The sequence below is a fragment of the Flavobacterium sp. LAR06 genome (assembly GCF_041946075.1).
In the GTDB taxonomy this organism is placed as follows: domain Bacteria; phylum Bacteroidota; class Bacteroidia; order Flavobacteriales; family Flavobacteriaceae; genus Flavobacterium.
On record NZ_JAUTYT010000018.1, the window covers coordinates 1 to 57,671 of the forward strand.

56 protein-coding genes and 2 tRNA genes (1 of these 58 running past the window's edge) are annotated in these 57,671 nt (G+C 33.0%); 29 read left to right on the forward strand and 29 right to left on the reverse strand.

Going from position 1 to position 57,671, the window contains the following annotated elements:
- Window positions 1–102: 102 nt before the first annotated feature.
- The 4 genes from Q7C23_RS20685 to mutS form a co-directional block, all read right to left on the reverse strand.
- Window positions 103–477 (reverse strand): DUF1508 domain-containing protein, encoded by a 375-nt coding sequence (locus Q7C23_RS20685; RefSeq protein WP_375034286.1) that lies wholly within the window; start codon window positions 475–477, stop codon window positions 103–105.
- Window positions 478–630: 153 nt separating this feature from the next.
- Window positions 631–716: transfer RNA gene (locus Q7C23_RS20690), tRNA-Leu, on the reverse strand.
- A gap of 14 nt (window positions 717–730) precedes the next feature.
- Window positions 731–803 (reverse strand) — tRNA-Gly (locus Q7C23_RS20695).
- Between the two features lie 150 nt (window positions 804–953).
- Window positions 954–3,560 carry a DNA mismatch repair protein MutS gene (gene mutS, locus Q7C23_RS20700; RefSeq protein ID WP_375034287.1) on the reverse strand — a complete coding sequence of 869 codons (2,607 nt, stop codon included), beginning with the start codon at window positions 3,558–3,560 and terminating at the stop codon, window positions 954–956.
- 160 nt (window positions 3,561–3,720) lie between these two features.
- Between mutS and Q7C23_RS20705 the strand changes: the two genes are divergently transcribed.
- From Q7C23_RS20705 to Q7C23_RS20715, 3 genes are all read left to right on the forward strand, one after another.
- Window positions 3,721–4,143: a DUF1573 domain-containing protein gene (locus Q7C23_RS20705; protein WP_375034288.1), complete on the forward strand. Its 423-nt coding sequence runs from the start codon at window positions 3,721–3,723 to the stop codon at window positions 4,141–4,143.
- A 76-nt stretch (window positions 4,144–4,219) separates the two neighbouring features.
- Window positions 4,220–4,762 (forward strand): RNA methyltransferase, encoded by a 543-nt coding sequence (locus tag Q7C23_RS20710; RefSeq protein WP_375034289.1) that lies wholly within the window; start codon window positions 4,220–4,222, stop codon window positions 4,760–4,762.
- Between the two features lie 86 nt (window positions 4,763–4,848).
- Complete coding sequence (locus tag Q7C23_RS20715; RefSeq protein ID WP_375034290.1) at window positions 4,849–7,725, forward strand: T9SS type B sorting domain-containing protein; 2,877 nt, start codon at window positions 4,849–4,851, stop codon at window positions 7,723–7,725.
- A 95-nt stretch (window positions 7,726–7,820) separates the two neighbouring features.
- Here the strand turns inward: Q7C23_RS20715 and folK are convergent, their stop codons facing one another.
- Window positions 7,821–8,954, reverse strand: coding sequence for a 2-amino-4-hydroxy-6-hydroxymethyldihydropteridine diphosphokinase (folK, locus tag Q7C23_RS20720; protein ID WP_375034291.1), 1,134 nt, complete (start codon window positions 8,952–8,954; stop codon window positions 7,821–7,823).
- Window positions 8,955–9,231: 277 nt separating this feature from the next.
- On the opposite strand from folK, the gene sppA reads away from it, so the two are divergent.
- From sppA to Q7C23_RS20735, 3 genes are all read left to right on the forward strand, one after another.
- Window positions 9,232–10,989, forward strand: coding sequence for a signal peptide peptidase SppA (gene sppA / locus Q7C23_RS20725; protein WP_375034292.1), 1,758 nt, complete (start codon window positions 9,232–9,234; stop codon window positions 10,987–10,989).
- A gap of 15 nt (window positions 10,990–11,004) precedes the next feature.
- Complete coding sequence (locus tag Q7C23_RS20730) at window positions 11,005–11,952, forward strand: alpha/beta hydrolase family protein (RefSeq protein ID WP_375034293.1); 948 nt, start codon at window positions 11,005–11,007, stop codon at window positions 11,950–11,952.
- A gap of 182 nt (window positions 11,953–12,134) precedes the next feature.
- Window positions 12,135–14,729 carry an AsmA-like C-terminal region-containing protein gene (locus Q7C23_RS20735; RefSeq protein WP_375034294.1) on the forward strand — a complete coding sequence of 865 codons (2,595 nt, stop codon included), beginning with the start codon at window positions 12,135–12,137 and terminating at the stop codon, window positions 14,727–14,729.
- Between the two features lie 83 nt (window positions 14,730–14,812).
- Here Q7C23_RS20735 and Q7C23_RS20740 read toward each other — a convergent pair whose 3' ends face one another.
- Together Q7C23_RS20740 and Q7C23_RS20745 are read right to left on the reverse strand one after the other, a co-directional pair.
- On the reverse strand, window positions 14,813–15,865 hold the full coding sequence (locus tag Q7C23_RS20740; protein WP_375034295.1) for a glycosyltransferase family 9 protein: 1,053 nt from the start codon (window positions 15,863–15,865) through the stop codon (window positions 14,813–14,815).
- Between the two features lie 246 nt (window positions 15,866–16,111).
- Window positions 16,112–16,906: a DUF2797 domain-containing protein gene (locus Q7C23_RS20745; RefSeq protein WP_375034296.1), complete on the reverse strand. Its 795-nt coding sequence runs from the start codon at window positions 16,904–16,906 to the stop codon at window positions 16,112–16,114.
- Window positions 16,907–17,172: 266 nt separating this feature from the next.
- Between Q7C23_RS20745 and Q7C23_RS20750 the strand changes: the two genes are divergently transcribed.
- From Q7C23_RS20750 to Q7C23_RS20760, 3 genes are read left to right on the forward strand one after another with little or no spacing between them, the layout of a single operon-like run.
- Entirely contained in the window at window positions 17,173–18,681 is a 1,509-nt protein-coding gene (locus Q7C23_RS20750) for a GH3 auxin-responsive promoter family protein (protein WP_375034297.1), read from the forward strand.
- A gap of 18 nt (window positions 18,682–18,699) precedes the next feature.
- Window positions 18,700–19,143 carry a hypothetical protein gene (locus Q7C23_RS20755; RefSeq protein WP_375034298.1) on the forward strand — a complete coding sequence of 148 codons (444 nt, stop codon included), beginning with the start codon at window positions 18,700–18,702 and terminating at the stop codon, window positions 19,141–19,143.
- A gap of 26 nt (window positions 19,144–19,169) precedes the next feature.
- A complete protein-coding gene (locus tag Q7C23_RS20760; RefSeq protein ID WP_375034299.1) occupies window positions 19,170–19,415 on the forward strand; it encodes a redox-active disulfide protein 2 in 246 nt (81 codons plus the stop codon).
- 223 nt (window positions 19,416–19,638) lie between these two features.
- Here the strand turns inward: Q7C23_RS20760 and serB are convergent, their stop codons facing one another.
- The 7 genes from serB to Q7C23_RS20795 all read right to left on the reverse strand — a co-directional run bounded on the left by serB (window position 19,639) and on the right by Q7C23_RS20795 (window position 24,410).
- The gene (gene serB / locus Q7C23_RS20765; RefSeq protein WP_375034300.1) at window positions 19,639–20,868 is read right to left on the reverse strand and encodes a phosphoserine phosphatase SerB; all 1,230 of its coding nucleotides are present in this window, start codon (window positions 20,866–20,868) and stop codon (window positions 19,639–19,641) included.
- A 156-nt stretch (window positions 20,869–21,024) separates the two neighbouring features.
- On the reverse strand, window positions 21,025–21,471 hold the full coding sequence (locus Q7C23_RS20770; protein ID WP_375034301.1) for a VOC family protein: 447 nt from the start codon (window positions 21,469–21,471) through the stop codon (window positions 21,025–21,027).
- Between the two features lie 61 nt (window positions 21,472–21,532).
- A complete protein-coding gene (locus Q7C23_RS20775; RefSeq protein WP_375034302.1) occupies window positions 21,533–21,979 on the reverse strand; it encodes an SRPBCC domain-containing protein in 447 nt (148 codons plus the stop codon).
- Window positions 21,980–21,981: 2 nt separating this feature from the next.
- Window positions 21,982–22,389 (reverse strand): VOC family protein, encoded by a 408-nt coding sequence (locus Q7C23_RS20780; RefSeq protein ID WP_375034303.1) that lies wholly within the window; start codon window positions 22,387–22,389, stop codon window positions 21,982–21,984.
- Between the two features lie 172 nt (window positions 22,390–22,561).
- Window positions 22,562–23,449 (reverse strand): alpha/beta fold hydrolase, encoded by an 888-nt coding sequence (locus Q7C23_RS20785; protein WP_375034304.1) that lies wholly within the window; start codon window positions 23,447–23,449, stop codon window positions 22,562–22,564.
- A 60-nt stretch (window positions 23,450–23,509) separates the two neighbouring features.
- Window positions 23,510–23,914: an SRPBCC family protein gene (locus Q7C23_RS20790; RefSeq protein WP_375034305.1), complete on the reverse strand. Its 405-nt coding sequence runs from the start codon at window positions 23,912–23,914 to the stop codon at window positions 23,510–23,512.
- Between the two features lie 85 nt (window positions 23,915–23,999).
- Window positions 24,000–24,410 (reverse strand): VOC family protein, encoded by a 411-nt coding sequence (locus tag Q7C23_RS20795; RefSeq protein ID WP_375034306.1) that lies wholly within the window; start codon window positions 24,408–24,410, stop codon window positions 24,000–24,002.
- A 141-nt stretch (window positions 24,411–24,551) separates the two neighbouring features.
- Here Q7C23_RS20795 and Q7C23_RS20800 point away from each other — a divergent pair, with 141 nt between their 5' ends.
- Together Q7C23_RS20800 and Q7C23_RS20805 are read left to right on the forward strand one after the other, a co-directional pair.
- Window positions 24,552–25,517, forward strand: coding sequence for a GlxA family transcriptional regulator (locus Q7C23_RS20800; protein WP_375034307.1), 966 nt, complete (start codon window positions 24,552–24,554; stop codon window positions 25,515–25,517).
- A 58-nt stretch (window positions 25,518–25,575) separates the two neighbouring features.
- Window positions 25,576–26,040, forward strand: a complete 465-nt coding sequence (locus Q7C23_RS20805) for a hypothetical protein (protein WP_375034308.1) — start codon at window positions 25,576–25,578, stop codon at window positions 26,038–26,040.
- A 243-nt stretch (window positions 26,041–26,283) separates the two neighbouring features.
- Here Q7C23_RS20805 and Q7C23_RS20810 read toward each other — a convergent pair whose 3' ends face one another.
- Entirely contained in the window at window positions 26,284–26,724 is a 441-nt protein-coding gene (locus Q7C23_RS20810) for a murein L,D-transpeptidase catalytic domain-containing protein (protein ID WP_375034309.1), read from the reverse strand.
- 200 nt (window positions 26,725–26,924) lie between these two features.
- Here Q7C23_RS20810 and Q7C23_RS20815 point away from each other — a divergent pair, with 200 nt between their 5' ends.
- Window positions 26,925–27,836 carry a hypothetical protein gene (locus tag Q7C23_RS20815; protein ID WP_375034310.1) on the forward strand — a complete coding sequence of 304 codons (912 nt, stop codon included), beginning with the start codon at window positions 26,925–26,927 and terminating at the stop codon, window positions 27,834–27,836.
- A gap of 176 nt (window positions 27,837–28,012) precedes the next feature.
- Here Q7C23_RS20815 and Q7C23_RS20820 read toward each other — a convergent pair whose 3' ends face one another.
- The 7 genes from Q7C23_RS20820 to Q7C23_RS20850 form a co-directional block, all read right to left on the reverse strand.
- Window positions 28,013–28,678 carry a murein L,D-transpeptidase catalytic domain-containing protein gene (locus Q7C23_RS20820; RefSeq protein WP_375034311.1) on the reverse strand — a complete coding sequence of 222 codons (666 nt, stop codon included), beginning with the start codon at window positions 28,676–28,678 and terminating at the stop codon, window positions 28,013–28,015.
- A gap of 107 nt (window positions 28,679–28,785) precedes the next feature.
- Window positions 28,786–30,018, reverse strand: coding sequence for an ATP-dependent Clp protease ATP-binding subunit ClpX (gene clpX / locus Q7C23_RS20825; protein WP_194657998.1), 1,233 nt, complete (start codon window positions 30,016–30,018; stop codon window positions 28,786–28,788).
- Window positions 30,019–30,178: 160 nt separating this feature from the next.
- The gene (gene clpP / locus Q7C23_RS20830) at window positions 30,179–30,853 is read right to left on the reverse strand and encodes an ATP-dependent Clp endopeptidase proteolytic subunit ClpP (RefSeq protein WP_072975431.1); all 675 of its coding nucleotides are present in this window, start codon (window positions 30,851–30,853) and stop codon (window positions 30,179–30,181) included.
- 298 nt (window positions 30,854–31,151) lie between these two features.
- Window positions 31,152–32,474 carry a trigger factor gene (locus Q7C23_RS20835; RefSeq protein ID WP_375034312.1) on the reverse strand — a complete coding sequence of 441 codons (1,323 nt, stop codon included), beginning with the start codon at window positions 32,472–32,474 and terminating at the stop codon, window positions 31,152–31,154.
- 116 nt (window positions 32,475–32,590) lie between these two features.
- Entirely contained in the window at window positions 32,591–32,935 is a 345-nt protein-coding gene (locus tag Q7C23_RS20840) for a phage holin family protein (protein ID WP_375034313.1), read from the reverse strand.
- Between the two features lie 52 nt (window positions 32,936–32,987).
- Window positions 32,988–33,752, reverse strand: a complete 765-nt coding sequence (locus Q7C23_RS20845) for an alpha/beta fold hydrolase (protein WP_375034314.1) — start codon at window positions 33,750–33,752, stop codon at window positions 32,988–32,990.
- Between the two features lies 1 nt (window position 33,753).
- Window positions 33,754–34,467, reverse strand: coding sequence for a pyridoxine 5'-phosphate synthase (locus Q7C23_RS20850; protein WP_375034315.1), 714 nt, complete (start codon window positions 34,465–34,467; stop codon window positions 33,754–33,756).
- Window positions 34,468–34,583: 116 nt separating this feature from the next.
- On the opposite strand from Q7C23_RS20850, the gene Q7C23_RS20855 reads away from it, so the two are divergent.
- The 8 genes from Q7C23_RS20855 (at window position 34,584) to murI (ending at window position 43,069) form a co-directional block, all read left to right on the forward strand.
- The gene (locus Q7C23_RS20855) at window positions 34,584–35,243 is read left to right on the forward strand and encodes a CBS domain-containing protein (RefSeq protein ID WP_375034316.1); all 660 of its coding nucleotides are present in this window, start codon (window positions 34,584–34,586) and stop codon (window positions 35,241–35,243) included.
- A 131-nt stretch (window positions 35,244–35,374) separates the two neighbouring features.
- Window positions 35,375–36,259 (forward strand): NAD kinase, encoded by an 885-nt coding sequence (locus Q7C23_RS20860; protein ID WP_375034317.1) that lies wholly within the window; start codon window positions 35,375–35,377, stop codon window positions 36,257–36,259.
- A gap of 173 nt (window positions 36,260–36,432) precedes the next feature.
- Window positions 36,433–37,116 (forward strand): DUF6089 family protein, encoded by a 684-nt coding sequence (locus tag Q7C23_RS20865; RefSeq protein ID WP_375034318.1) that lies wholly within the window; start codon window positions 36,433–36,435, stop codon window positions 37,114–37,116.
- A 4-nt stretch (window positions 37,117–37,120) separates the two neighbouring features.
- The gene (locus Q7C23_RS20870; protein WP_194657986.1) at window positions 37,121–37,861 is read left to right on the forward strand and encodes an isoprenyl transferase; all 741 of its coding nucleotides are present in this window, start codon (window positions 37,121–37,123) and stop codon (window positions 37,859–37,861) included.
- A complete protein-coding gene (locus Q7C23_RS20875; protein ID WP_375034319.1) occupies window positions 37,794–40,553 on the forward strand; it encodes an outer membrane protein assembly factor in 2,760 nt (919 codons plus the stop codon). Before Q7C23_RS20870 ends, Q7C23_RS20875 begins: the two co-directional genes overlap by 68 nt.
- A gap of 48 nt (window positions 40,554–40,601) precedes the next feature.
- On the forward strand, window positions 40,602–41,618 hold the full coding sequence (locus Q7C23_RS20880; RefSeq protein WP_375034320.1) for an OmpH family outer membrane protein: 1,017 nt from the start codon (window positions 40,602–40,604) through the stop codon (window positions 41,616–41,618).
- A 15-nt stretch (window positions 41,619–41,633) separates the two neighbouring features.
- Window positions 41,634–42,137, forward strand: coding sequence for an OmpH family outer membrane protein (locus Q7C23_RS20885; protein ID WP_375034321.1), 504 nt, complete (start codon window positions 41,634–41,636; stop codon window positions 42,135–42,137).
- 155 nt (window positions 42,138–42,292) lie between these two features.
- A complete protein-coding gene (murI, locus tag Q7C23_RS20890) occupies window positions 42,293–43,069 on the forward strand; it encodes a glutamate racemase (RefSeq protein WP_375034322.1) in 777 nt (258 codons plus the stop codon).
- Window positions 43,070–43,074: 5 nt separating this feature from the next.
- On the opposite strand, the gene Q7C23_RS20895 is transcribed toward murI, so the two are convergent.
- Together Q7C23_RS20895 and Q7C23_RS20900 are read right to left on the reverse strand one after the other, a co-directional pair.
- Window positions 43,075–44,310, reverse strand: a complete 1,236-nt coding sequence (locus Q7C23_RS20895; RefSeq protein WP_375034323.1) for an aromatic hydrocarbon degradation protein — start codon at window positions 44,308–44,310, stop codon at window positions 43,075–43,077.
- Window positions 44,311–45,639 (reverse strand): DUF4270 family protein, encoded by a 1,329-nt coding sequence (locus Q7C23_RS20900; protein WP_375034324.1) that lies wholly within the window; start codon window positions 45,637–45,639, stop codon window positions 44,311–44,313.
- A gap of 281 nt (window positions 45,640–45,920) precedes the next feature.
- On the opposite strand from Q7C23_RS20900, the gene Q7C23_RS20905 reads away from it, so the two are divergent.
- The 6 genes from Q7C23_RS20905 to Q7C23_RS20930 all read left to right on the forward strand — a co-directional run bounded on the left by Q7C23_RS20905 (window position 45,921) and on the right by Q7C23_RS20930 (window position 50,707).
- Window positions 45,921–46,712 carry a DUF6268 family outer membrane beta-barrel protein gene (locus Q7C23_RS20905; protein ID WP_375034325.1) on the forward strand — a complete coding sequence of 264 codons (792 nt, stop codon included), beginning with the start codon at window positions 45,921–45,923 and terminating at the stop codon, window positions 46,710–46,712.
- Window positions 46,713–46,728: 16 nt separating this feature from the next.
- On the forward strand, window positions 46,729–47,739 hold the full coding sequence (locus tag Q7C23_RS20910; protein WP_375034326.1) for a Kelch repeat-containing protein: 1,011 nt from the start codon (window positions 46,729–46,731) through the stop codon (window positions 47,737–47,739).
- The gene (locus tag Q7C23_RS20915) at window positions 47,723–48,061 is read left to right on the forward strand and encodes a DUF4907 domain-containing protein (RefSeq protein ID WP_375034327.1); all 339 of its coding nucleotides are present in this window, start codon (window positions 47,723–47,725) and stop codon (window positions 48,059–48,061) included. Before Q7C23_RS20910 ends, Q7C23_RS20915 begins: the two co-directional genes overlap by 17 nt.
- A complete protein-coding gene (locus Q7C23_RS20920) occupies window positions 48,062–49,168 on the forward strand; it encodes a sensor histidine kinase (protein ID WP_375034328.1) in 1,107 nt (368 codons plus the stop codon).
- Between the two features lie 12 nt (window positions 49,169–49,180).
- The gene (locus Q7C23_RS20925) at window positions 49,181–49,891 is read left to right on the forward strand and encodes an intradiol ring-cleavage dioxygenase (RefSeq protein ID WP_375034329.1); all 711 of its coding nucleotides are present in this window, start codon (window positions 49,181–49,183) and stop codon (window positions 49,889–49,891) included.
- Window positions 49,892–49,990: 99 nt separating this feature from the next.
- Window positions 49,991–50,707: a LytR/AlgR family response regulator transcription factor gene (locus Q7C23_RS20930; protein WP_375034330.1), complete on the forward strand. Its 717-nt coding sequence runs from the start codon at window positions 49,991–49,993 to the stop codon at window positions 50,705–50,707.
- A gap of 95 nt (window positions 50,708–50,802) precedes the next feature.
- Here Q7C23_RS20930 and Q7C23_RS20935 read toward each other — a convergent pair whose 3' ends face one another.
- Window positions 50,803–51,321 carry a gamma carbonic anhydrase family protein gene (locus Q7C23_RS20935; protein ID WP_375034331.1) on the reverse strand — a complete coding sequence of 173 codons (519 nt, stop codon included), beginning with the start codon at window positions 51,319–51,321 and terminating at the stop codon, window positions 50,803–50,805.
- A 7-nt stretch (window positions 51,322–51,328) separates the two neighbouring features.
- A complete protein-coding gene (locus Q7C23_RS20940; RefSeq protein WP_375034332.1) occupies window positions 51,329–52,318 on the reverse strand; it encodes a type IX secretion system membrane protein PorP/SprF in 990 nt (329 codons plus the stop codon).
- Window positions 52,319–52,460: 142 nt separating this feature from the next.
- On the opposite strand from Q7C23_RS20940, the gene Q7C23_RS20945 reads away from it, so the two are divergent.
- The 3 genes from Q7C23_RS20945 (at window position 52,461) to Q7C23_RS20955 (ending at window position 54,824) form a co-directional block, all read left to right on the forward strand.
- Window positions 52,461–53,360, forward strand: coding sequence for a NifU family protein (locus tag Q7C23_RS20945; protein ID WP_375034333.1), 900 nt, complete (start codon window positions 52,461–52,463; stop codon window positions 53,358–53,360).
- 158 nt (window positions 53,361–53,518) lie between these two features.
- Complete coding sequence (locus Q7C23_RS20950; protein WP_375034334.1) at window positions 53,519–53,926, forward strand: YtxH domain-containing protein; 408 nt, start codon at window positions 53,519–53,521, stop codon at window positions 53,924–53,926.
- Between the two features lie 88 nt (window positions 53,927–54,014).
- Entirely contained in the window at window positions 54,015–54,824 is an 810-nt protein-coding gene (locus Q7C23_RS20955) for a mechanosensitive ion channel family protein (RefSeq protein WP_375034335.1), read from the forward strand.
- Between the two features lie 7 nt (window positions 54,825–54,831).
- Here the strand turns inward: Q7C23_RS20955 and tsaB are convergent, their stop codons facing one another.
- The 3 genes from tsaB to Q7C23_RS20970 form a co-directional block, all read right to left on the reverse strand.
- On the reverse strand, window positions 54,832–55,506 hold the full coding sequence (tsaB, locus tag Q7C23_RS20960) for a tRNA (adenosine(37)-N6)-threonylcarbamoyltransferase complex dimerization subunit type 1 TsaB (protein WP_375034336.1): 675 nt from the start codon (window positions 55,504–55,506) through the stop codon (window positions 54,832–54,834).
- A 282-nt stretch (window positions 55,507–55,788) separates the two neighbouring features.
- Complete coding sequence (locus Q7C23_RS20965; RefSeq protein ID WP_375034337.1) at window positions 55,789–57,078, reverse strand: efflux RND transporter periplasmic adaptor subunit; 1,290 nt, start codon at window positions 57,076–57,078, stop codon at window positions 55,789–55,791.
- A 6-nt stretch (window positions 57,079–57,084) separates the two neighbouring features.
- Window positions 57,085–57,671: the 3' end of a TolC family protein gene (locus Q7C23_RS20970; RefSeq protein WP_375034338.1), read on the reverse strand. 865 nt of this gene lie beyond the right edge of the window; only the last 587 of its 1,452 coding nucleotides appear in the window; its start codon lies beyond the right edge, outside the window; it ends in the stop codon at window positions 57,085–57,087.

Here is a 57,671-nt window from a genome sequence, read left to right on the forward strand (position 1 = left end):
AAAGGAGCAGAAAACTTTTAGCTTCTGCTCCTTTTAATTAACAATTTATTCGCGAAAAGACTTTTTCAGTGTCCTCACTTTTGTGAACGCTTTTTTTTTGAATTACTCCATTTCATCCTCAACCACTTCCTCATCTTCAAAAATCAAATCATTTGACGAGAAATCTAATATTTCTGATTTCGAAGCATAGTTCACAATTTCTTTTATCCCTTTCTGCAGAAGCAGTTCTGTCGTGTATTTTCGACTTGTAGCAAAATGCAACTCACCCAACATCAATTTAAAAAAATACTTTCCCCCAGAGCCTTTAAACTTTAAAAACTTAGCCTGTTCAATATTCACTTTAAATTTCTCAATATCCTCCTCACACTCAAATTTCAATTCATAACTCAAACTAGTAAAAATCACTTTCCCTTTCCTGGAAGTAAACACAAATTTATACTCATCATTAAATCGCCTGCTAATTACGAAAGCACCCATTTATTAATTTTAGATTTTAGATTGTTGATTTCAGCCCCGATAGCTGCCGGAATAGATTCTTAGATTCTTGTCAAATAAATTCTCTTCGCAAATTTATTTTCAGCGCGTGAATTTACACAATAAAAAAAGCCTCTTCAAAAGAAGAGGCTTTAGTACTCAGAGCGGGACTTGAACCCGCACGAACATTGCTGTTCACTGGATTTTAAGTCCAGCGTGTCTACCAATTTCACCATCCGAGCATTATATGATTTTGAGCGAAAAACGGGGCTCGAACCCGCGACCTCGACCTTGGCAAGGTCGCGCTCTACCAACTGAGCTATTTTCGCGTTTCAAATTCTTGTAAGAACTACAATACTTGACTTGTTCTGTATTGCGAGTGCAAATTTAGGACATTTATTCAATTATACAAGCCTTTTTTGAAAAAAAATAATACTTATTTTATAACCTTCTGATAACCTAAACTTTAAATCTGAAATTTATTTCTTAACGATCATCCTTTTAATCTCATTGAGTTTCATCAGGGCTTCAACCGGTGTGATCGAGTTTATATCAAGACTTAAGATCTCTTCTTTAATCTCTTCCAACAAAGGATCGTCCAAATTAAAGAAGCTCATCTGCATTTCATCATTAGCCGATTTGATTCCGTTTAAGGCATCGCTTGAATGATTTTTCTCTAACTTCTTTAAAAGTTTTTGCGCTTTCAAAATTACAGTCTGTGGCATTCCAGCCATTTTAGCGACGTGAATTCCAAAACTATGTGCACTTCCTCCTTTTACCAGCTTACGAACAAAAAGAACAGTATCTTTTAATTCTTTAACTGCAACGTTATAATTCTGAATTCTCGGAAGTGATTCTGTCATTTCATTCAATTCATGATAATGCGTTGCAAACAATGTTTTTGCTCTTCCCGGATGTTCGTGTAAAAATTCGGCAATAGCCCAGGCAATCGAGATTCCGTCATAGGTACTCGTTCCTCTTCCAATTTCATCCAATAAAACTAAACTTCTGTCTGAAATATTATTCAAAATAGAAGCGGTTTCATTCATCTCCACCATGAAAGTAGATTCTCCCATCGAAATATTATCAGAAGCTCCTACCCTTGTAAAAATTTTATCTACAATTCCCATTCTAACACTATCCGCCGGGACAAAACTCCCCATTTGAGCCAACAATACAATTAAGGCCGTTTGTCTCAAAATAGCAGATTTACCAGACATATTCGGACCCGTAATCATAATAAGCTGTTGCGTTTCTCTATCTAAATAAACATCATTGGCGATGTATGGCGTTCCCACCGGCAATTGTTTTTCAATAACAGGATGCCTTCCGTTTTTAATATCCAATTCGAAAGTTTCATCAATTTCCGGACATACATATTTATTCTCAACCGCTAATTGTGTGAATGAACATAAACAATCTAATTGCGCCACTAAGTTAGCATTCATTTGAACCGGCTTAATATAAGTCGCAATCCAGGCTACCAATTGCTCAAAAAGATCGGTTTCAATTTTATGGATTCTTTCTTCGGCTCCTAAAATCTTGGTTTCGTATTCTTTTAATTCTTCTGTAATGTAACGTTCCGCATTCACTAAAGTTTGCTTACGAATCCATTCTGAAGGCACTTTATCTTTATGTGTATTTCGAACTTCGATATAATACCCAAAAACGTTGTTGAAAGATATTTTTAAAGAAGAAATCCCAGTTCGTTCTGATTCTCTTTTTTCAATCCCATCTAAATATTCTTTGCCGGAAGTTGAAATCGCACGCAATTCGTCAAGTTCTTCACTAATTCCTTTTGCAATAGCATTTCCTTTTGCAATAGCAACCGGCGCATCCTGATTTAAAGTTACTTTGATTTTTTCTCTTAATAAATCGCAGGCATGCAGACTGTCTCCAATAACCTTTACAGCTTCTTGCGGACTTTGCAATGCTAAAGTTTTAATTGGAATAATCGCATCCAGAGATTCTTTCAAATAAACAATTTCACGTGGTGAAACTTTCCCTGCCGCGATTTTAGAAATCAAACGTTCTAAATCTGAAATTTGTTTGATTTGATATTGAATATTATGTAAAACCTCAGGATTTGATTTCAAATACGAAACCACATCATGACGGCCTTTTATTTTATTACTGTCTTTTAACGGTAAAGCCAGCCAACGTTTCAACAAACGTCCACCCATTGGCGAAAGCGTTCTGTCAATTACATCTAAAAGCGTTACAGCATTCGGATTATAACTATGGTATAATTCTAAGTTTCGAATTGTGAATCGATCCATCCAAACATACGCATCTTCAGCAATACGCTGGATTGCCGTAATATGTTGTACACGATTATGCTGAGTTTCGGATAAATAATACAAAATCGCTCCGGAAGCTATTATTCCTTCTTTTAATTCTTCGACTCCAAAACCTTTTAAAGAAACGGTTTGAAAGTGTTTCGTTAAAGTTTCTAAAGCATAATCTTCTTTATAAATCCAGTCTTCTAGATAAAAACTATGAAAATCGTCTCCAAAAGCAGCTTTAAAATCGCCTTTGTTATTCTTCGGAACTAAAACTTCGCTCGGATTAAAATTCTGCAAAAGTTTATCAATATATTCTGCATTTCCCTGAGCCGTTAAAAATTCTCCTGTTGAAACATCCAAAAAGGAAATCCCGATATTTTTATTAGCAAAATAAACTGATGCTAAAAAGTTATTTGATTTAGATTGTAAAACCTCATCATTTAAAGAAACTCCCGGAGTTACCAATTCAGTAACACCACGTTTTACAATAGTTTTAGTCATTTTTGGATCTTCAAGCTGATCGCAAATGGCAACACGAAGTCCGGCTTTGACTAATTTTGGCAAATACGTATTAATAGAATGATGCGGAAAACCAGCCAAGGCTGTCTCCGTTTCAGAACCCGCCCCTCTTTTGGTTAATGTTATTCCAAGAATTTTAGAAGCTCTAATGGCGTCTTCTCCAAAGGTTTCATAAAAATCACCTACTCTGAAAAGCAGACATGCATCAGGATATTTTCTCTTGATTTCGTTATACTGTTTCATTAAGGGTGTTTCTTTCACCACTTTCTCTTTCGCTGCCAAATTGTAATGTTTTTAAATGAAAATTTATGACAGCGAATTTATAATATTTTGGCGGCATATAGAAGAGCTTCAAAAATTAAAATATTTTTAAGATTTTTTTGATTAGAGATATTAGAATTTTCTATAGATTTGTTCATAATTAAAACAAAGACTCTTAAAGATGAAAAAAATAATTTTATTTGTTATGATAGCTGTAGTTGGAATTACAGCTTCAAACGCTCAAACTGCTAAAAAAGCCAAAGTTGCTAAAGTTCAAGGAGCAGGAATGGTTTTTGAAAACGAAACAATCGATTACGGAACTATCGCTCACAATGCTGATGGTAACCGTCAGTTTGTTTTTGTAAACAACGGAACAAAACCATTAATCATTACAAATACACAAGGATCTTGTGGTTGTACTGTACCTACAACACCAAAAGAGCCAATCGCTCCAGGTGCTAAAGGAATTATTGGAGTAAAATATGCTACTGACAGAGTTGGTGCTTTTACAAAAACAGTAACTGTTACTTCTAATGCTGAAGGACAACCTACAAAAGTACTTACTATTAAAGGTACTGTTTTACCAGACCCGGTAAAAAGCTAATCTGAAAAGAAAATAAAATAATCGAAAAAGCTTCCTTATCTTTGGAAGCTTTTTTTATGACCTGAATACAACACCAATGAGAAAACTTGAAAACAGCGAACTGGATCGCAAATCGATTGAAGATTTTAAAAAATCAGAAAAAACACCTCTTATAATAGTTTTGGATGACATTCGCAGTTTGCACAATATTGGTTCTGTATTTAGAACTTCTGATGCCTTTTTGGTTGAAAAAATCATTTTATGCGGTATCACAGCGACTCCTCCAAACAAAGAGATTCACAAAACCGCTCTTGGCGCTACAGAAACAGTAGCCTGGGAACATCATGAAAATGTTTTGGAAGTTATTGAAAACCTAAAAAAAGAAAATGTAATGACACTTGCCATTGAACAAGTTGAAAGCTCTGTTTTTCTTCAGGATTTCAAAGTAACTAAAAATCAAAAATATGCCTTAGTTTTTGGTAATGAAGTGTACGGTGTTTCGCAAGAAGCTGTTGCCATCTGTGACGGCTGTATTGAAATTCCGCAATTAGGCACCAAACACTCCTTAAACATTGCTGTTAGTGCCGGAATTGTAGTTTGGGATTTATTCCAGAAATTAAACTGGCCAAGTGCAGATTAAAATGTTATTTTTCAACATATCTCACCTATAAATGTTAGAAATTGAAATATATTTTTTTATTATTATAAAATTGATACTTTTATAAAATGAAAACTATCAATTTCTTTAAAATAACCATATTATTTTCTTTGTTGTTATCCAGCTTTTCTGGATTTTCACAATATACTTCAATTCCTGATTCAAATTTTGAACAAGCTCTGATTAATTTAGGCATCGATAGTGGTGTTATTGACGGTCAAGTTTTGACAACAAGTATAAATAGTGTTAAAAGTTTAGAAATTCGTTACCAAAATATTTCTAATTTATCCGGAATTGAAGGCTTTTCAGAATTAGAAACTTTGATTTGCAATAACAATAATTTAACTGCGTTAGATTTCTCTAAAAATTCAAAACTAAATTATTTAGACTGTAGTGGTAATAAATTAACCAGCTTAAATGTTTCAGAAAATTACAATTTAAATCTTTTAAATTGTAATCAAAATAATTTAAGCGCTATAGACATTGCAAAAAATCTAGCATTAAAAAGTTTGGGTTGCAGTTACAATCAATTAAAAACCTTAAATGTTTCAAAAAATACAGCCCTAGAGATATTTTATTGTACATTCAACCAAATAACAAGTTTAGACACCTCTAATAACACAAACTTAAACATATTTGTTTGCTATAACAATCAATTAACTGATTTAGATATTTCAAAAAATCTAAACTTAAATATGTTTTCTTGCTCAAATAACCACATCACCACTTTAGACATATCTAAAAATACAGGTATAAATTCATTTAGCTGTGACAATAACAATCTGAGTAGCTTAAGCGTAAAAAACGGTATTAATAATTACATGCTAGCTATTGATCTTACTTCAAATCCTAATTTAAGTTGCATAGAAGTAGATAACGCAAATTATTCTAATATAAACTGGTCAACGTATAAAGATGCTTCGGCGACATATTCAAACAATTGTAACAAAGCCACAGTAACAACAGCCCCCATAATTAAAGCAACCGGAAATCAATTATACTGTCCTTTAACCGCTATAAATATTGTAACATCGTTTACCATTTCTCACGATCCCGCAGAACTTGGAACAAAAGCTGTTTACATTCAGATTTCTTCAGGTTACTCTAGTGGTCTTGATAAAATAGAAATTCAAAATCCTGCCGCACATCCATCAATTGTACAAGGTTGGTATCCTAATGAAGGAAAACTAGTATTATCAAGTCCAACCGGAGGAGATGTTTTATATTCTGATTTGGAAGCTGCAATTAAAGATGTGGTCTTCTCTAATTCTTCTCCTACAGCCTCGGGAACCAGAACCTTTTCCATAACAGTTGGTCAAGCCAATTATCTGCCTTCTACAGGGCATTATTATTTATACGTCCCGAGTATTGGTATATCCTGGACCGCAGCAAAAGCAGCAGCTGAGACAAGTAGTTATTACGGCCTAAAAGGTTATCTGGCAACTCTTTTATCAGCTGATGAAGCCAAGTTAAGTGGAGAACAAGCCTCAGGAACGGGCTGGATTGGAGGAAGTGACCAAGAAACAGAAGGAACCTGGAAATGGGTTACAGGCCCTGAAGCGGGAACAGTAATGTCTTATGCTTTCTGGAATAATGGCGAACCAAATAATCTAGGAGACGAAGATTATGCTCATATTACACAGCCTGGAGTCGGCATTAAAGGTTCTTGGAATGATTTATCAAATTCCGGAGATGTAAGTGGCAACTACCAACCCAAAGGTTATGTTGTTGAATATGGTGGATCCGCTGGCGAACTTCCTTTAGAAATAGCAGCAAGTACTAAAATTACAATTCCTGTAGCAACTCCAGATCCAAATCCTGCTCCAATGTGCGATTCAGGAAGCTTTAATTTTACTGCTACAGCAACAACAGGAGCGACAATTAGTTGGTACGATCAGGCAACCGGAGGGACTGCAATTCATACTGGACCTTCTTTTGTAACACCACCAATAAGCACAACCACAACTTATTATGTAGATGCAGGATGCGATTCTAATAGAAAGTCAGTGACTGCAACAATCAACCACACACCAACTGCACCTATCGCAGTTAAATCAACCTATAGTAATTGCGGTCCCGGACCAGTAACTATTGAAGCCAGTGCAAACATTGGTGAAATAAATTGGTTTCAGGAAGCTATTGGAGGTACAAGTTTACATTCAGGTCAAAGCTACACTCCAACCGTTTCTTCAAATACGACATATTATGCCGAAGCTTCAAATGGTCTTTGTGCTTACGATACCCGAACACCGGTAAATATTGAAATTCATGCTCTTCCTGTTGTTACTAATGAAACACTTCCTTTGTGCCAGGGACAAACAATTATATTAGATGCAGGAATAGCGGGTATGACTTATTTGTGGTCTACCGGAGAAGCTTCTCAAACAATTCCTGTAGATAAAGGAGGAACTTATACTGTTGTTGTTACGAATCCTCAAAACTGCTCTAGTACAAAAACAATTACGGTCAATGAAAACCTGGTTCCTCAAATAAATCATATCGATGTAAACGGAACAACAGTGACTATTAAACTTGTGAAAGAAGAAGACTATTTTGAATATTCTGTTGACGGAAGTAATTTTCAAGCTTCTAACGTCTTTTACGATGTTCCAGGTGGTTTACATAACGCTTATGTAAGGGATAAAACGGGTTGTCCAGGAGGAAATCCAAAATCTTTTGTTGTACTTGTTTTCCCAGCGTACTTTACTCCGAATAACGACACTTTTCATGATGTCTGGGAGGTAACCGGAATAGAAAATTACCCGCAAGCGCAAGTTACTATCTTTGACCGATATGGAAAATTGCTAGCCCAATTAACTGCCTCTAAAATGAGTTGGGATGGTACTTTCAACGAAGTCGCCCTACCCGCTTCTGATTATTGGTATGCATTAAAAATTGACGATACACAACCTGTTTTGAGAGGACATTTTTCTTTAAAAAGATGATGCCAATTAGATAATGTGTCAATTTGATAATTAGATAATGACGTGCAATACTATAAAAAACAATTATATAATTTTCTTATTGGCACATTGACACATTATCCTATTTTCTTCTGAATTTCATTCAATATGAAAAGATAATCTTCGTGTCTTTTTACAAAATCACGATCAGAGACATCAATGATTAAAACATTCAGATCTGTTTGAGATTTAATATAATCCAAATATCCATTATTGATTTTATCCAAATAGGCTGCTTCGATATTCTGCTCGTAATTTCTACCGCGCTTTTTGATGTTTTGAAGTAAACGTTCTGTATTTTGATATAAATAGATATACAAATCAGGCTTTGGCATTTCTTTATAAATAATATCGAAGAGGTTTCTATACAAACGATATTCATCTTCTGCCAATGTAATTTTGGCAAAAATCAGTGATTTAAAAATATGGTAATCTGCTACGACAAAATCTTTAAACAAATCAAACTGCGCTAAATCATCTGATAATTGCTGATAGCGATCTGCCAAAAAAGACATCTCAAGCGGAAAAGCATATCGATTTTGATCTTTGTAAAATTTAGGCAAGAAAGGATTATCCGCAAAACGTTCCAAAACTGTTTTAGCATTAAAATCGTCAGCAATTTTATTTACCAAAGTTGTTTTTCCAGCACCGATATTTCCTTCAAAAGCAATATAATTAAACTTTTCCAACGGAATTTCCTGCAAAGGATTTTTCAAGTCCTGAACAACTGTACAAATACTGTCATCTGTTGTAACCGCAATTAATTCAGAAACAGATTTTTGAAAAATAGGATGTTTCCAGTTTAATTTTAAATTCTGCATGGGCATTAATACAAATTTTCTGTTCTGCATTAATGGGTGCGGAACCTGGAGTTTCTCTGAATCAATAATTTCATCATCAAAAACAATCAAATCAACATCTATAATTCGGGATTGATAACCTTGCTGATTAGAACGAATACGGCCTAACTGTTTTTCTACTTTTAAAATCTGATTTAATATCTTATGTGCAGATGAAGTACTATGCAGCAACAAGGCACAATTATAGAAAGCATCACTTTCAAATCCCCAGGCAGGGGTTTCATATAGCTTTGAAACCTGAATAACCGTTCCTACTTCCTGATGTATCAGAGCGATACAACTTTCAATATTTTCTAACCGATTTCCCTGGTTACTGCCGATAGATAAAACGATTTGATGCTGTGACTTCATAATGCAAATTAACTAAAACTATTTCAGAATTACTCACATTATTTACTTCAAGAATCAGAAGTTTGTAATTATTTCAAACTCTTTTTTTATCCTTTTTCTACAGAAACCTTTCTTAAAAAAAACGTACTTAATCTAAAAATAACATATCTTTATTTTAGAGAATTTAAAAATGTATAAACTTCAACTATTTTATAAATCATGTAAGAGCGTTACCCGTGATTTAGATTATATTTGTAACAAACCAACCGTTTTTGCGACTTATTAAAAAAATATAATTATGAAGTTTTTAGGAAATGTAATTGCCACAGTGATTGGTATTTTTGTATTCATTATGTTATTCTTCTTCGGAGTAATCCTTATTGGGGCTATTTTTGGCGGAGATGATAAGGTTTCCGTTAAAAATGATTCGGTTATCGAATTGGACCTAAAAAAAATACAAAACGATTACGCCGGAAAATATAAAGACCCTTGGGTAACTGTTTTTTCTGATCAGGAGGGAGTTGGTTTAAGCGATGTTATCAACGCTATCGAAGCTGCAAAGACAGACGACAATATTAAGGGAATTTCGATCTTAAACGACGAATCTTCATTAGGATTAGCGCAATATAAAGATTTGAGAAACGCACTTGAAAGTTTCAAGAAATCAGGAAAATTTGTGTGGGCTTACGCCAATACTTATTCTCAAAAAGAATATTACCTGAACTCCGTTGCTAATACTATTTATTTGAATCCCGCTGGAGATTTAGATTTCAAAGGACTTTCTTCTGAGGTCATGTTTTTTAAAGATTTTCAGGACAAATCAGGTATTCATATGGAAGTGATTCGTCACGGAAAATATAAAAGTGCTGTTGAACCGTTTTTAGAAAATAAAATGAGTGATGCCAACCGAGAACAGGTTACTGCTCTTTTGAATTCTATCTGGACAACTGTTTCTACTGATATATCAAAAAGCCGAAATATTCCGCTTCCGAAATTAAATGAAATAGCAAATGGTTTATTGGCCAGAACTCCGGAAATGGCTAAAAAACAAGGTTTAGTTGACATTGTTGCGTACGAAGATGTTTATCACAATGCTATCAAAAAAGTGTTAAAAGTAACGGGTGATGATGACTATAACAAAATTTCGATTTTAGATTATACTCAAAATAATGTTACTACTGCTTTGACCAATACAGCAAGCGACAAAATCGCAATTATTTATGCACAAGGCGAAATTACAGGCGGAGAAGGCGATGTTAATGTAATTGGAGAAGGTGCAATGCGTCGTTCTCTACAAGAAGCCAGAAAAGATGATGATGTAAAAGCAATTGTACTACGAATTGACAGTCCTGGAGGAAGTGCCTTAACTTCTGACCTGATCTGGAGAGAAATTGAAGTAACTAAAAAAGTAAAACCGGTAGTAGTTTCTATGGGTAATTATGCTGCTTCGGGCGGTTATTATATTGCTTGTAATGCCAACAAAATTTTTGCTGAAAGCAATACTATTACTGGATCTATTGGCGTTTTTGGAATTTTACCAAATTTTTCACCATTGGCGACTAAATTAGGTATCAACACAGAACAAGTAAAAACGCATGAGAATTCGGCAAATTATAGTCCATTTGTTCCTGTTGATGAAAAGTTTAAAGCTTTTACTCTTGAAGGTGTTGAGCATATCTATAACACTTTTGTAACACATGTTGCTGAAGGACGAAAAATGACATTTGCGCAAGTAGACGCGATTGCACAAGGAAGAGTTTGGTCTGGAAGCGAGGCATTAAAAATTGGTTTGGTTGATAAAATTGGAGGACTGAAGGACGCTATTGCAGAAGCTGCAAAAATTGCAAAAATAAAATCATACAGTACACAGAATTATCCTGAATATGAAAAAACCTTTGGTGATCTTTTAGCAAATCTGCCTTTTGCACAATCTAAAGAAGCCTTCATAAAAGAAGAAATTGGCGAAGAAAACTATCTTTTGATTGAACAGGTAAAAAGATTTCAGAGACAACAAGGCGTTCAGGCAATGCTCCCTTTCGGAATAAATATTAAGTAATTCCATTCACAAAAAATGAAAAAGATATTGCTGTTTATTAGTGTTTTATTCTTGAGTTTTGTAAACGCTCAGGATAAAAATACAGTTGCTTTTAAAGAAGCTGCGATAGTTTTAAAAATTAATACAGACCAACTTTTTGGGACCTTAACAACACCCAATTTAACAAAGAAATATCCCGTTGCTTTAATTATTGCCGGTTCTGGGCCAACAGACCGAAATGGCAATAATCCAATGATGAAAAACAATTCATTGAAGATGCTGGCTGAAGTTTTGGCTAAAAATGGAATTGCATCATTAAGATATGATAAAAGAGGAATTGGTGAAAGTAAAACTTCTGCTATTTCAGAGCAAAGTTTGGTTTTTGAAAATTATACAGAAGATGCAAAAAGCTGGATTAATTTATTGAAACAAGACAAACGTTTTTCAGAAGTTGTGATTATCGGTCATAGCGAAGGTTCTTTAATTGGAATGATTGCCGGAGCAAAAGCAAATAAATTTATTTCTATTGCTGGCCCGGGAGAATCTGCGGATAAACTTATCAAAACGCAAATCGCATCAAAATCTAATAAACAAATCGAGGATATGACTTTCCCGATTATTGATAGTTTGAAAAGTGGAAATCAGGTCAAAAAAATAGACCCAATGCTTAACGCTCTTTTTAGACCTAGCATTCAGCCTTATTTAATTTCATGGTTTAAATACAATCCGCAAGTAGAAATTAAAAAATTAAACGTACCGATTTTAATTGTTCAGGGAAACAACGATTTGCAAGTAACGGTAAAAGATGCTGAAACTTTATCTCAGGCAAATAAAAATGCAGAACTACTAATTGTAGATAAAATGAATCATGTGATGAAAATTGTTGAAGGTGATAAACAAGCCAATTTAGACAGTTATAACAACGAAACTTTACCTCTTTCTGAAGTCATGACCAGTAAGATTGTTTCATTCATTAAAAAATAATTGAAAATCATAAAACCATTAAAAATCCGTTTGATATATATAGTCAAACGGATTTTTTAATTTTAACAGCTATTAAATATATTCTTACATTATTGTGAAAAAATTATTACTAAACTCATATAAAAAAAATTATTTTTGCAACCAGTTAATAGCAACGTAAACCCTCAAATCTATAAATAATTATGCTTAAGAAAATTTTAAAGATTACCGCCATTGTTCTTGTGGTATTTGTTGCGGCATTATTTGCCATCCCCTATTTTTTTAAAGATCAGATAAAAGCGAAAATTGCAGAAGCCATCAACGAAAGTGTAGATGCTAAGGTAAGTTTTGCTGATGCCGATTTAAGTTTATTTAAAAATTTCCCAAATGCTACCGTTGGAATTGAAAAATTAGTCATTATCAACAAAGCTCCTTTTGAAGGAGACACTTTGGTTTCATTAGGCGAATTGAACCTTAAAATGAGTATCAAAGAAATCTTTAAAGGAAAAGAAGAACCTTTGAACATTCAGGGAATAACTTCTGAGAATGGATTAATCAATATTATCTTTAATAAAGATGGCATTGGGAATTTTGACATTGCTTTGAAAGATAAAAAAGAAGATACTAAAGATGAAAAAAGCAAACCGCTTTCTTTAAAAATTCAGAACTACAAAATCGAGAATTTCACGTTCAGATATATTGATCAGGGTTCTAAAATTAAGATGGTAATTGATAGTTTAAATCACGAAGGAACTGGAGATTTTACTAATTCAAAACTGGATTTAACCACGAAATCTACCGCAAAAGTATCTTTGGATATGGATAAAATCAATTACATGAAAAATGTAAAACTGACTTTAGACGCTGTTTTAGGAATTGATTTAGAGCAAAGCAAATACACTTTTAAAGAAAACAAAGCTTTGATCAATCAGTTGCCTTTAGAATTTGACGGATTTATTCAGATGGTTGATGCCGGTCAGATTTATGATTTGAAATTTAAAACTCCAACTTCATCTTTTACTAACTTCCTAGGTTTGATTCCTTCGGCTTATGCAGCTGGTTTAGATGGTGTAAAAACAACCGGAGACTTTACTGTTGTTGGTTTTGCAAAAGGACAATTAACCGATACTACTGTTCCAAAATTCAATATTGCTATTGCTTCTAATAATGCTTCGTTTCAATATCCGAACTTGCCAAAATCAGTTCAGAATATTGTAATTGACACTAAAATCATAAATGAAACCGGAATTCTAAATGATACCTATGTCAATTTAGATAAACTTTCATTCCGTATCGATCAGGATGTTTTTAATGCAAAAGCGAATATTAAAAACATAACGGTAAATCCATACGTAAATGCCGCCTTAAAAGGAACTATCAATTTAGCAAACCTTTCAAAAGCATATCCAATCAAAATGGACAAACCTTTGGCTGGTATTTTAAAAGCTGATGTTACTACAGAATTTGATATGGCTTCAGTAGAAAAAAGCCAATATCAAAATATCAAAAATGCAGGAACTATGAGTTTATCAGGATTTAAATATACCGATGAAAACAATAAGTCAATGAACATTAGTACGGCTTTAGTTGAATTCAATCCGAGTAAAATCAACCTCAAACAATTTAATGCTACTACTGGAAAATCGGATCTTGCTATTAATGGAGTTTTGGAGAATTTCTACGGTTTTATGTTTAAAAAACAAGAATTGAGAGGAAACTTCAACATGAGTTCAAATCAATTAGCTGTTGACGATTTTATGACTGAAGGTGAACCTGCAACAGAAAAAACTGCAGCAAAACCAACTGAAGCCATGAAGATCCCGGCTTTCTTAAATTGTACATTGAATGCAAAAGCAAATACTGTTTTATATGACAATTTAAAACTAAAAGATGTTTCCGGAAAATTGATTATTAAAGATGAAAAAGCACTTTTAGAAAACTTTAAAACATCTATTTTCGGAGGGACGATTGGTTTAACCGGAGCGGTTTCGACTAAGGAAAAAGTACCAACATTTGACATGAATTTAGGCTTCAATCAGGTTGATATTGCGCAGACATTTACGCAATTAGAAATGATGAAAAAGATTGCTCCTATAGCAGGAATCATCAACGGAAAATTGAATTCGACAATTAAATTAAATGGAAATCTGGATGCTAAAGAATTAACTCCGGACCTGAAATCAATTTCAGGAGATTTATTAGGACAATTACTTTCGACTACCATAAATTCAAAAAATTCGACTTTACTTAATGCTTTAGGTTCAAACATTAAATTCATTGATATGAATAAAGTGAATTTGAATGACATAAAAGCGGCGTTGACTTTTGAGAACGGAAAAGTAAATGTAAAACCATTTGACATCAAATATCAGGACATTAAAATTACGGTAGGCGGAACTCACGGTTTTGACCAAACGATGAATTACAACTTAAAATTAGATGTTCCGGCAAAATATTTAGGAAGCGAAGCAAATGCTTTTATTGCAAAAATGTCTCCTGCAGATCAGGCAAAATTGCAAAACATTCCGATTAACGCTATGCTTACAGGAAACTTTTCGAATCCAAAAGTTTCAACTGATATGAAAAGTGCTGTTAGCAGTTTAGCATCTCAGGTTGCGAATCAGCAAAAGGAAAAATTAACTCAAAAAGGAACATCAGCCCTTAATGATTTGATTAATAAAAACACAAAACCAAAAGATACAACGCAAGCTGCAAAGACAGAAAAAGAGCAAAAGACTCAGGAAACTACAAAAAAAGCAAGCGATTTAATAAATGGTTTGTTTAAGAAGAAAAACTAATCTTTTAATTCTATAAAAAAATCCTGCTCTTGAAAATAACTTTCAAAAGCGGGATTTTTTATTTATAATACAATCTGATTTCTTTAATTCCCTTTATGCAAAATTCGATTTATTGCCTCAATAAATACAGGAAAATCATTTACGTTCGTATCAATACCAATACTGTTGTTTCCGTAAGGTTCATATTTTTTTAACTTCGAAATAGAGAACAAACCAACTGTTGTCGCCTTTGAAGCACTTGATAAATGCATAATTCCACTGTCAGCACCAACAAAAACATCTACATTGGCCAAAACAGAACCAATCTCACGAACATCTTTACTATAAAATGTAGGTGCCTGAAAATTTATTTGAGATACATTTTCTACAGGTAAAACTTCAAATATGTTGTAATCAGGATATTCTTTTTTCAAAATTTTATAAAACTCTTCCCACCATTCTACGCAGTAACATTTATCGCCTGTTGCAAAAGTAAAAATGGCAATTGTTTTTTTCTGCTGGTCGATAATATCATTCAGAATCTTTTTCCCATTTGCAATTTCTTGTTCAGACAATTTTAAATCAATTAGTGCAACTGGTTCTTCTGTATTTTGTATTCCAACCTGGGTTAATGTGTATCGTAGATTATACACAGGATATTTTGCAATATGCTCATAATCTTCATATGGTAATTGGACGTTTTCTGGTAAATCTCCAAAAATCTTATATTTTGCATTTGAAAATTTTACTGCCAAACGACCAGAAGATGAGTTTTGATCAACATTAATTACAACATCATAATTCTGTTTTCGGATTAATGTCCAGACTTTTAAATATTGCACTAATTCCTTAAAAGGCTTTTTAGGCAAAGAAATTATTTTATCGATATTGTCATAATTTTCAAAAACAATTTGAGCTAATGTTCCTTTAACAAATAAATCAATTTTACAATTCGGAAATGTTGTAGTCACTTCCTGAAGTAAAGGTGTTATTAAAAGCAAATTCCCTAATCGTTTATTGGGTCTGCAGATTAATACCCTCTTGATTTTGCTGGTATCAATTGGTCCCTTTTTACTTATACTTGAGTCTCCAATGTTCTTGGTCAGGTTACGCATCAGAAATCTTCTGAATACATTAACTTTTAGTAAGTTACCCATGTGTGGTAATTGTTTTCTTTGACATAATTTTTACAGAAAAAAATATAGATAGCCTTGCTTCAAAAGCGCGAAGCTAGGCTCTTTTTTTTTCTAAAAATATCTTCTTTCAACAAGTAATTATTACAAAATTGTAATCAAATGTATCAACATTCACATCTTAAAGAAAAACAAAATTACGAAAAATACAACTCAAACACCAATATACTAGACAGTTACCTAGTAACAATCGATGAATACCCAATAAAACTAGATGTTTATATCGACAACATAACCTTCTGAACCACGAACATTAAAAACAGTTCCGTCTTCAAAAATTAAATACTGGCCTTTAATTCCAACAAGCTTTCCTCTAAATGTTGGTGTCTTATCCAGATTCAAACTCGCAATTTTTGCAGGGTAACTTACAACCGGATAATTCAATTCATATAAATCATCACTTTTTGTATAAAAATATTCCTGTACTTCTAACGGAAGTAAGCTTTCCACTTTTACCTTTTCAGCAATCAGGTCAAAAGCAATTTCAGTGTCCTGAAGCATTTTTCTCCAATTGGTTTTATCTGTATAATGATTTTTTAGCGCAACCTCTGTTATTCCGGCTAAATATCGATTTGGAACCTCAACAATGGCAATAGCACGCGTTGCACCTTGGTCAATCCAACGTGTTGGAACCTGCGTTTTGCGTGTTACACCTACTTTTATTTCAGTCGACAAGGCCAAATAAACAATATGAGGTTGCAACTGCACCTTTTCCTCATAAGCCAAATCACGATCTGCAATACCTAGATGAGCTGTACTCAACTCGGGTCTCATAATCCAATCACCTACAGCCGGACTTGAATAAAAACAATCGTAACAAAAACCTTGTCTGTAGATTTTTTTCTTTTTACTGCAATTCAAACATTGAAAACCGGTACAATTAATTTCGATTTCCTTATTCAATAACTGATTCATACTAAGAAAACTATCCTCAAAAACCAGATAATATTGAATTGGATTTCCGATTTCTGTTTGCATTTTTGTAAGTACGCCTTGATATTGCATAATATTTTAGATTGCTGGTTTTAGATTTTAGATTTGCTCAGGATAGTGAACTTTTATTGTTAAAATTACACTTTCGAACTGGAATCTTTACTTCAAATAGAATTGTTTTTTACAAAAAAACACTATTTTTGATACAAAGGCAAAGTTAATCTTTGTCTAATGATATTCAAATTTTAAATTCCTGATTTTGATAATAACATAATCAGCAATCTAATCCCGTACCGACTTTTCGGATCAGGACAACAATCTAAAATCTAAAATTATTCATGCCCGTATCAATCATTAACTCTTTCGCATCCTGGGTACTAAAACAAAGGATCCACCAAATAGAACTTTTTCTAAAATACCCGAATGAAGTTCAAGAAGAGCTATTGCATAATTTATTGACCTCCTCTGAAAATACTGTTATCGGAAGAAAATACGATTTTGCCTCTATAAATTCTTACCAGACATTTGCTGAAAGAGTACCAATTGCTACATATGAAGAATTACAGCCTTTAATTGAACGAACACGCCAGGGTGAACAAGGTGTTTTTTGGGAAACACCAATAAAGTGGTTTGCCAAATCAAGCGGAACTACCAATGCTAAAAGTAAATTTATTCCTGTAAGCAGCGAAGCTCTGGAAGATTGTCATTATAAAGGAAGTAAAGATTTACTTTGTTTGTATTTGAATAATAATGAAGATTCTGAGTTGTTTTTAGGGAAAAGTCTTCGTTTAGGCGGAAGCTCTCAGATTTACGAAAACAACAATACTTTTTTCGGAGATTTATCGGCGATCTTGATTGAAAACATGCCTATTTGGGCCGAATTCAGCAGTACGCCAAGCAGCAAAACTTCATTAATGAGCGAATGGGAAACCAAAATTGCTGCCATTATCAATGAGACTAAAAATGAAAATGTAACTAGTTTTGCCGGCGTTCCTTCCTGGATGTTGGTTTTAATGAATAAAGTTCTGGAAGATACAGGAAAAGGAAACCTGCTGGAGCTTTGGCCAAATCTGGAAGTTTACTTTCATGGCGGTGTAAGTTTTTCTCCTTATAAAGAACAATACAAGAAAATCTTGCCAAGCAAAGATTTTAAATACTACGAAATATACAATGCTTCTGAAGGCTTTTTTGCCATTCAGGATTTAAATAATTCCAGCGATCTATTGCTAATGCTCGATTATGGAATATTCTACGAATTTATTCCGATGGATACTTTTGATACTCCAAACCAAAAAGTGATTCGTTTGGCAGATGTTGAGTTGAATAAAAACTACGCAATTGTTATTACGACCAATTCTGGTTTGTGGCGTTATTTAATTGGCGATACTGTTCGTTTCACTTCTTTAAATCCATACCGAATTAGAGTTACCGGAAGAACTAAGCATCACATTAATGTTTTTGGCGAAGAATTAATGGTCGAAAATACCGATCAGGCGATTGCAAAAGCGTGCCAGGTTACTCAGACCGAAGTTGTCGATTATACTGTTGCTCCTATTTTTATGCAGGACAAAGAAAAAGGCGCACACGAATGGATGATCGAATTCAAGAAAAAACCAGCTGATGTTGGTCTCTTCCAAAAAGTTTTGGACGAAACCTTGCAGACTTTAAATTCTGATTACGAAGCCAAACGTTACAACAACATGACATTAAATCCTTTGGTGATTAATGTAGCTCGGGAGAATTTGTTTTATGATTGGCTTAAGGAACGAGATAAATTAGGTGGACAACATAAGATTCCGAGACTTTCGAATCAGAGAGATTATTTGGAGCAGTTGAAGGAGATGTAGCCATTAATATTTGAATTTATGAATAAGGTCTTTATTCTTTTTTTCTTAATTTCTTTTCAAGCATTTTGTCAAACAAAAAATGAATGTATCAAGGTTTTGTTAGATTATAGTAATAATTATGGCAAACCCGAATATACATTTGATTATGTTGATAAACAATTAAATCCCGCATTAACTAAAATTCAAACTATCATTTGTGAAACCAAAGACAAAGAGCTTCTAGAAAAATTTTTAGAAATGATTATAAAATCTTCAGGTTCGGCAAACGAATATCCTGCGGATGTCTTAGGAAGTATTTTTATTTGCAATCCAGAAATCGTAGAAGAACAGTTAAAGGGAAAATTTAAAAACGAAATGGTTTTTGAATATCTAGAGTTTGGTTTTTTGAATGTAACGGCAGATTGGCCTTTTAATGAAAAGAAGAAAAATTTACAAAATAGAATAAATAAAGTTATAGAGTAATTTTCAAAATAAACAACCAAATCAATATGAAAAAGAACTTTAACGAAATGACCACTGAAGAATTAATTAAAACACAGAAATCATTAAAAACGGTAACTTATCTGTTTGGTGTGGTATTACTTCTTTTATTTTGTCTTAATATATTCCTCGTCGCTAATAAAGGTTTTAGCGCTTCTAATGTTATTCCTATTGCATTACTGCCTATTTTCATATTGAATATGAATACCTTAAAAGAAATCAAAAAAGAATTACAATCTCGCGAACAACTGTAAAAGTAATTCCACTGAACTGCATGAGGGATAGAAGTGGAAATCCTTTTTGTTTTTTCTTTAAAAACAGAAAGATTGGAACAGATAGCCCGACCCGGAGGGACATGCCCATAAAAAAACCTTAGCACAATATATTTAGCTAAGTTTTTTTTTATTTTGATTGTCGAGCTACTTGCGAGGATTTCTCCTTTCGACCGAAAGGACAAAAAACTCTAAATTCTTATTTTTACATCATATCGATATATCGGTCATGATAACCTAAAAGGTACAAAACTCCATCAAGTCCTAAGCTTGAAATTGAAGTTGAAGCACTTTCTTTTACTTTTGGTTTAGCGTGGAAAGCAATTCCCAACCCGGCTAAGTTTAGCATTGGTAAATCATTAGCACCGTCACCCACTGCAATTGTTTGATTGATGTGAATTCCTTCTTTTTCGGCGATGGCTTTTAAGTGTTCGGCTTTCTTTAAACCATCTACAATATCGCCTATATATTTTCCGGTTAGTTTACCGTCTTTAATTTCTAATTTATTGGCATGAACGTAATCGATACCCAATTCTTTTTGAAGATATTCTCCAAAATAGGTAAATCCTCCAGAAAGAATTGCAGTTTTGTAACCGTAATATTTTAAGGCTTTCATTAAACGATGAGCACCTTGTGTTATTGGTAAATTTTCGGCTACTTTTTGTAAAACTTCCTCACTTAAGCCTTCTAACAATGCCATACGTTGCTTGAAACTTTCGTTGAAATCAATCTCGCCATTCATCGCAGATTCTGTAATCGCACGAACCTGATCTCCTACCCCATTAAGCTCAGCCAGTTCGTCGATAACTTCTGTCTGGATTAAAGTGGAGTCCATATCGAAGCAAACCAAACGACGGTTTCTTCTGTAAATATTATCTTCCTGGAAAGAAATATCGACATTTAAAGTTCTTGAAATTTCCATAAAACTAGCAGTCATCAGGATCTTATTTACAATTTCACCTGTTACAGAAAGTTGGATACAAGAACGTGGATATTCTTCTAAATCAACTACAGAAGTTCTGCCTGTCAATCGAATAATAGAATCGATATTCAGGTTTTGGTCTGACATAATTTTAGTCACAGCAGCCAATTGTGAAGCGGCTAGTTTTTCGCCTAAAATATTAATGATGTATCGTTGTTTTGATTGTGATTTTACCCACTTTTCGTAATCTTCAATAGAAATGGGAATAAACTTTACTTTAATTTCTAATTCGTAAGCTTTAAACAATAAGTCTTTTAAAACAGGAGCCGAAGAAGATCCGGCTTCAATTTCGAATAAAATTCCTAAAGAAAGTGTGTCATGAATATCAGCCTGCCCAATATCTAAAATATTCGCATCGTACGTCGCCAATACAGCTGTTAAACCTGCTGTAACCCCTATTTTATCGTGTCCTGAAACTTTTAATAAAATAATCTCTTTATCTTCTATTGCCATTTTATGCTTATTGTTTTGAAGCGACAAAAATCGGCAATCTATCCTTGATAAAAAAGGATATTGTTTGTTTTTTTACAAACAAAAAGCACATAATCATGTGCTTTTTGAATTAATTTAACAATTATGTTCGGGTATTAAAATAACTTAACTTTTTTATTACTTATTAGGTTCGTTTACATCGAAATTCACCATCCAATTGACATCAAATTTATCGGTAAACATACCAAAATAGGCTCCCCAAAAAGTGTTATCCATAGGCATAAAAACGTTTCCTCCTGCTGAAAGTCCGTTGAAGATTCTATCGGCCTCTTCTTTGCTTTCAACATTAACCGAAACAGAAAAGTTTCCTCCAAATTTCACATCTCCGGATTGTTCATTACTGTCGCTTCCCATCAAAATAGTGTTTCCAATTGGTAATGAAACGTGCATTATTCGGTTGGCATCTTTTTCAGAAAATTCAGCGCAGCCTCCGTCTTCGGCAGCCGGCATATCTTTAAATTTTCCGATATAAGGAAATTCTCCTCCAAAAACTGATTTGTAAAATAGAAATGCTTCTTCGCAATTTCCGTTAAAAACTAAATAAGGGTTTACTGATGTTGCCATGATATTTTTTGTTTTTTTGTTATAGTCTGTATTCTATTTTCTTTATTCTATTCTCTTTCCTCTATTTTTCAGAAAGTTCTTTAACCGTTTCCAATCCTTTTGGAAAAGCTTCCTTAAAATAATCGATATATTTTTCGACTACGTCAACCTGAGCGACCAAATCGACAAATTCATCATCGGGTGTTAAACGGTAGGTTTCCATTGCACCGCTCCACTTTTTTGTTTCTTCGTCGATAGGTAATTCCTTGAAATCTTTTATTTCTCCTAGATGCTTAAAAGCCATATATTCATTTGGAATTTTCTTTTCGATGATGCTGTTCATTCCTTCTCCGTTTGGAGACATGAAATGAATTTTATCGCCTTCATTCCAATCGCTTATTGCATAGGATCCTTCACAAAAAGCTCCTGTCCATTTTTTATACGTCTCGTCGTTCCATAAAACTGACCAAACTTTTTCTGCCGAAGCTTTGATTCTAATTTTAAATTCTAACGTTTCAATTGTTTCCATAACTATGATAATTTACTAAAATCCATAAATAAAACATTCCAGCGATGACCGTCTAAATCGGCAAAAGCACAGCCATACATCCAGCCCTGACTTTCGGCAGGTAAAGCAAAAACATTTCCTCCTGCTTCTGCTGCTTTTTTTGCTAGTTCGTCCACTTCTTCTTTGCTTTCTGCATCGATCGAAATTAAAATCTCTGAACTCGTTTGTGTATCAGTCAATTTGTTTTGAGAAAAACTGGCAAATAATGACTCTTCAAAAAGCATTACAACAAATTTTCCTTCGCCAACAACCATACAGGTAGAATTTGGCGTATCATGTTCTTCATTAAAAGAGAAACCTATTTTCGAAAAAAAAGCTTTTGATTTTGCCACCTCTTTTACCGGCAAATTCAGCCATATTTGTTTTGTCATCTTTAATATTTTACGTTTAACATTAAATTATTTTAACCACATAGAATTATTAAGAAAATTTAAATAAATGAGTTTTATTAAATCGAAAAGAAGCTAATACAGATTTACACATAAAAAACAATTTAAAATAAAACCAAATTCCACCCTATTACACTACTGCTGTAAGTAGTTTTTATTTTTGTTTCTTGTTTAAGAACTTTTCAATCATTGGAACCACAAGTTCGCTTTCTTTAAACTCGGGAGTAATTGTTGTGATTTCTCCAATATATTCTCCGTGTCCACCCGGAATTATTGCCAATTCAGAGTTTGCAATTTGTCTATGAAGTTCTATTGCGTGCTCGGGCAAAATAACATCCTTATCCCCAATAATAATTAAAGTAAGTGCATTTATGGATTTGATTTGTTTGTCTGAAATGTCTTTGAAATTCAGCATTCTCTTTACATCTCTATCGTGCATTATTTGCAATCCAGTTGTATCTGCAGCAACTTTTTTGTATCCTTCTTTCAGTTTTTCAGGCATATTTTCCAGCTTTGCCTGAGACATAAAACCCCAAAACCAATCAGGAACTCCATTACGTTTAGCAAGCGCTGAGCCCACAATTATTTTGTCGACAATTTCAGGATGTCTAATTGCAATTTGCAAAGTTGTGGTGCCGCCGTTACTGAAGCCAAAAAAGTCTGCCTTGGCAATGTTCAGATTTTTAAGGAGTTTGGCAATATCGTCTGCATCTTGTTCAAAAGTAAGGTCAGCGTTTCTGTCGTTTGTACGACCATGAGCTTGTAATTCAACTGCAATTACTTTTCTGTTTTTAGCAAGCAAAGGAATAATTTTTTCATAATTTGTCTGAATAGTAGATCCTCCCCCATGTATTAAAAAAAGTGGCTTGCCTTGCCCATAAATCTCATAATACATTTTCAGTCCATTCACGTCAGAATAGCCGCTTTTAAAATTTAAGCTACCACTTCTCGTTGCCTCCATACTATTTAGTTTTTCTGTTTTGTCATTGCACGAAATCAATGTTAAAATTATCAATGCAAAATAAATGATTGCTTGTTTCATATTATTTCCTCGTTGTGAAACTCTAAAATACTCAATGACTTATGCCTATGTAAAAAACATCTAATTATTCTCGACATAACTTTTAAAATTTTCCAAAATTGCCTGCCAGCCTCCGCGTTGCATTTCTTCAGGATTTTGCGTTTCAGGATCGAAGCTTTCGATTACTTCAACTCCGCTTGGTGTTTCTTTGAAAGTAATTTCAACCTTTCTTCCATCTGCCATGACATATTCAATGGCTTCGTTTTGTTTTACCAAAGTATATTCGCCTTCAAAATCAAAACTCATACTACCGTCCTTTGCTGCCATAGTCGATTTGAATTTTCCGCCTTCTCTCAAATCATTTTCCGCGTATGGTGTGTGCCAATCTGGAGAAGCAAAACTCCATTTTGTAATGTGTTCCGGCAATGTCCAGAAATTCCAAACTTTCTCTATTGATGCATTGATTGTGTTTTGTACTGTGATCATTATATTTTATTGTTTATTGTTTATTGAATTGTTCTTTAAAATTCTGAATAATAGCGCTTCAAAATTGTTCTTGCATCTCTTCAGATTACATTTCAGTAGGAATCTGGCTTTCATCCATATAAAAAATCTCCCAATGATGTCCGTCCAAATCAAAAAAATCTCTTTGATACATCCAGCCATAATCTTTAGCTTCATTATGTACTGCACCTCCAGCTTTAACAACCGCTTCCAGAATTTCGTCAACCTTCTCTCTACTTTCAACAGAAATCGCCGCAATCATTTCTGTGCTAGTTGTTGTATTGCAAATTTCTTTTTGAGTAAATGTTTGAAAAAAATCTTCTAATAAAAGCATTGCAAATATATTTTCACCAATTATAAGGCAAGTTCCTTTTTCATTTGTGAATTTTGAATCAAACGAAAAACCCAATTGTTTAAAGAATGATATCGACTTATTTAAATCTTTTACAGGAAGATTTAAGAAAATTTTTGTTTTCATATTTATAAAATTACAAATTATCTGACACAAATTTAGAATTTTAGAACAGGCTTTAGATCATAATAAAAGTCAACTTTAGGGTCATTTAAGACAAATTACTTATTTTTGTAATGATATTAACTTTCCCAAAAGACGAAAACCATGAGCAAGAAAATAGCTTTAATTGTACCGCATGATTATAAACTACTAAGTATAGCAGCTATTTTGGAAGTTTTTGAGACAGCCAATAAATTACATAAAGGAGCTGAAAAACCCTTTGAAATAATGGTTTTTCAATCGGTTGAACAAATCGAGCAAAAACATTTGTTTGGTTATGAAGTGAATGCGATCGAAACTTCAGATATAAATCTGGAGCTTATCTTGATTCCGGCTTTTACAACCGATAACATGAGTGACATGATCGCGAAGAATAAAAAATTTATTCCGTGGCTGCAAAAACAACATAAAGCCGGAGCTGAACTCGCTAGTTTTTGTACGGGTGCCTTTTTATTTGCCGCTTCTGGTTTATTAAATGAAAAACTCGCTACTACACATGTTGATGCCTGCAGTGCTTTTACAAAAGCTTTTCCTTTAGTAAAATTAAAATCAGAAGAAACGCTAACAGCTGACGGAAGTTTATATACCAGTGGCGGATCGACCTCATCCTTTCATTTACTCATTCTTTTGATTCAGAAATATTGCGGAAATGAAATTGCGGTGCAAATTGCCAAAATTTTCTCGATTGATTTAAACCGATACAAACAAAGTTACTTCAGCACCTTCAGACCGAATCATCTACACAATGACACTTTGGTTGCCATGTTACAGCAAAAAATAGAAAGCCATTACAGTACCATTGAAAAACTGGAAGAAATTACAAAAGATATTCCAACAAGTGCCCGAAACATGACAAGAAGATTTAAACAAGTTACCGGAATTCCACCAATTGAATATTTACAAAATATTAGAGTCGAAAGTTCTAAGAAATATCTCGAACAGACGCAACTTTCCATCTCGGAAATTATCGAAAAAACAGGTTATAACGATCCTAAAGCTTTCAGAAAAGTTTTTTATAAAATGGTTGGGATGAAACCGATTGAATATCGTGAGAAATTTAGAGTGCAATAAAAGAGTTAGTTTAATGGCTTTTTTCTTATATTTACTTTCGATTTTTAAAACCAAAAACATGAAAAAAATAATTTTGATTTGCCTAACCATGTTCTTTTTAATCAGTTGCAATTCTGATGATATTGTAATCGACGGATTTAATTATGATGCAATTTTAAACATTTCTCTCACTAATACAAAGAGTGATGACTTATTAAATCCCGATAATTCAAGTGCTATCGATCAAAGTAAAATTAAAATACTTTATCTGGTTAAGGGTAAATTAATTCAAGAACCGAACGGTACTGATTATCCTCGAAATTTTATGATTTACAAACAAGATGGTCTCAACATTATTCGTATTTTCTTAAATAGCTCAGCAGAAGAACAATATCCTCAAACTTATATTCAATGGAGCGAAAATAATACGGATATCATTAAAATTGAATATAACAGAACCTCAAATTCTGTTACCAAAAAAACAATTTGGTTAAATGACAAATTAGTTTCTGACATTGAGCCTTATTTAAAAGTTATAAAATAGCACATTTCTTTAAAACCCAAAAAAGACTGATGAAAAATCATCAGTCTTTCTTTGATTTATTTTTTATACTTGTTTCGAAAAAACTTAAAGAGCAAATACAATATATATACTATGATTATTAGTCCAATGATATTTATAATTTGCCAAATAAGTAAATGACCATCGAAATCTTCAATAACTTCATTCATAATGCGATAATTTTTGTAGTTATATTATAAAGATACAAAATCCGGATAAATAAAATTACAACGAAAAGCCATCTGATTTTACAATCCACATTAAAACATTTTTATTCTGTTTTAAAATCTTATCTATTTCTGTCATACTTTCATTACAAACCGCAGGACATCCCCAACCTTCCGGAGTTCCTTCAGGGTAAACCTCATCGTTTGGAATGGCTTCCCAGGAATGTAAAACTATTGCTCTGTTTACAGCATTTGAATTTGTTTTTTTCTTTGCCCTCAAGAGATAATTTACTTTAATTCTCCATTGAATTACGCCTCTATCTGAAATAACATATTTACCAACAGAAGAACAATGCGAATCGAATCCATTACTTACTGGCACATCTTGTTTTGAAGAAATTCTTCCCCATTGATTATCGCCACAGCCATGACTTACTATATATGATTTTAAAATTTTATTTTCTTTGAAATCATAAAGAAAAAACTGCTCAAAAATCAACAGATATAAAAAACATCCATTTAAATGTTTTTTAAAATCACAGAGGAAATGTTAAAATATTAGTTATCAAAATCATAATCAACTCACTTTTAACAACTTGTCTAAAAATGAAAGTATTTACTTATCATTTTACGGAATCACGTAAATTATATCTTAAATTTTATGGTAGGTTTGTAGGAATAATAATTAAAAATATAAAAATGAAAAAATTAATTGCATTATTTTTAGTAGCTACAGTTTTGTCTTGTAGTAGTGAAGATCAAACAAGTCAGTCTCCTGACGCAGCATCTAATTCTTTATCAGTATTAGATGGAAAATTACTTTCTTTTAAAGATGATGAATCTTTTATTAAAGAATACAATGGATTAACCGAATTAAAAACAGGTACGAAACTTCAGGATTGGATTTCAGAAAAAGGACATCCTTCGTTGTTAAATATCAAAAAAACTGAGGAAGAACTAGACAACGAAACTGAGGCTTCAAAAGATCATTATTCAGATGCAATAAAAGCAATTTTAAACTCTGAATCAAAACTTAAAATTGGAGGAAAAGTTATCTGGCTTAATGATGATAAACTTTACAAGCTAGAAGGAAGCAACGAAACAAAGAGTCCTGAAGAGCTAAAATTATTAAAAAAATTAGAAATTTATGGTCGTATTTCGGGTAAAATTACTAAAAAAGATGTGACTTCCAGAGAGATTCCTAATGCTAACAGACTAAAGGAATGGAGTACTCAGTACAATAATGGTCAAAGAGAAAAAGTAATTTCAATAGGATTGTTTAATGAAACCATTTATTTAAATGGCGTGGTACAAAGTACTAAAATGTTCATTAAAGTTCTTAGCCTAGGAAAATATTGTTCAGTTTGGAAATGTAGATGGAATAGTGAAAACAATGGTAATGTTACTCTTGGTTTGTGGTTTAACTCAAACTGGGGTAATGGAAACTTTACTACTCAATTATCAGATGCAAATAATTCAGTAATGATTGCTTCTGGTTATGATTGGTCACCAAATTTCGCATTCGATGGTTTACCAACTGCAACTGTTACTTGGGTTGATGGTTATACTGGAATTACAAAGACCTGGTCACAACAATTATCCTGGTATTAGAAATTAGGCATAACTAATCCTGCATAACTGACACGGAATGTAAGACAAATATCCTTAATAAACACCTGTGAAAAAAAGCTTTCACAGGTGTTTTCTTTTATAATTTTTCATTTTGAATACTATTTTTTGATACATTTCGATCAGATCTATACTAGAACTATCAAAAACAACAAAAGTTAAGACTTGATAACCCACATTAAAACTTTTTTATTTGTTTTCAAAAGTTCGTCGATTTCTTTCATACTATCATTAGAAACTGCCGGACATCCCCAACCTTCCGGAGTTCCTTCTGGGTAAACTTCATCGTTTGAAACTGCTTCCCAGGAATGTAAAACGATTGCTCGGTTTAAAGCGTTTGAATTTGTTTTTTCTTTGCCCTGCAAGAGATAGTTCACTTTAATTCCCCATTGACTTACACCACGATCTGAAATAACATATTTCCCTATAGAAGAACAATGTGAATCAAATTCATTACTTACTGGAGCATCCTCTTTTGAAGAAGTTCTTCCCCATTGATTATCACCACAACCATGACTTACTATGTAGGATTTTATAATTTTATTTTGTTGAAAATCATAAATGAAAAATCTTTTTAAGCCCGAATGCAATCCTAAATCTATCAGAATGAATTTGTTCTGATTTAGATTATTGTTTTTGCAATATTGCTTTGCTTCCTTAAAATATTCATTATAATCAACCGCTTCGATTTCTCTACGCGGTTTTTCACTTGAAATGAAATCCGCTTTATATTTTGCTTTCGAAACACTCATTTGCTGAACATCTCTTCTCTTATTACAAGAAAAGATAAGAATACAAATCACTCCAAAGATTATTTTTTTCATGTGTACAATTTACATAAAAATAGAAACGAAAAACAGTTTCAAAAAAGTATAAAAAAACCTGCTCAAATAAAGGAACAGGTTTTAAATATTATAAAATCAATTGCTAATTAAGAAGCAATTTCCATTCTTTTCAGTAAGTTTTTACTCAAAGTATGTCTTGCATAATCTTCATCGATTGTCAGGACTTTATCATCTGAGCTTGGTAATTCATACATGGCGTCAGTTAAAATTGCTTCACATAATGAACGCAATCCACGAGCACCTAATTTGTATTCTAAAGCTTTGTCAACAATAAAATCTAATGCTTCATCTGTAATGGTGAATTCAACATCATCCATTAAGAATAATTTTTGGTATTGTTTTACCAAAGCATTTTTCGGTTGAGTCAAGATTGCACGCAAAGTTTCTTTATCTAAAGGATCCATGTGTGTCAAAACCGGTAAACGGCCAATAATCTCCGGAATCAATCCAAAATCTTTAATGTCTTTTGGAATTATATATTGTAATAAATTATCCTTGTCGATGTTATCTACGTTTTTAGACGTAGAATAACCAACTGCCTGACGGTTTAAACGTTTTGAAATAATACGTTCCACGCCATCAAAAGCTCCACCGGCAATAAACAAGATATTCTGCGTATTCACCTCAACAAATTTTTGATCTGGGTGTTTACGTCCTCCTTTTGGTGGCACGTTAACAACAGTTCCTTCTAATAATTTCAATAAAGCTTGTTGTACACCTTCACCAGAAACGTCACGTGTTATAGACGGATTATCGCTCTTACGGGCAATTTTATCAATTTCATCAATAAATACGATCCCTCTTTCTGCTTTGGTTACATCGTAATCAGCCGCTTGTAAAAGACGTGTCAAAATACTTTCGACATCTTCTCCCACATAACCCGCTTCTGTTAATACAGTTGCATCAACAATAGCCAAAGGAACGTCTAACATTTTTGCGATAGTTTTAGCTACCAATGTTTTTCCGGTTCCGGTTTGACCTACCATAATGATGTTACTTTTCTCAATCTCTACTTCATCGTCTAATTGCTGTTGCATTAAACGTTTGTAGTGATTATAAACCGCAACTGACATTACTTTTTTTGTCTGATCCTGACCAATAACATACTGATCTAAGAAAGCTCTGATTTCTTTTGGTTTCTTTAAAATTAAATCACCAACTAATTTTGCGCTTCCGCTTGATTTTAATTCTTCTAATACAATTCCGTGTGCTTGTTCAATACACTTATCACAGATATGCGCATTAATACCAGCAATCAATAAATTAGTTTCTGGCTTCTTTCTTCCACAAAACGAACATTCTAATACTACTTTTGCCATTCTTTACTTAAGTTACTAAGCTGCAAAGATACTAAGTTTCTAAGCTTTTTAATTTAAAACTTAAAAACTTAGCCCTTTACAGCTTAATATTTTTATTTTATTTTTCAATTGACAGAGAGAACTTAAAACTTCGTACCTCTTCAATTTAGAGACTTTAAAATTATCCTCTTCTTAATACTTCATCAATCATTCCGTATTCTTTTGCTTCGTCAGCTTTCATCCAGTAATCACGCTCACTGTCTTTGTGCACTCTTTCAAATGTTTGTCCTGAATGTTGAGAAATGATATTGTATAACTCATCTTTCAGTTTCAACATTTCACGTAAGTTGATTTCCATATCAGTTGCAACACCTTGTGCTCCTCCTGATGGCTGGTGAATCATTACTCTTGAATGTGGCAAAGCCGAACGTTTTCCTGCCGCTCCTGCACATAATAACACAGCACCCATTGAGGCTGCCATACCCGTACAAATTGTCGCTACGTCTGGTTTGATATATTGCATGGTATCATAAATTCCTAATCCTGCGTAAACACTTCCTCCAGGAGAATTTAGATAAATTTGAATATCTTTTGATGCATCAGCACTTTCTAAAAATAATAACTGAGCCTGAACGATATTAGCGATTTGATCGTCGATACCAGTTCCTAAAAAGATAATTCTGTCCATCATTAATCTTGAAAACACGTCTAATTGAGAAACATTTAGCTGACGTTCTTCAATAATGTATGGAGTCATGTTTGTTGGGTTCATCGCTGCTACGATTTTATCGTAATACATTGCGTTTACTCCTTGGTGCTTTGTAGCAAATTTTTTGAATTCTTTACCGTAGTTCATATTTTAAGTGTTCTAAGTTTTACGTAATATCTGTATATTCTTCCATCAAAGGTTATACCTCTTTATAAAGGATGTCAATTTGTCTTATTTTAAAATTGTTTCAGGTTTCAAGTTTCAGGTTTATTGAAGTTCGAAAACTTGAAACAAATAAAAGAGCGTCAAGAAAAATCTCTTGACGCTCAAATATAACTATTTTTTATCTTTCAATATCTGTAATAAAATCTTAAAATTTAGAATAAAACGAATTGGCTGTACTCCTAACTTTTGACTTTATAACTTTTGACTTTTTAGACAGAAATTATTCTCCGTAAGACGCAGCGATAAATTCTTCGTAAGTTACTTCTTTAGTTGTTGGATTTGCTTTTTCTTTAAACACTTCCAATAATTTTTCAGCAACTACTTGCTCAGATAATCTTTTTACTTCTTCCTGATTAGATAAAACTCTAGCTACAATTCCTTGTACTTCTTCGTCAGTTGGATTTGTTTGACCAAATTGAGCCATTTGTTGTCTGATAGCGTTTGTTGTAAAAGCTTTCAAATCTTCAAATGTAATTTGGATATTACTTTGAGCCATTGCTTTTCCTTCGATTAATTGAAAACGTAATCCTTTCTCAGATCTTGCGTATTCAACTTCAGCTTCTTCTGCAGAAAGTTTTTTCTCTCCAACAGTTTGTAACCATTTTTTAAGGAATTCAGCTGGTAAATCAAACTTTGTATTTTCGATCAGGAAATCCTGAACGTCTAATAATAATTTTTGATCTGCTTGTTGCGCGAATTGAGCTTCAGCATCTTCTTTAATTTTAGATTTCAAATCTTCTAAAGAAGCTACTTTTCCTTCACCAAAAAGTTTATCAAATAATTCCTGGTTTAATTCAGCCAATTCAGCTCCGTTGACAGCCTCGATAGTAAAGTTTACTTCGATATCTAAACCGTGAACATCATCATGAGCTACTTTTAAGTAATCCATTAATTGGTGATCATCTTCAAATAAACCTTTTGTACTTACTGTTACAACATCACCAACTTTTTTACCGATGAATTTATCCCCTGCTTTTTTGTTGAATGTAGATACAGAAATTGTAGTTGTATTGTTAATACCTTTTTCTTCGTTAGAGAAAGTTCCGGTTAAATCAGAATCAGCTTCAACTTTATCTTGTGGAATTGCTTTTCCGAATTGTTTTTGGATACGCTCTACTTGTCCGTCGATTAATTTATCATCAGCAGTAACGATATATTTTACGATATTATTTTTTGCTTCTAAATCAATTTCGAAGTTAGGAACCAAACCAATTTCGTATTCGAAAGTTAGTTCTTCAGCATCCCAATCAAAGTTTTCGTTTTCTTTAGCAAGAGGAGTTCCTAAAAGATTTAATCTTTCAGATTGAACAAAACGCTCTAAAGCCAAATCAACTACTTTCTTAACTTCTTCCTGCTTAATTGCTTTTCCGTATTGTTTTTCAACAAGGTCTTTAGGAACTTGTCCTTTTCTAAAACCTTTAACGGTAGCCAAAGGCATTTTTTCGTTTATTCTTTTTGCTACTTGACCTTTATAATCCATGTGAACAACTGTCATTACAATCGTTTCATTCACAGCGTCTATTGCTACTCTTTTAATATCCATCTTCTTCTTTAATTTACATAATAAAATTGGGTTGCAAAATTATAAAATTTTTGCAACCCAACCAAGTTTTTAATCTATTGTATTTGAAGCGGTTTTTAACCCGCTTATATTTCAATTTATTTATCGTCTCCTAATATTTTATAAGTAATAGACTGAAGGATTGACAAGATGATACTAAAGAATAAAGCTGTCCAGAATGTATCGACCGCAAAACCTCCTACTATATTAGTACACAGCAGAATAATAATAGCGTTAATTACCAATAAAAACAATCCTAAAGTAATGAATGTAACCGGCAATGTCAGGATTACCAAAATTGGTTTTATAAAAAGATTTAATAATCCCAGTACGACTGCAACGATTATAGCTGTAGCAAAACTGGCAACATGAACTCCTGGCAGAAAATTAGCAATCAGTAAAACTAAAGCTGCGGTAACAAGAAGTCTAAGTATTAATTTCATAATTTATGATTTAAAAGTTTTAATAAAAGTACTAAAATTTTTATCAAAAAGATTACTCTTTTAAAAACTCCGTTGTCATCTCAAAAAACATTTTAGGGTTTTCTGCATGAAGCCAATGTCCCGCATTTGGAATCGTTTCGAATTTAACATTTGGAAAATGCTGACTAATCAAATCAAAATCAGCATCTAAAATATAACCCGATTCTTCTCCTCTAATAAACAAGGTTGGTTTATCAAAAACCAAATCATCTGCTAACGCTTTTCCGATGGCTTCGAGATTATTATTGAAAACTTCCAAATTAAATCTGAAAGCCAATTGTCCGGGTTCTTTCCAATATAAATTCTTCAATAAAAATTGTCGTGTTCCAAAATCCGGAACATATTGCGCTACAATTGCTTCAACATCATTTCGGCTTGGTTTAACTGAAAAATCGACAGCATTTAAACCTGCCAAAATATCCTGATGGTGTTGTTTATAAAATCTCGGACCGATATCAGCCACAATCAGTTTATCTACAATTTCAGGATGTGTCGTTGCAAAAAGCATCGCTACTTTTCCGCCCATTGAATGTCCCAAAATATCAATTCTCGTTAATTGATTTGCCTGACAATATTCAAATACGTCTTGCACCATGGCTTCATAACTCCATTCATCTGAATGAAAACTGCGACCATGATTTCTTAAATCTAAAATATGAACCTGAAATCCGGCTTCTACATATTGTCCGGCAAGTGTTTTCCAGTTATCAGACATTCCAAGAAACCCGTGCATAATGATAAATGGCTTTCCGTCGCCTTCTATTTTTGAATAAAGCATATTATTTCAATTTATTTAAATACATATTCACCACATTATCCAAACCAAGATAAAGCGCTTCTGCAATCAGGGCGTGTCCGATTGAAACTTCTAATAATCCTGGAATGTTTTGCTTAAAAAACTGAATATTATCCAAACTTAAATCATGACCGGCATTGATTCCTAAACCTAATTCATTTGCTAATTTTGCGGCTTTCACATAAGGATCTATTCCACTTTTATTTCCTAAAGCATATTCATGCGCAAATGCTTCAGTATATAATTCAATTCTGTCGGTTCCTGTTTTTTTAGCACCTTCTATCATTTCCAAAATCGGGTCAACAAAAATCGAAGTTCTAATTCCATTACGTTGAAATTCCTGAATAACCTCTGTTAAATAATCCTGATTTTTTATTGTATCCCAACCTGCAGACGACGTAATTGCCCCAATTGCATCAGGAACCAACGTAACCTGAGTTGGCTTACATTCTAAAACCAAATCGATAAAATTATGCTGAGGATTTCCTTCAATGTTATATTCAGTATAAACTATGGATTTTAAATCTCGTGCATCCTGATAACGTATATGACGCTCATCTGGACGTGGGTGAATAGTAATTCCCTGCCCGCCAAATTTCTGAATGTCGCTAGCTACTTTTAATAAATCAGGAACATTTCCCCCACGTGCGTTTCTTAAGGTTGCAATTTTATTGATATTTACACTTAACTTTGTCATATAAGTAGATAATTAATTCTAGTAACACTATATTTGTTACGACAAAAATACAAAGTAAAACGTAGCAGTTTTTGCTATTTTTTGATTATTTTGCATCAAATATCTCCAACTGATTTATGACAGAAATTACCAACTATATCACAAACGATTTTCGAGCGATTGATAGTCAGGAAACGATAGCCTCGGTTCAGGACTTTTTTGCCGATGTTAATTTTTCGCATTTTCCGGTTTTGGAAAACAATATTTTTATTGGAAGTATTGCTTCTGATGATGTTGAAACTTTTGATACTGATAAAAAAGCGATTGACTACAAATACACTTTAGAACGTTTCTTTGCCAGAAAATCAATGTTGTGGCTTGATGTTTTAGAAGTTTTTGCCAAAAACCACACTAATACAGTTCCGGTTATTGATGAAAATAATACCTATGTAGGTTATTATGAGATGGAAGACATCATGAAATTTTTTCAGGAAACTCCATTTTTAAAGGAACAAGGCGGTATTATAATTGTTCAAAAAGGGCTTTTGGATTATTCAATGGGACAGGTAACCCAAATTGTAGAAAGTAACAATGGTAAAATTTTGGGTTGTTTTATATCTGAAGCTGATTTAGAAAACGTTCAGATAACAGTAAAAATTGGTGTTGGACCAATGAATGAAATTATTCAGACATTTAGACGATACAATTATGAAATCGTTTCAGAACACCAGGAAGATGCTTATATTAATAGTTTAAAAGAACGTTCTGACTATTTGGACAAATACCTGAACATATAAAATTAGATGATTAGATAATGTGTCAATAGATAATTTCTAAAAACTGACTATTATCAAATTATTTAATTTTTTAATTGACACATTGCCACATTATCTAATTATCGAGTTGACATATTATCTAATTAAAAAGAATGAAAGTAGCCATATACGGACAGTATTATCAAAACAGTACAGAACCTATTATTAAAGATATTTTTCAGTTTTTCAAGTCCAATAATGTAGAAATGGTAATTGAAGAAACTTTCCTGAAAATGCTTTATGAAAAAGAGCTGATAAAAAGAGAATACAAAACTTTTTCTGCCAGTACATCTCTGGACAGCAGTTTTGAAATGCTTATTAGTATTGGCGGTGACGGGACTATATTGAGAGCAGCAACTTTAGTTCGCAACTCTGGTGTGCCAATTTTAGGAATCAACGCAGGAAGATTAGGTTTTTTGGCAACAGTTCAAAAAGAAAAAATTGACAGCTTTTTGCAATTTGTAATCGACAAAAAATATACTACTACAGAAAGAACATTGTTGAGTCTGACTTGTGAACCACAAAATGATGCCATTGCAGAAATGAATTTTGCCATGAACGAAGTTACGGTAAGCCGAAAAGACACCACTTCGATGATTACTGTTGAAACATATCTGAATAATGAATATTTAAATTCGTACTGGGCAGACGGATTAATCATTTCAACTCCAACAGGCTCAACGGGATATTCCCTTAGTTGTGGCGGACCAATATTAACTCCGAATGTAGCGAGTTTAGTAATTACACCCATTGCACCACATAACTTAACTGCAAGACCATTGGTAATTCCTGATGATACCGAAATAAAACTTCGTGTTTCCGGAAGAGAAGATCAATATTTAATTTCACTAGACTCCAGAATTTCATCTGTAAAAAATGAATCTGTTTTAACCATCAAAAAAACAGATTACAAAATAAAAATGGTAGAAATCCCAGGCGAAACCTTCTTAAAAACCCTGAGAAACAAATTGCTTTGGGGAGAAGACAAAAGAAATTAAACCTTTTTCTGATTCCACACTATACGATAATACCACATTTTCCCGTTCTGCATGTAGTGAATCATCATTAAATGTCTCAAAATCATATCGTAAATTGAAAAAAAAGCACATTTAACTAAAGGAACGTTGATTCGTATCGATAATTATTATATTTGCACGCAATTTTGAATTAAATGAAGAAAATTTTTAATTTATTGTTATGTTTTTTCCCCTTTATCACACTAAATGCTCAAATCAATGAGATAGGTGTTTTTCTTGGCGGAAGCAACTTTGTAGGTGACGTAGGAAGCACAACTTATATTGCACCTGAGAAATTAGCTTTTGGTGTTTTGTATAAATGGAATAAAAGTCCTCGCCATTCTTATAGATTCTCGTATACACAATCTAATGTGTCAGCTAATGATGCCGCTTCAGACGAAACAGGGAGAAACAAAAGAGGCTACAGTTTCAGCAATACTATTAAAGAAGTATCAGCTGGATTAGAATTTAATTTTTTTGATTTCAATTTACATGAATCTGGTTTAAAAGTCACACCTTACGTTTTTTCGGGTTTAAGCTTTTTCAATTACAGAGAATTTCACAGAGATCCCTCTACCAGCCAGCTAACAAAAGGAAATTACGACAGCTCACTTGCTATACCTATTATATTAGGAGTAAAGTCAAACATAAGCAGACGTCTTGTTTTAGCTGCAGAAGTTGGAGCGCGCTATACATTTGCAGACAACATAGACGGAAGCAATCCCGAAGAGGATAGTGCTTATCGTTTTGGAAATTTAAATAATAATGACTGGTATGTCTTTTCAGGTATTACTTTAACCTATACCTTTGGACAAAAACCTTGCTATTGCGCAGAATAATACAATGAACCTAATAGACTCTATAGACAAAACAAACTTACCTAAACATCTGGCCATTATTATGGACGGAAATGGACGTTGGGCCAAACAACAAGGCTTTCTACGTGCTTTCGGTCATGAAAACGGAACCAAATCGGTAAAAAAAACAATTACTACTTGTGCCAAACTTGGTATAGAGTATTTAACCCTTTACGCTTTTTCAACAGAAAACTGGAATCGTCCTAAACTGGAAGTTGAAGCTTTAATGAAAATATTAATTAATTCACTAAAAAAAGAACTGGTTACGCTGCAGGAAAACAACATTAGACTTAACGCAATTGGAAATCTTGAAAAGTTACCAAAGTCAGCTCAAAAAGAACTTCTTGACGTTATTGATAAGACAAAAAACAATACGCGTCTCACTCTAACTCTGGCCTTAAGCTACGGATCACGGGAAGAATTGGTAAATGCTGTTAGAATCATCAGTGATAAAGTTAAAAATAATATAATTTCATTAGACACTATTGACGATTCAATTATAAATGAGCATCTTTACACGCAAAATTTACCTGATGTAGATTTATTAATACGAACAAGTGGAGAACATAGAATAAGTAATTTTTTGCTTTGGCAAATAGCCTATGCAGAATTATATTTTACTAATGTCTTGTGGCCAGACTTTAAAGATCAAGATTTATATGAGGCTATTATTAGTTATCAAAAAAGAGAACGTAGATTTGGAAAAACCAGTGAACAAATTAAATAATTTTTTAGTGTTACAAAAAAGAATACAACTAGTCTTTACCCTACTTCTTTTGGGTAGTTTTTCACAAATAAAAGCACAAGAAAGAGTCCCTTTTGATCAAGGAAAAAAATATATTCTTGCTAAAGTTTCTGTTGTTGGTAAAATAAGCTTCAATGAACAAACTGTTGTTACTTTTTCTGGACTTCAAAAAGGACAGGAAATAACTGTACCAGGTGAAGAAATCAGTGGCGCAATTAAAAAATTAGGAAAACTTGGCCTATTTGATGAAATTGCTTTTTATGTAAATAAAATTGAAAATGACAGTATCTATTTAGATTTGGATATCGTCGAGCTTCCTAAATTAAACGAAGTTAAAATTGTTGGCGTTAAAAAGAGTAAAATAGAGGGACTAATTAAGGATAACAACCTGACAAAGAACAAAATTGTCAACGAAAACCTAATTACAACCACGAAAAATTACATTGAAAACAAATACAAAAAAGAAGGTTATTACAACACTAAAGTAACTATAACTAATACTCCAGATACTACTGCCGGAAATCAGGTAAATATGCTTGTTCGTATAGATAAAGGCGATAAGGTAAAAATAAGCAGTATTGATTTCATAGGAAACAAACAACTTACTGACTCTCAATTGAGAGGAGCGATGAAGGATACAAAACAAAAAAATGTTTTCCGTGTTTTAAAAGCTTCAAAATTTATTCCTGAAAAATATAAAACCGATTTAGAAAAGGTGATTGCCGCCTATAAAGAAAAAGGATATCGTGATGCCCGTATTATCTACGACTCTGTTACTTACAACAAAGAGAAGAATATGCTAGCGATCAAAATTAATATGGAAGAAGGAAATAAGTACTACTTTGGAAATATTAAATTTTTAGGAAATACCGTTTATTCTGACCGTACTTTAAATGGCTTTTTAGGAATTAAAAAAGGGGACACCTATAATGGGGTTTTACTTGAAAAACGAATTGCAGACAATACTAAACCTGATGCAGAAGATATAACTAACCTCTATCAAAATAATGGTTATTTATTTTCAAAAATTAACTCTGTAGAGGTAAGAACAGTTAACGATACAATTGATTTTGAGATCAGAGTTACTGAAGGTCCGATTGCATATTTCAATAAAATATATGTAACTGGAAACGACAAAACTAATGACCATGTTATTTATCGTGAATTAAGAACCAAGCCAGGTGAAAAATACAGTAAAGAACAATTAGTAAGAACAATCCGTGAAATCGGTCAATTAGGATTCTTTGATCCTGAGGCTATCAAACCTGAATTCAGAAATGTAGATGCAGGAGCAGGAACAGTAGATATTGAATACCAGGTGGTAGAAAAAGGATCAAGTCAGGTTGAACTTCAGGGAGGTTACGGTGGAGGTGGTTTCATCGGAACGTTAGGGCTTTCGTTTAATAACTTTTCTGCAAGGAACATATTCAAAAAAGAAGCCTACAAACCTTTGCCAATGGGAGATGGTCAAAAAGTAGCCCTTCGTCTACAAGGAAGTACTTATTTCCAAACCTATAGTTTGTCATTCTCAGAGCCTTGGTTTGGAGGAAAAAAACCAGTCCAATTTAGTTCATCTATATCATATAGTAAGCAGTTCAATAATAATTATATTACCAGAACTGTTGATAAAAGCCAAAGTTTTAATATTTTTACAGTACAAGTTGGTTTAGCTAAACGTCTTACAGTACCAGATGATTATTTTGTGCTATCACAATCTGTGAGTTACCAACATTATGATTTGAATAATTATTATACAGGATTATTTACTTTTGGTAACGGAGCATCAAGAAACTTAGCTTATACTATAGGACTTTCAAGAAGTAATAAAGGGGTAAATCCAATTTTCCCAATGTATGGTTCCGAGTTTAGTATTTCGGCAAAAGTAACACCTCCATATTCATTGTTTAATGGAGTTAATTATGCTGACTTACCAAATCAAAAAGAATATAAAATGCAGTATACCGGAGAAAACACTTCTGGAGCTAATAACCAACCATTAAACAACGGTGATTATGTAAAGGTAGCAGGTACAGACGGATCAGGTCAGCCTTTATATAACAGTGTTGGATCTGATTATGCAAGTGCCGATACCGATCAGGCTAAAGTTGACCAGAAAAAATATAACTGGCTAGAATATTACAAAGTAAAATTTAAAGCTGACTGGTATACTAAAGTTTATGGCAAACTAGTATTACGAACATTAACAGAATTTGGTTTCTTAGGAGCTTATGATCAGGCAAGAGGAGTAGTGCCTTTCGAACGTTTCTATTTAGGTGGAGACGGAATGGCAAACTACTCAATGGATGGTAGAGAAACAATTCAGTTGAGAGGTTATCCAAACAACTCGTTAACTCCAGTAAATGCTGCTGGTGAACAAATTGGAGCAACAATTTATAACAAATTCTCAATGGAATTACGTTACCCAATTACATTGAAAGCGTCAGCGTCTATTTACGCATTAACGTTCTTGGAAGCTGGTTCATCTTATCCAACATTTAAAGATTATAATCCGTTTGACTTAAGTCGTTCGGCTGGTGTTGGTTTACGTGTATTTATGCCTGCATTTGGATTGTTAGGTATTGATTTTGGATATGGATTTGATGCACTTCCGGGATCTGTTACTAATAAAGCAAACGGTTGGGAAACGCACTTTATCATTGGTCAACAATTTTAGTCCAATTTTTAGTACATTTGGCTAAAAATTTGAAAATAAAGTAATGTTATGAGAAAACAATTTTTATTTATATTTTTAGCCCTGATTGTAGCAAGTACAAGTGAGGCTCAGACAAGAACCACTCGAATTGGCTATATCGACATGGAATACATTTTGGAAAATGTTTCTGATTACAAAGAAGCCACAGCTCAACTAGAATTGAAGGCTCAAAAGTGGAAACAAGAAATTGAAGCCAAAAAAATAGATATAAATACGCTTAAGGAAAGCCTTAAAGCAGAAAAAGCTTTATTGACCAAAGAGCTTATTGATGAAAGAGAAACAGAAATTAAATTTCTCGAAGATGAAATGCTGGATTATCAGCAAAAGCAATTTGGTTCTAATGGAAATTTAATTCATCAGAAAGCAGCATTGGCAAAACCAATACAGGATCAGGTTTTTACTGCTGTTCAGGATATTGCTGAAGCTAAAAATTACGATTTCATTTTTGATAAATCATCAGATTTGACAATGCTTTTCAGCAATAAGAAATTTGATATCAGCGATCAGGTCATTCGTATTTTAAATAGAACTGATAAACGCGAGCAATTGACTAAAAAACAATTGAAAGATCAGGAAGCGAAAGAAAGTAAAGAAAATGCAATTGACGAAAATCCGGCGATGGCAGACCGCCAAAAAGCGCTTGACGAGAAAAAGGCAGCGAGAGAAAAACTAATTGAAGACAGAAGATTAGAACAAGAGGCCAAGAAAAAAGAATATGACGACAGAAGAAAAGCAATATTAGCAGAAAGAGAAGCCAAAAAAAATGGCACGGTTTCTGAACCTGCAAAAACAACTGAAGCCACAAAAGCAACTGAAACAGGCACTGATGCTACGGCCAAACCTACTGGAACAGGTGAAACACCAACAGCTGAACCAGCTGTAAATAAGGCCGAAGAAAGACAAAAACTTTACGAGCAACGTAAAAAAGAATTAGAAGAGAGAAGAAAGAAAATACTAGAAGAAAGAGAAGCGGCTAAGAAAGCAAAAGAAGCCGAAACACAAAAATCAAATACGACCAATAATTAATTAATATTTTTAAAAATGATGAAACAAATCAAAACTTTACTAATTGCTGCCATACTAATTTTAGGAGCAAGTAACACAATGAATGCACAGGCTAAGGTAGCCCATGTTGATGTTAGCGAGATTATGTCGAAAATGCCTGCAATGCTTGATGCTCAAAATCAACTACAAAAATTAAGTGCTACATATGATGCTGAATACAAAAAAATGATTGAAGAATATCAAACTAAAATCAAAAAGTATGAAGCTGAAGCTACTACAGTAACTGAGGCTGTAAATACAGAGCGTTCTAAAGAAGTTCAGGATATGCAAGGAAGAATTACTTCTTACAGAGATAATGCTCAAAAAGAATTACAACAAAAAGATTCTGACATCGTAAAACCAATCATGGAAAAAGTAAAAGCTTCTATCCAAAAAGTTGGAAAAGCTAAAGGATACCAATACATATTAGATGGTTCTACTTTAATCTTAGCTGATGGTCCAAACATTACTGCTGATGTAAAAAAAGATTTAGGGTTCTAAAAAAAATGGATCTCTTATTATAAACTGCCCAAATTTTAAAAAAAGTTTGGGCAGTTTTTTTTGTATATTAATTTAAGATTAAAAAACAATAGTATTCTCTAATTTCAGTTTACTAAGGATATAAATCTATTTCAAAAAAATACTAAATTTGTAGTATGACGAACAACAATCCTATAGGCGTTTTTGATTCCGGTATTGGAGGAACTTCCATTTGGAGCGCCATTCACGATCTACTCCCAAACGAAAAAACTATATATTTAGCTGATAGCAAAAATGCTCCGTATGGTCAAAGAACCAAAGAAGAGATTGTCGCTTTAAGTAAAAAGAATGTTGATTTTTTACTTGAAATGAACTGTAAATTAATTGTTGTAGCCTGTAATACTGCAACAACAAATGCAATTCGAGAACTTCGAGCAACTTATGACATTCCATTTATAGGAATTGAACCTGCAATAAAACCTGCAGCTAATAATTCAAAAACGCAAGTAATCGGAATTTTAGCTACCAAGGGAACATTAAATAGCGAACTGTTCAATAAAACTGCAGAAATGTTTCAGCATACTACAATTATTGAACAAGTTGGTCACGGCCTTGTTCAGCTTATTGAAGACGGAAACCTGAACTCGCCAGAAATGACTCAATTATTAGAATCATACTTGCAACCAATGATTGATGCTAATATCGATTACCTGGTGTTAGGATGCAGTCATTACCCCTATTTGATTCCACAGATCAAAAAAATCCTCCCTGAACATATTCAGATTATTGATTCCGGAGAAGCCGTGGCTCGTCAGACACAAAATATTTTGCGCGAAAAAGTTGGATTCTCTGATAACAAAAAAGGCGAGCCTGAATTCTATGTCAATTCAGATCCCGCCGTTTTAGAGTCTATATTAAATTATAAGTATCCGGTAATAAAAAAAGATTTTTAACTCCCCTATTCTATTTTTCGTTTAACGAACCAGATTCCATCTAATGATAAATTAAGGGATATTTTATGGTATTTTTCTTTTATTAGATTATCTGAAATTTTTCCCTTTTGACCATAAGAGTAGGAAATATTTAAAGCTGAATAAGTGTTTTCTATTGGAAGAGAAAGCCCAATAGAGATAGCTGCGTTATTTACACGTTTACCATCAACCTCAAGATAACCGGTATCAAAATTTGCTCCCGCTGCATACTGAACACTATCCCAATATTTTCGAAAATTTTTTTTTGCTCTATAGGTAAATCCAAGTGCAAATCTATCCTGATTTACAAAATCGCCATATAATTCAGATTGATTGGAATCCTGCCATAAACTTTTTTCGTAATCTAATGTCATATTCAGATTATTCCTAAAGCGCTTACTAATCCCCACTCCAATCTCTAAAGGCATATAATAATCATCTGTATCAGAGGCAACATCTGATTCTATAGTAGTCACAACCTCATCCGTAATAGTTTGAACCGTCTGAACTTTAGATGCCTTAATTTGAGTTGGCATTTTAAGCGTTGAACCAATTGTGAACGTAGAATCAATTTTATACTGCGCTCCTAAAGTCGCGCGCAAACCATTATAATCTGTCTTTTTATGGATGTTTGTAACTGAACTTACTATTAAAGAAGTGCGATCATCAGTTGTATTTCCAAATAATAAAGCAGCTGAGACTCCAACTGACAACTTTTTTCCAAATCGATATCCGTATGAAAAATCAAAATTATTTAATCCTCCAGAACCAGTAGCCGTCAGGTAATAATATTCCTGGCTGTTTTCAATTGGTAGTTTTAAATTAGAAATTTTGAATGTTGCACTCGAATATGGTCTCAAAGCCACACTAAAACCAGATTTCTTTGTAACTGGAAAAGCAAAAGCAATATGCGAAAATTGAAAATTATTACGATTCTCTGTTCTCGAACCACTCTGATAGGTTGTTGCGATAGCTTTGCCTCCAATATCAAACATAAAATGATTTTGGGGCAAATATCCTAATGAGGATGGATTCAAATTATTAATAAATGTGTCTGATGGCAAAGCAATTCCAGACGATCCAATAGAAGGGATTGCCCCAAAATCAGAATCGTATAAACTCCCAACTCCATATAATGAATAAGGTGAACTTGAAATACTTTGGGAAAATGAAGTCAACGACATCAATATGGCGCCACTTAAATAAACTATTTTACTTTTCATTTAATAAGAGATGTAATAAATTTTAAGTTGAATTTTATTGTCCGTATGTTTTTGATCTCCCAAAACAATTCTGTTTACAGCTTTAGAAATTCCTGGTAACGTCAGAATCAGAGAGGATCTGGAATCAGATTGTTTCCACATTTCTTCTTGTAGAAAACCACCAACAGGAATTACATACCCAACACTTTCATTAAACTCATCGCTTTTCTTATTCAAAGTACCATATACATAGGTTCCTGCTGTATTTTGTAAAGAACCACTGATTCTATTTAAATTATCTGCTACATAAACTTTCAAAGAATCCGCTAAAGGATATTGCTCTGAATAGGAATTATTGACAGGTTTTAAAAGTAACTCTGCATTAACAATAGCACCTTTATCTGAAATATACTTAAGTTGTTTAATATTTGGGAAATCAATTCTGCAGGCTACACCCGTTCCAGATTGAATAAACCCTTGTCGATTTGTAAGCGAACTTGATAATTTACTACTCGAAATGGGTAAATTTTGAAGTAAAGTTCCTGTTTTATCCAAAGAAATAGAATTAAACTGTTTTGATGCATCCGAAATCGTAAAATCAACTACATAAGGCGTTTCTTCTGTATCTGCCTGATATTTTGAATAATACAATCTAACTTTACTCATCCCTCCTTTAAAGCCAACTACGCTCGAAGAATTCGAAGTTGAAGAAACCAATACAAGTCCTTTCAAATATTCTGAAAAACTATCAAAATCTGTAATTTCTCTTTTCTTTAATTTTTGAAAAATTGCTGCACCAAATTCATCATTCATTTTTATTGTAATAGAATCCTTTTCGGTAGGTCTTGGCTTATACGAAATTGTACCAATACTTTCATCACTATAACTCAAAACAGAGTTATTGTAAAAACTGTCGTCCTCTGTATTTGGTTTTACTCTCTGAGTCAGACGATGAATATCAAAAGTTTGCACTTTTGTAGTATCACCATAATAATAATTATCGTATTTCAGAATCATTGCAATAGAATCAAAAACGTAATTTGTTGTTTCGGTGTCTGAACCTCCATTATTTAAGCTGTAAGTGCTTGGGGTTAGCTGAAAATAACTATTGGATTTTACTTTCCCAAAAACTGGATCATCATAACTCCCAATTAATATCCGGCTCTGACTGGAAGTCACAAGCGAATCAAAATTTATAGTTGACATTTCGACTGTCACAGTATCAATCAAAACAACTTTGTTACTTAAAGCTAAGTAATCTGACCCTACAACAAATTCGCCGGCATCTGTATCTGTACCACATGAAAGCATCGTGATAAGAAAAAACAACATTAGTATAAACTTGTGCATAATAATTTTTTTGAACAAATATAAAATGCACTCCCCTGCACCACACTATAACATATACAGCCTAGCATTTTTATACTATAAATAGCAGTAAATCATCTACAATAGCATTTGGGCCATAAATACTTCATTCGGCCTTAAAAAAGGCTCTTTTGTCTATCAAAACACGCCATACATATATCTTCTTTTTTTTAAAAACATTAGGCACCTACTTTTGGGCCAATAAATAAGTAATGAAAATAAGGTTTCTAATATGTTCGCTTTTTACAATTTCATTTTTTAGTATGAAAGCTCAGGACAATTTTTCAGTAAATATGAATTTAAAAACAGAACCTACTGATAAAATTAATTTTAAAGAGACTGGTATTAGCGTCAAAGTCAATAAAGAAATAAATAGCAAAAGCAAAATATCGAATTCGTTAGAATATTTACATCTAAATGTCAATTATGAAACAGAAGATTTTGAATCGCTTGAAAATCAGACTCAATTTAATCAATTACAAAATCAATTTACGTTTATGCAAAGTATTACACAAACAACAAAATTGGATTTTACTATAACGCCTACTGCTAATTTTCAACAAAATTTTGATATTTCTGACGTGACAATTTTAGGAAGTTTTGCAATTAATCAGCATTTAAATTCTAATACAGATTTAAGCATTGGTGTATCGAGAACAGCGGCTTTTGGTTATCCTAAATTCATGCCGATTTTGGCTTTAAATTATAAAATAAATAGTGAAAGCAGTTTATCAATAGGCTTTCCTGATTCTAAAATATCATATTCAAATAATACCCGGAACAAGTTCAGCTTAACCAATATTTTTAATGGTAATTTTTACAATTTAGATTCACAAATTAATTTAAATAAAGAGGCTACAAAAGCAAGTTTATCTCAAATGACTTCAGCAATTGAATATGAAAGAAACGTAGACCGAAATTGGTTTTTAAATTTTAAAGCTGGTTATAATTTTGACAAAAAGTACATACTCCTTGACAATGACAATCATGAAGTATATAATTATAATACTGGTAACGGATACATTTTAGGAATCGGGATCAAATACAAACAATAAATAAATTTAATACACTATGAATAATTTAAAGAAAGGAATATTATTCGCGACACTGTTTTCGAGTCTCTTTTTTATAGGCTGCAGTAATGATGACGATGATGATGATGATTTAATAGGAAACTGGGTTAAAAAATCAGCATTTGACGGACCTGCAAGATCTAGTGCCACAAGTTTTATTATTGGAGATTATGCCTATATAGCAACTGGATATACCGGAGATGAATATTTGAAGGATTTATGGGCATACAATTCTACAGGGGACTATTGGGAACAAAAAGCTGATTTCGCAGGAGTTGGAAGAAGTTCTGCTTCAAGTTTTGCATTAAACGAAAAAGGATATGTAGGTCTTGGATATGACGGAACTAATAAATTAAAAGATTTTTACCAATACGATCCCACAACTAATAGCTGGATACAAAAAACAGACTTTGCCGGGACCGGCCGTTACGGAGCAGTAGGATTTCAAGTTGGTGGAAAAGCCTATTTCGGAACTGGTTATGATGGAAATTATCTAAAGGACTTTTACCAATACAATGATCAGACTAATAGCTGGAGCATTGTAAACGGATTTAGCGGAAATAAAAGACGTAATGCTACCGTCTTTATAATTGCAGATAAAGCTTATTTGGGAACCGGAATTAACAATGCTGTTTATCAGGAGGATTTCTGGGAATTTGATCCCGCGACAGATGTTTGGACAAGAAAACGTGATATCGACAAAGATGAAGATGATGACTACACATACAATGATGATTATGCAATTGTTCGCTCTAATGCATCTAGTTTTGCCATGAACGGATTGGGTTATATTGTAGGAGGAGAAAGTGTGAGAACGATTTGGGAATACAATCCTTCGACAGATTTATGGGTTGAAAGAACAGCAATGGAAGGCGCTACAAGAACAGATGCTATTGGTTTTGCTGTTAATAATCGTGGATTCTATATGTTGGGAAGAGTTGGTTCCAGCTACTTTGATGACGCTTGGGAATTTAAACCTACTGAAGAACAAAATGATGATGATAATTAATAATAAAAAGCAACTCTTCTGGAACAACATCCAGAAGAGTTTGCTGTTTATCATATTCGTTTTGTTATTGATAGCCTGTACCAGAAAAGAATCATTTAAAATTGAAACATTTAAAACAAAGACAGGATGGGGTTATTCGATTGCTAACAATGACAGAATTTTAATACGGCAATCTATTATACCGGTAATAAATGAGACAAAAAGTTTTTATACCGAAAAAGATGCATTAAAAGTAGGCAGTTTAGTTGTTGATAAACTCAATAAAGACTTATCTCCAACGGTAACAAAAAATGATTTAATTTTATTAAAAATAAAATTATAAATGAACATAGATACCATCAAAAATACCAGTTCAAACAAAATTTTGTTCCATGGTATCATATGGACTTTCTTTATTTTGACATCCCTAATTCAATTTTACGAAAGTCCGTTCAGGATCAATAATGATTTTTATGTACAATGGGTTACGGGAATTATTTTGTTTTATCTGAATTATTTTTATTTGGTACCCGTTTTACTTTTAGAAAAAAAATACTGGCATTATTTTGTTTTTGTTTTTGCTCTCATAGCCCTTTTTATGACCATTAGGCTTAACTATTTTATTCCGGATTTTAAGCACATTAAGCCAAGAAACATGCTTCCTCCGCCTGAAGATATTAAATTCATTTACAAAGGACCACGAATAAGATCAATAATGGCCACGAGACAGCCTTGGTTTTTTAAAATTGCTCCTTCTTTATTCTATATTCTGATTATTACGATTAGTGCTATTATTAGAACCCTCACAGAATATTACAGCAATCAGCAAAACAAATTAATTGCCGAAACGCATCGAACAAATACCGAATTAATTTACCTGCGTAAGCAAACTAATCCGCATTTTTTGTTTAATTCTTTAAACAGTATCTATTCGTTGGCACACAAAAAATCTGATTTGGTCCCTGATGCCATCGTAACACTATCCGAGTTAATGCGCTACATGCTGTATGAAACGGATAACAAAACGGTGGCTTTAGAAAAAGAAATTAATTATATCCAAAATTATATTGAGTTACAAAAACTTAGGCTTAATGACATTGAAGACATCGTTATAAATGTTCATGGTGATACCAGAAATAAATTCATAGAACCTTTGTTATTGATTTCGTTTGTTGAAAATGCCTTTAAATACGGAACCGATTATAAAGGTGCAGCACACGTAAAAATTAAAATTTTCATACACGAAAACAGTTTAGATTTTTGGATAGAAAATACCATTGAAGACTATAGAAAAGATCCTGAAAACTCAGGAATAGGGTTAGTTAACATAAGAAATCGTCTGGATTTGCTATATCCAAACGCTCACCAATTAGATATAACCCAGGACAATCAGTACTACCGTGTGCATTTAAATTTAAAATTAGATGAAATTCAAACACCAATACATTAATAACAACTGATTATGGACAGAAAAAAATTCATCCGAAACAGTATTTTAGGAATCGCTTCTCTTGCAACAGCTTCTAAATTATTGGAATCCTGCTCAAAAAACGATAATGACGACTCGGGTTCTAATTCCTCAACAGATGGAAACTGCACTGTTTCTCCTGCTGAAACAAAAGGTCCTTTTCCTATAAAAACACCAAGCCAATTAGTTTTAGAAAATATAAAATCAGACAGAATTGGAGTTGCTTTACTTATTAACCTAACGATTGAAAATAAAAGCAATAATTGCGCTCCATTAGAAAATGTTTTGGTAGATGTATGGCATTGTGATAAAGATGGAAACTATTCAGAATATGGAGGAACTTCGATGCAACAAACCAATTACACGGAAGTTCATTTTTTAAGAGGTAGACAAAATACTAATACAAAGGGAGAAGTTTCATTTATTTCAATTTTTCCAGGCTGGTACCAAGGCAGAGCGCCACATGTACATGTTGAAATCTTAACAGCAACTGGCTCTTCATTATTGGTAACACAAATTGCTTTTCCTGAAAATGTTTCAAGCGAAGTATATTCAAGCGTAAATTATGTCGCACACGGTCAAGCCGACACTTCAAATACAAGAGATAATGTTTTCTCCGATAGTTTAGATGATGAAATTGCCACATTAACCGGAAATCTAACGAATGGTTATACCTTAAGCAAAACCATAACGGTAAATGCTTAATTTAAAACCAGTAATTTATGAAAACTTTAAAACTTAATTTACTGGTTTAAAACTACTTTTGAAGACCAAAACAAATTTAATGATCTAATACTGAAACAGATGAAATGTGTAATTATAGATGATGAACCTCTAGCGGTAGAACTACTAGAAGATTTTGTTCGAAAAGTAGATTCGCTAGAATTGGTCAGCACTTTTAATAACGCTATCGACGCTGTTTCATTTATCAATCAGACGAATATAGATTTGATATTTTTGGATATTCAAATGCCTCATTTTTCTGGAATAGAATTTCTAAATACTATAGAAAAAAAACCATTGATTATTTTTACAACTGCCTATTCTGATTATGCGGTTGAAGGATTTAATCTTGGTGCGGTAGATTATTTGGTAAAACCAATTCCGTTTCATCGCTTTTTAAAATCTGTAGTTCGTGCCCAGCAAATTTTCAATCCTACAGCTACGGTTCAGGCTATTTCTGAAAATACTACAGCTCCTGAATTAGAACAGGATTTTATGTTTGTAAGAGCTGAATACGAGAACGTAAAAATGAATTTTGCTGATATTTTATTTATTGAAGGCCTAAAAGATTATGTAAAAATCTACACAACCGATAATAAATTTACGCTAACCTTAATTAGCTTGATAAAATTAGAAAATTTACTTTCCAGTAAAGGTTTTTCAAGAATTCACAGATCTTATATCATCAATATAAAACATGTAAAATCAATTCAGAAAAATAAAGTTTTAATTAGTGACAAACGAATTCCGATTAGTGAAAGCTATAAAAATACTTTTTTCGAAAAAATCAATTTGTAGATTTTTTAAATTCTAATTAAAAAATTCCAAATTCCAATAAAGCATTAGAGACATTGGAATTTGGAATTTTTTAATTGGAATTTTTATTTTATAATTTATTCTTCGTTTTTAAACCAGCCCGAATACATTACATAATTGTTTGAAATACGCTCAATTTCGCCTGCAAAATCAGATTGGTCAATATCTTTTACTTTTTTGGCAGGAACTCCGGCATAAATACTTCCTGAGGTCACAATAGTATTTTGTGTCACAACTGCTCCTGCAGCTACAATTGCATTACTTTCAACTACACAATTATCCATTACAATTGCGCCCATTCCTATCAAAACATTATCATGAATAGTACAACCGTGCACAATGGCATTATGACCAATTGAAACATTGTTTCCTATAATAGTTGGATGTTTTTGATACGTACAATGAATAATTGCTCCATCCTGAATATTAACCTTGTTTCCAATTTTAATAAAGTGAACATCCCCGCGAATTACAGCATTAAACCAAACACTGCAAGATTCACCAAATGTAACATCACCTACAATGGTCGCATTTTCGGCAACATAGCAATCCTCTGGAATTGAAGGTGTTTTTCCGTTTACAGATTTAATTAGCATAAAAAAATTAATTAATTGCCGGACAATTACAATCGTAACGTTCCTTTTTACAAAATAAATTGATACCTAATGTAATTTGATGATACCCGCCAGTATCAAATTTCACATCACCCATGACTTGTGAGTACGTATAGGCGAACATAAAGTTCTTATAATTTATACCAATAATAGGCGTAAAATATTGTAATTTTTGAGATGAAACTCCGCTTCCCGAAACATATTGTGCGTCATCAAAACTTCTTCTGTATGATAATGCTGCCCATAAACTTCCAAAATCCATGCTTTTGTAAGCTTTCATATTTAAATCAATTGATTTTTCCTTAGTCTGATCAAATATTTGAAGCAATACTGAAGGTTCCCAAGTGATTTTATCGCTTTCGCCAAAAACATATCCTGCACTCAAAAGATATTTTCTAACATTATCACTTTCTAAATCGCTATACAATTCTTTTCTCGTTTCAATTAAACCCTGCACAGTAGCATGTGCGTAAAAATTTAAATAATTGTAGGAAGCACCAACATCTAAATTAAAATAAGAATCTTTTTGAATTTGTCCGTAAAGAAGAGGATCGTATTCTGTTCCAAATGTTGTTTCATCTAATTGATTTTGAATTACTCCTCCACTAATACCGAAAGAAAGCTGATTTAGATCAATTTCATCTCTGGAAAACATGATATGATGCGCATAAGTAAGCTTTACGCCCTTTTGAGAATGATATCCGTTTTTATCATTAAAAACAATAATTCCCGCACCTGATCTCTCACCTATTCGTCCATTAAAACTCAACGTTTGAAGTTCTGGCGCATCATCCTGACCGAACCATTGTTTTCTGGCTGTTAATCTTATTTTAGCACAATTTGCTGCTCCGGCCATAGAGGGATGAATCAAATAGTAATTATCTGATAAATAGTCTGAATAAACAGGAATGCCTTCTTGAGAAAAAGAGTAAAATGAAGTTAATAAAAAAATAAATAAAACCCTGATTCTAAATTTCATAAAGGCAGCTTTGTTTAAATAAATTATAGACTCCCAATTTAATCCGATTAGTTATAATAAGAATCTTAATTATTTTATTAAAAAATCAAATATAGCTATTAGTAGAAAATAACTTTAGTAAATTTGTAAAAAATTACAAATCATGACAAAAATCACCATAAAAGAAACTCAAAATCCAACTATATTAAAGTTTGAATTTGAAGATTTCATTACTCAAAACCAAAACTTTGAGTTTAAAAATATTGATGAGGCACAGGAATCACCTTTAGCGCAACAATTATTTTACCTTCCGTTTGTAAAAACAGTTTATATTTCAGGAAATTTCATCGCAATCGAAAGATACAGCATTGTAGAATGGGAAGACGTTCAAGATGCCGTTGCAGAACAAATAGCAGCATTTGTTGACAAAGGTGGTATTATTATTAAAGTCGACGAAAACAAAGCAAAAAAACAACCTATTACCGTTTATGGAGAAACAACTCCAAATCCGGCAGCATTAAAATTTGTTGTAAGCAGAATGTTGACCAGAAACCCGGTAGAATATAAAAATATTGACCAAACAGCTTCTTCACCATTGGCAAAAGAATTATTTAAGTTCCCTTATGTAAAAGAAGTTTTTATCGATGAAAATTACATTTCAGTAACCAAATATGATATTAACGACTGGGATGAAATCACTTTGGAAGTCAGAACATATATCAAACAATTTATCGAAAATGGAGGAACTGTTTTAGATGAAAATTTAATTGAAGTTGCTACAAAAAATGACATCACAAAAGATGAAGCTTTTGATAAACTGGATGTGACTTCACAACAAATCATCAACATCTTAGAAGAATATGTAAAACCGGCAGTTGCTGCTGACGGAGGAAATATTGCATTCGATTCTTACAATGAAGATGACAAAACAGTTAAAGTTATTTTACAAGGCGCCTGCAGCGGATGTCCATCATCGACTTTTACTTTAAAAAGCGGTATCGAAAACATGTTGAAAAGCATGTTAAATGATGAAGCTATTAAAGTTGAGGCGATAAATGCATAAAAAGTAATTTTAGAAAAGTACCAAAAGCGTTCGCCAATAGTGAGCGCTTTTTTTATTACTTGCTATATCCTTACTTTTCAATAAATTATTCCAACAATAACACTATAATTCTGTAAAAAAGTTTAATATTGTATTTCTAATCAATCAATTATAAAACTATGGGATTATCTTCATTTTTCAAGAATTTATTTGGCTCGGCCAAAGAATCTGCAACAGATTTGGCTAATCAGGCTGAAAGTACTTTTGAGCAAGCAAAGGAAGCTGCCGCTCCTTATATTGAAAAAGCTGAAGCTTTTACAGAAGAAACTATCGCAAAAGCAAAAGAAGCCTCAGAGCCAATTCTGGAAAGTGCCGCAGAATACGCACATCAGGCGAAAGATATCGTAAGTGAATATGTAGAAAAAGCAACAGATTCTATAAGCGATGTAATTGATTCTGTAAAAGAAAAGGCAAGCGATATCAGTACGGATACAAAGACAATTGCGTCAGAAACTGTAGTTGATGCCAGTGAAACGGCGGCAACTGTTGAAGATAAAATTATTGACGAAACTGAAACTAAGGAATAGATACTTATTTTTCTTATAAGAGAAATATCTTATATTTGCATCACTAATACACCTTCTCGTTTTGAGAAGGTTTTTTTATTCAATAAACATGATGAGTCCAGAACAAATTAGTACTTATGTTACTAAATTCATTGACGTACTAGTTGATTATGCGCCAAAACTAGTTTCGGCATTTCTAATTTTATTTGTTGGTATTTATGCTATCCGATTAATAAATAGAATTATTACAAAAGTAATGGTTCAAAGAAATTTAGATCCTACATTAACAAAATTCCTTTCAGATATCTTGATATGGGCGCTTAGAATTTTGTTATTTGTAACCTTTATTTCAAAACTTGGTATCGAAACTTCTTCCTTTGTTGCCATCTTAGGTGCAATGGGACTTGCAGTTGGTTTATCATTACAAGGTTCGCTTTCTAACTTTGCAGGTGGAATGTTAATCATTGTTTTCAAACCTTTTAAAGTTGGCGATACGATCGAGGCACAAGGAGTTATAGCAACCGTAAGCGAAATACAGATTTTTGTTACCAAAATGCTTACCGCTAATAATCAGACTGTTTTTGTACCAAACGGTGCATTATCAAACGGAACAATTATTAATTATTCGATGCAGGGAGAAAGAAGAGCCGATTTGACTTTTGCCGTTTCGTATGATTCAGATATCAAAAAAGCAAAAGAAGTTCTTTTAGATGTTTTAAATAAAAATCCTAAAGTACTTAAGAAACCTGCTCCCGAAGTTTTTGTAAAAAACCTAACCGCTAGTGCTGTAGAGTTTTCAGTACGACCGTGGGCTAAAAATGTAAATTATGGTGTTGTTTTTTCTGAAACTCTGGAGAATTGCAAAACAGCTTTAGATGAAGCCGGAATTTCAGTTCAACCTTATACACTTCAAAAATAAAATAAATTTATTGTTTTTTTGATGGAGGTGCCATCATAAAATCTTTTAAATAATAAGGCTCAAAATAAGCGACATCGACAGTGTCGCTTTTTTGATATTTATCATAACTGATTTTACTCATGGCTGAAGCCGAAGGGTATTTTATATCTTCCAGAAAAATAAAATTATCTTTTGTTAGAACAGCTTTGCATTTATCAGCACAATCTCCCACGAAATACAATTTTTCAGTAAAATCTTTAAAAGAATCTTCTGTAATAACTTCAGCCAGAATTGCTCTTTCCACTTTCAAATTAGCATTAAAAATTTCACTGTAAACTTCCATTCTTCTGGCATCCAGCATCGGAATTATTTTTCCACCAATAACTTTCGCCTGAGAAGCCAAAGTATGTAATGTATCAACAGCGATCAAAGGAATATTTAAAGCAAAACACAGTCCTTTTGCCGCCGAAACTCCAATGCGTAAACCAGTATAGGAACCAGGTCCCTGACTTACTGCAATTGCAGCTAAATCCTGAACTGTAATTCCAGCTTCTGCAATTGCTTCTTCAATAAAAACATGGAGTTTTTCGGCATGCGAATATCCTTCTTCTGCAATTTCCTTACATAAAATTGTTTTACCATTTTTTGCAATTGCTACAGAACAGTTTTTTGTAGCGGTTTCGATATTGAGAATAAAAGACAAAATTGTTTGTTATTAAAAATTATACAAAAATTAAAGCAGCAAAAATAAGGGTTAATAACCAGAATAATAGAAATGCCACACACAAATTTGCCAATAAAAAGCCTATATATATGATCAACCTTTTTTCTACTGCAAAATATTTAAATTCATCATTATAATATTTTGTTTTATAGACACTATAATGCACCCATATCAAATATGCAATCACACTAAGGAAGCCTCCAACACCACTAAAAATGATTTCTGACGGAACTCCATGCAAAGCAATTATCATACTACAACCTACTTTTTAGGTGCTTCTGCTTTTTTAAGCTTCACTTTGTCGCCAGAATTTAATTCTTTTGAAACTGTTGTATAAGGTCCCGTTATCACAACATCACCCGATTTTAATCCTGACATCACTTCGATATTAGTGTCATCCTGAATACCTGTTTTGATAATTCTAATTTTAGCTTTATCACCAACTTTCACAAAAACACACTCGAATTTTTTATCGCTCTTTGGTACTACTTTTTTCTCATTAGGATCTTCTACTGTAAAATCTTTAACGGCAGCAGTATCAGATTTGACAACCACTGAACTAATTGGCACCGCTAATACATTAGTTTTCGTTTTTGTCAGAATATCAACAGTAGCTGTCATACCTGGTCTAAACGGAGAATAAGAACTCGGTTTTCCTTCTAATAAATCCTGATATGACTCTTTTAGAATACGAACTTTAACCTTAAAATTAGTAACCTGATCTGAAGTCAGCGTAGTGCTTGCCGAATTAGAAATACTTGTTACGGTACCTTTAAATTTCTTTTTTAAGTAAGCATCAACTTCAACATTAGCTTCGTCGCCAATTTTTATTTTTACAATATCATTTTCATTTACGTCAACTTCAACCTCCATATTATTAAGATTTGCTACACGCAAAAGCTCTGTTCCTGCCATTTGTTGAGTTCCTAAAACACGTTCTCCTAACTCAACATTTAATACCGAAATAGTTCCATCTGCAGGTGCATAGATAGTTGTACGCCCTAAATTATCTTTAGCCTCATTTACTGACGCAGAAGCACTTTGAACAGTGTAATATGCATTTTGTTTAGTCGCTTTTGCTACTTCAAAAGATGCAATTGCCTTATCCCAGTCAGATTTTGAAATAACACCTTTGTCATACAAAGTTTTATTACGTTCATAGCTTGCTTTTGCTTCCTTATAACTAGCTTCCGACTGCGTTAAGCCAGCTTTAGTACCCGATAAATTAGAAACTGAACGATTATAGCTTGAAGTATATAAATCTGGATTTATTTTTACCAATAAATCTCCTTTTTTTACAACCTGACCTTCTTTTACATTCAATAAAATAATTTCTCCAGATACTTCAGGTGAAATTTTAACTTCAATTTCCGGCTGAATTTTCCCTGTTGCCGAAACCGTTTCGACAATAGTTGAAGCCACTACTTTTGAGATTTCTACTTCTTTTCCTTCATCCTTATTTCCTATTACTCCCGATTTCGAAAGACCTACTAAAACTGCAATAATAACTACTGCGCCTCCTATCAAGAAATAAACTGTTTTTTTTGACATAATAAATTATTTTGTAATAATTGGGACAATTGGAATTCCAAAGTAGAATTCAAGTATTTTTATTTTAAAAATATAATCATATTTCGTTCTGATAACATCAGACTGAGCATTTGTCAATAATGTTTGCGCCTGTGTAAAATCAAATGAATTCATTAAACCTACATCATACTTCTCTTTAGCATAGTTGTAAGCCTGTTGCCTCGCTTCTAAAGTTACAGTTGATGACTCATAAGTATTTAACGCGCCTTTTGCATTTGTAAAAGCAGTATAAACGTTACGTTGCAAATCTAAACTTTTTTGCTCTAAATCTATTTTAGATTTTTCTAAATTAACTTTATTTCGTTCTACATTATTGCGAACTGAGAAACCGTTGAAAATTGGAACAGAAAGCTGCAAACCAAATGATTGCCCCTTATTATCACTAAATTGATCTAAAATTGGCTGAGGACCGCCTAAAACAGGAGTGAAATTATTTTGCAATACTGCTTGATTCGTCCCTTCAACGAAACCGATCTGAGATGTTGGATTTGCTGTATTTGGGGTTGCTCCTGTTATAATATCTGAATAACTGGCTCTTGTATTAAAATTATAAA

Coding starts and splice junctions, on each gene's coding strand:
- serB (WP_375034300.1), bottom strand. CDS start 20,868: ATGGCAATAGAAGATAAAGAGATTATTTTATTAAAAGTTTCAGGACAC.
- Q7C23_RS20760 (WP_375034299.1), top strand. CDS start 19,170: ATGAAAAAGAACTTTAACGAAATGACCACTGAAGAATTAATTAAAACA.
- Q7C23_RS20840 (WP_375034313.1), bottom strand. CDS start 32,935: ATGAAATTAATACTTAGACTTCTTGTTACCGCAGCTTTAGTTTTACTG.
- Q7C23_RS20805 (WP_375034308.1), top strand. CDS start 25,576: ATGAAAAAAATAATTTTGATTTGCCTAACCATGTTCTTTTTAATCAGT.
- Q7C23_RS20860 (WP_375034317.1), top strand. CDS start 35,375: ATGAAAGTAGCCATATACGGACAGTATTATCAAAACAGTACAGAACCT.
- Q7C23_RS20750 (WP_375034297.1), top strand. CDS start 17,173: ATGCCCGTATCAATCATTAACTCTTTCGCATCCTGGGTACTAAAACAA.
- Q7C23_RS20845 (WP_375034314.1), bottom strand. CDS start 33,752: ATGCTTTATTCAAAAATAGAAGGCGACGGAAAGCCATTTATCATTATG.
- Q7C23_RS20780 (WP_375034303.1), bottom strand. CDS start 22,389: ATGACAAAACAAATATGGCTGAATTTGCCGGTAAAAGAGGTGGCAAAA.
- Q7C23_RS20755 (WP_375034298.1), top strand. CDS start 18,700: ATGAATAAGGTCTTTATTCTTTTTTTCTTAATTTCTTTTCAAGCATTT.
- Q7C23_RS20790 (WP_375034305.1), bottom strand. CDS start 23,914: ATGATCACAGTACAAAACACAATCAATGCATCAATAGAGAAAGTTTGG.
- Q7C23_RS20855 (WP_375034316.1), top strand. CDS start 34,584: ATGACAGAAATTACCAACTATATCACAAACGATTTTCGAGCGATTGAT.
- Q7C23_RS20920 (WP_375034328.1), top strand. CDS start 48,062: ATGAACATAGATACCATCAAAAATACCAGTTCAAACAAAATTTTGTTC.
- Q7C23_RS20925 (WP_375034329.1), top strand. CDS start 49,181: ATGGACAGAAAAAAATTCATCCGAAACAGTATTTTAGGAATCGCTTCT.
- Q7C23_RS20795 (WP_375034306.1), bottom strand. CDS start 24,410: ATGAAAACAAAAATTTTCTTAAATCTTCCTGTAAAAGATTTAAATAAG.
- Q7C23_RS20850 (WP_375034315.1), bottom strand. CDS start 34,467: ATGACAAAGTTAAGTGTAAATATCAATAAAATTGCAACCTTAAGAAAC.
- clpX (WP_194657998.1), bottom strand. CDS start 30,018: ATGGCAAAAGTAGTATTAGAATGTTCGTTTTGTGGAAGAAAGAAGCCA.
- folK (WP_375034291.1), bottom strand. CDS start 8,954: ATGAAGTCACAGCATCAAATCGTTTTATCTATCGGCAGTAACCAGGGA.
- Q7C23_RS20915 (WP_375034327.1), top strand. CDS start 47,723: ATGATGATGATAATTAATAATAAAAAGCAACTCTTCTGGAACAACATC.
- Q7C23_RS20815 (WP_375034310.1), top strand. CDS start 26,925: ATGAAAAAATTAATTGCATTATTTTTAGTAGCTACAGTTTTGTCTTGT.
- Q7C23_RS20895 (WP_375034323.1), bottom strand. CDS start 44,310: ATGAAAAGTAAAATAGTTTATTTAAGTGGCGCCATATTGATGTCGTTG.
- Q7C23_RS20715 (WP_375034290.1), top strand. CDS start 4,849: ATGAAAACTATCAATTTCTTTAAAATAACCATATTATTTTCTTTGTTG.
- Q7C23_RS20835 (WP_375034312.1), bottom strand. CDS start 32,474: ATGGATATTAAAAGAGTAGCAATAGACGCTGTGAATGAAACGATTGTA.
- Q7C23_RS20740 (WP_375034295.1), bottom strand. CDS start 15,865: ATGGGTAACTTACTAAAAGTTAATGTATTCAGAAGATTTCTGATGCGT.
- Q7C23_RS20800 (WP_375034307.1), top strand. CDS start 24,552: ATGAGCAAGAAAATAGCTTTAATTGTACCGCATGATTATAAACTACTA.
- Q7C23_RS20735 (WP_375034294.1), top strand. CDS start 12,135: ATGCTTAAGAAAATTTTAAAGATTACCGCCATTGTTCTTGTGGTATTT.
- Q7C23_RS20705 (WP_375034288.1), top strand. CDS start 3,721: ATGAAAAAAATAATTTTATTTGTTATGATAGCTGTAGTTGGAATTACA.
- Q7C23_RS20730 (WP_375034293.1), top strand. CDS start 11,005: ATGAAAAAGATATTGCTGTTTATTAGTGTTTTATTCTTGAGTTTTGTA.
- Q7C23_RS20775 (WP_375034302.1), bottom strand. CDS start 21,979: ATGGAAACAATTGAAACGTTAGAATTTAAAATTAGAATCAAAGCTTCG.
- Q7C23_RS20940 (WP_375034332.1), bottom strand. CDS start 52,318: ATGAAATTTAGAATCAGGGTTTTATTTATTTTTTTATTAACTTCATTT.
- Q7C23_RS20770 (WP_375034301.1), bottom strand. CDS start 21,471: ATGGCAACATCAGTAAACCCTTATTTAGTTTTTAACGGAAATTGCGAA.
- Q7C23_RS20785 (WP_375034304.1), bottom strand. CDS start 23,449: ATGAAACAAGCAATCATTTATTTTGCATTGATAATTTTAACATTGATT.
- Q7C23_RS20955 (WP_375034335.1), top strand. CDS start 54,015: ATGATGAGTCCAGAACAAATTAGTACTTATGTTACTAAATTCATTGAC.
- Q7C23_RS20820 (WP_375034311.1), bottom strand. CDS start 28,678: ATGAAAAAAATAATCTTTGGAGTGATTTGTATTCTTATCTTTTCTTGT.
- Q7C23_RS20685 (WP_375034286.1), bottom strand. CDS start 477: ATGGGTGCTTTCGTAATTAGCAGGCGATTTAATGATGAGTATAAATTT.
- Q7C23_RS20930 (WP_375034330.1), top strand. CDS start 49,991: ATGAAATGTGTAATTATAGATGATGAACCTCTAGCGGTAGAACTACTA.
- Q7C23_RS20875 (WP_375034319.1), top strand. CDS start 37,794: ATGAGGCTATTATTAGTTATCAAAAAAGAGAACGTAGATTTGGAAAAA.
- Q7C23_RS20900 (WP_375034324.1), bottom strand. CDS start 45,639: ATGCACAAGTTTATACTAATGTTGTTTTTTCTTATCACGATGCTTTCA.
- Q7C23_RS20865 (WP_375034318.1), top strand. CDS start 36,433: ATGAAGAAAATTTTTAATTTATTGTTATGTTTTTTCCCCTTTATCACA.
- Q7C23_RS20905 (WP_375034325.1), top strand. CDS start 45,921: ATGAAAGCTCAGGACAATTTTTCAGTAAATATGAATTTAAAAACAGAA.
- Q7C23_RS20710 (WP_375034289.1), top strand. CDS start 4,220: ATGAGAAAACTTGAAAACAGCGAACTGGATCGCAAATCGATTGAAGAT.
- Q7C23_RS20870 (WP_194657986.1), top strand. CDS start 37,121: ATGAACCTAATAGACTCTATAGACAAAACAAACTTACCTAAACATCTG.
- Q7C23_RS20745 (WP_375034296.1), bottom strand. CDS start 16,906: ATGCAATATCAAGGCGTACTTACAAAAATGCAAACAGAAATCGGAAAT.
- clpP (WP_072975431.1), bottom strand. CDS start 30,853: ATGAACTACGGTAAAGAATTCAAAAAATTTGCTACAAAGCACCAAGGA.
- Q7C23_RS20950 (WP_375034334.1), top strand. CDS start 53,519: ATGGGATTATCTTCATTTTTCAAGAATTTATTTGGCTCGGCCAAAGAA.
- Q7C23_RS20885 (WP_375034321.1), top strand. CDS start 41,634: ATGATGAAACAAATCAAAACTTTACTAATTGCTGCCATACTAATTTTA.
- Q7C23_RS20910 (WP_375034326.1), top strand. CDS start 46,729: ATGAATAATTTAAAGAAAGGAATATTATTCGCGACACTGTTTTCGAGT.
- Q7C23_RS20945 (WP_375034333.1), top strand. CDS start 52,461: ATGACAAAAATCACCATAAAAGAAACTCAAAATCCAACTATATTAAAG.
- Q7C23_RS20880 (WP_375034320.1), top strand. CDS start 40,602: ATGAGAAAACAATTTTTATTTATATTTTTAGCCCTGATTGTAGCAAGT.
- Q7C23_RS20935 (WP_375034331.1), bottom strand. CDS start 51,321: ATGCTAATTAAATCTGTAAACGGAAAAACACCTTCAATTCCAGAGGAT.
- sppA (WP_375034292.1), top strand. CDS start 9,232: ATGAAGTTTTTAGGAAATGTAATTGCCACAGTGATTGGTATTTTTGTA.
- murI (WP_375034322.1), top strand. CDS start 42,293: ATGACGAACAACAATCCTATAGGCGTTTTTGATTCCGGTATTGGAGGA.
- Q7C23_RS20965 (WP_375034337.1), bottom strand. CDS start 57,078: ATGTCAAAAAAAACAGTTTATTTCTTGATAGGAGGCGCAGTAGTTATT.